Source organism: Nocardia sp. CC227C (assembly GCF_030767025.1).
Taxonomy (GTDB): Bacteria; Actinomycetota; Actinomycetes; order Mycobacteriales; family Mycobacteriaceae; genus Nocardia.
The window spans coordinates 1-52,126 of sequence record NZ_JASITE010000027.1 but is presented as its reverse complement, the minus strand read 5'-3'; the positions used below and the strand labels follow the sequence as shown (position 1 = coordinate 52,126).

Annotated in this window: 77 protein-coding genes (1 of these 77 cut by a window edge); 64 read left to right on the top strand and 13 right to left on the bottom strand. The window is 66.7% G+C overall.

From position 1 onward, the window contains the following. From QMO76_RS34055 to QMO76_RS33955, 21 genes are all read left to right on the top strand, one after another. A protein-coding gene (locus QMO76_RS34055; protein WP_306365488.1) for a hypothetical protein crosses the window boundary here: on the top strand, positions 1-81 show its 3' portion. The gene continues 51 nt to the left of window position 1, outside the view; 81 of the gene's 132 nt are visible here — the last part of the coding sequence; the start codon falls outside the window, past its left edge; its stop codon occupies positions 79-81. Next, positions 78-497 (top strand): HNH endonuclease, encoded by a 420-nt coding sequence (locus tag QMO76_RS34050; RefSeq protein ID WP_306365487.1) that lies wholly within the window; start codon positions 78-80, stop codon positions 495-497. Before QMO76_RS34055 ends, QMO76_RS34050 begins: the two co-directional genes overlap by 4 nt. Beyond that, positions 494-667 (top strand): hypothetical protein, encoded by a 174-nt coding sequence (locus QMO76_RS34045; RefSeq protein ID WP_306365486.1) that lies wholly within the window; start codon positions 494-496, stop codon positions 665-667. Before QMO76_RS34050 ends, QMO76_RS34045 begins: the two co-directional genes overlap by 4 nt. After that, on the top strand, positions 664-1,710 hold the full coding sequence (locus tag QMO76_RS34040; protein ID WP_306365485.1) for a site-specific DNA-methyltransferase: 1,047 nt from the start codon (positions 664-666) through the stop codon (positions 1,708-1,710). The genes QMO76_RS34045 and QMO76_RS34040 overlap by 4 nt, the downstream gene beginning before the upstream one ends. 51 nt (positions 1,711-1,761) lie before the next feature. After that, complete coding sequence (locus tag QMO76_RS34035; RefSeq protein WP_306365484.1) at positions 1,762-2,427, top strand: hypothetical protein; 666 nt, start codon at positions 1,762-1,764, stop codon at positions 2,425-2,427. After that, complete coding sequence (locus QMO76_RS34030) at positions 2,417-3,112, top strand: HNH endonuclease (RefSeq protein WP_306365483.1); 696 nt, start codon at positions 2,417-2,419, stop codon at positions 3,110-3,112. Before QMO76_RS34035 ends, QMO76_RS34030 begins: the two co-directional genes overlap by 11 nt. A 1,083-nt stretch (positions 3,113-4,195) precedes the next feature. Further along, the gene (locus QMO76_RS34025; protein WP_306365482.1) at positions 4,196-4,636 is read left to right on the top strand and encodes a hypothetical protein; all 441 of its coding nucleotides are present in this window, start codon (positions 4,196-4,198) and stop codon (positions 4,634-4,636) included. After that, on the top strand, positions 4,621-5,037 hold the full coding sequence (locus QMO76_RS34020) for a hypothetical protein (RefSeq protein ID WP_306365481.1): 417 nt from the start codon (positions 4,621-4,623) through the stop codon (positions 5,035-5,037). The genes QMO76_RS34025 and QMO76_RS34020 overlap by 16 nt, the downstream gene beginning before the upstream one ends. After that, positions 5,030-5,464 (top strand): hypothetical protein, encoded by a 435-nt coding sequence (locus QMO76_RS34015; protein WP_306365480.1) that lies wholly within the window; start codon positions 5,030-5,032, stop codon positions 5,462-5,464. Before QMO76_RS34020 ends, QMO76_RS34015 begins: the two co-directional genes overlap by 8 nt. Further along, positions 5,461-5,622, top strand: a complete 162-nt coding sequence (locus QMO76_RS34010; RefSeq protein WP_306365479.1) for a hypothetical protein — start codon at positions 5,461-5,463, stop codon at positions 5,620-5,622. The genes QMO76_RS34015 and QMO76_RS34010 overlap by 4 nt, the downstream gene beginning before the upstream one ends. 12 nt (positions 5,623-5,634) lie before the next feature. After that, positions 5,635-6,414, top strand: coding sequence for an HIT family protein (locus tag QMO76_RS34005; protein ID WP_306365478.1), 780 nt, complete (start codon positions 5,635-5,637; stop codon positions 6,412-6,414). Further along, positions 6,411-6,674, top strand: coding sequence for a hypothetical protein (locus tag QMO76_RS34000; RefSeq protein WP_306365477.1), 264 nt, complete (start codon positions 6,411-6,413; stop codon positions 6,672-6,674). The genes QMO76_RS34005 and QMO76_RS34000 overlap by 4 nt, the downstream gene beginning before the upstream one ends. Further along, positions 6,671-6,817: a hypothetical protein gene (locus tag QMO76_RS33995; protein ID WP_306365476.1), complete on the top strand. Its 147-nt coding sequence runs from the start codon at positions 6,671-6,673 to the stop codon at positions 6,815-6,817. The genes QMO76_RS34000 and QMO76_RS33995 overlap by 4 nt, the downstream gene beginning before the upstream one ends. Next, positions 6,814-7,227, top strand: a complete 414-nt coding sequence (locus tag QMO76_RS33990; RefSeq protein WP_306365475.1) for a hypothetical protein — start codon at positions 6,814-6,816, stop codon at positions 7,225-7,227. Before QMO76_RS33995 ends, QMO76_RS33990 begins: the two co-directional genes overlap by 4 nt. 218 nt (positions 7,228-7,445) lie before the next feature. Further along, on the top strand, positions 7,446-7,910 hold the full coding sequence (locus QMO76_RS33985) for a hypothetical protein (protein WP_306365474.1): 465 nt from the start codon (positions 7,446-7,448) through the stop codon (positions 7,908-7,910). 43 nt (positions 7,911-7,953) lie between these two features. Beyond that, positions 7,954-8,313: a hypothetical protein gene (locus QMO76_RS33980; protein ID WP_306365473.1), complete on the top strand. Its 360-nt coding sequence runs from the start codon at positions 7,954-7,956 to the stop codon at positions 8,311-8,313. After that, positions 8,313-8,648, top strand: coding sequence for a hypothetical protein (locus tag QMO76_RS33975; RefSeq protein ID WP_306365472.1), 336 nt, complete (start codon positions 8,313-8,315; stop codon positions 8,646-8,648). The genes QMO76_RS33980 and QMO76_RS33975 overlap by 1 nt, the downstream gene beginning before the upstream one ends. Continuing rightward, entirely contained in the window at positions 8,645-8,929 is a 285-nt protein-coding gene (locus tag QMO76_RS33970) for a hypothetical protein (protein ID WP_306365471.1), read from the top strand. Before QMO76_RS33975 ends, QMO76_RS33970 begins: the two co-directional genes overlap by 4 nt. Before the next feature lie 20 nt (positions 8,930-8,949). Next, a complete protein-coding gene (locus QMO76_RS33965) occupies positions 8,950-9,180 on the top strand; it encodes a hypothetical protein (protein ID WP_306365470.1) in 231 nt (76 codons plus the stop codon). Further along, positions 9,177-9,461, top strand: a complete 285-nt coding sequence (locus tag QMO76_RS33960) for a PadR family transcriptional regulator (protein WP_306365469.1) — start codon at positions 9,177-9,179, stop codon at positions 9,459-9,461. Before QMO76_RS33965 ends, QMO76_RS33960 begins: the two co-directional genes overlap by 4 nt. 752 nt (positions 9,462-10,213) lie before the next feature. Further along, positions 10,214-11,788 carry a TROVE domain-containing protein gene (locus QMO76_RS33955; RefSeq protein ID WP_306365468.1) on the top strand — a complete coding sequence of 525 codons (1,575 nt, stop codon included), beginning with the start codon at positions 10,214-10,216 and terminating at the stop codon, positions 11,786-11,788. Between the two features lie 217 nt (positions 11,789-12,005). Here QMO76_RS33955 and QMO76_RS33950 read toward each other — a convergent pair whose 3' ends face one another. Further along, entirely contained in the window at positions 12,006-12,395 is a 390-nt protein-coding gene (locus QMO76_RS33950; protein ID WP_306365467.1) for a hypothetical protein, read from the bottom strand. Positions 12,396-12,585: 190 nt separating this feature from the next. Here QMO76_RS33950 and QMO76_RS33945 point away from each other — a divergent pair, with 190 nt between their 5' ends. The 29 genes from QMO76_RS33945 (at position 12,586) to QMO76_RS33805 (ending at position 30,252) form a co-directional block, all read left to right on the top strand. Next, complete coding sequence (locus QMO76_RS33945) at positions 12,586-13,443, top strand: hypothetical protein (RefSeq protein ID WP_306365466.1); 858 nt, start codon at positions 12,586-12,588, stop codon at positions 13,441-13,443. Between the two features lie 271 nt (positions 13,444-13,714). Next, complete coding sequence (locus QMO76_RS33940) at positions 13,715-13,906, top strand: hypothetical protein (protein WP_306365465.1); 192 nt, start codon at positions 13,715-13,717, stop codon at positions 13,904-13,906. Positions 13,907-14,000: 94 nt separating this feature from the next. Beyond that, entirely contained in the window at positions 14,001-14,237 is a 237-nt protein-coding gene (locus tag QMO76_RS33935; protein WP_306365464.1) for a hypothetical protein, read from the top strand. Next, on the top strand, positions 14,237-14,398 hold the full coding sequence (locus tag QMO76_RS33930; RefSeq protein WP_306365463.1) for a hypothetical protein: 162 nt from the start codon (positions 14,237-14,239) through the stop codon (positions 14,396-14,398). Before QMO76_RS33935 ends, QMO76_RS33930 begins: the two co-directional genes overlap by 1 nt. A gap of 166 nt (positions 14,399-14,564) precedes the next feature. Beyond that, positions 14,565-14,816, top strand: a complete 252-nt coding sequence (locus QMO76_RS33925) for a hypothetical protein (protein WP_306365462.1) — start codon at positions 14,565-14,567, stop codon at positions 14,814-14,816. Next, positions 14,816-15,025: a hypothetical protein gene (locus QMO76_RS33920; protein ID WP_306365461.1), complete on the top strand. Its 210-nt coding sequence runs from the start codon at positions 14,816-14,818 to the stop codon at positions 15,023-15,025. The genes QMO76_RS33925 and QMO76_RS33920 overlap by 1 nt, the downstream gene beginning before the upstream one ends. Positions 15,026-15,340: 315 nt before the next feature. Beyond that, a complete protein-coding gene (locus tag QMO76_RS33915) occupies positions 15,341-15,571 on the top strand; it encodes a hypothetical protein (protein ID WP_306365460.1) in 231 nt (76 codons plus the stop codon). Next, complete coding sequence (locus QMO76_RS33910; RefSeq protein ID WP_306365459.1) at positions 15,558-16,187, top strand: hypothetical protein; 630 nt, start codon at positions 15,558-15,560, stop codon at positions 16,185-16,187. The genes QMO76_RS33915 and QMO76_RS33910 overlap by 14 nt, the downstream gene beginning before the upstream one ends. Continuing rightward, positions 16,184-16,543 carry a hypothetical protein gene (locus QMO76_RS33905; protein WP_306365458.1) on the top strand — a complete coding sequence of 120 codons (360 nt, stop codon included), beginning with the start codon at positions 16,184-16,186 and terminating at the stop codon, positions 16,541-16,543. Before QMO76_RS33910 ends, QMO76_RS33905 begins: the two co-directional genes overlap by 4 nt. Beyond that, positions 16,540-17,046 (top strand): phosphotransferase, encoded by a 507-nt coding sequence (locus QMO76_RS33900; protein WP_306365457.1) that lies wholly within the window; start codon positions 16,540-16,542, stop codon positions 17,044-17,046. Before QMO76_RS33905 ends, QMO76_RS33900 begins: the two co-directional genes overlap by 4 nt. After that, positions 17,027-17,689, top strand: coding sequence for a bifunctional 2-polyprenyl-6-hydroxyphenol methylase/3-demethylubiquinol 3-O-methyltransferase UbiG (locus QMO76_RS33895; RefSeq protein ID WP_306365456.1), 663 nt, complete (start codon positions 17,027-17,029; stop codon positions 17,687-17,689). Before QMO76_RS33900 ends, QMO76_RS33895 begins: the two co-directional genes overlap by 20 nt. After that, a complete protein-coding gene (locus QMO76_RS33890; protein WP_306365455.1) occupies positions 17,686-17,958 on the top strand; it encodes a hypothetical protein in 273 nt (90 codons plus the stop codon). The genes QMO76_RS33895 and QMO76_RS33890 overlap by 4 nt, the downstream gene beginning before the upstream one ends. Beyond that, the gene (locus tag QMO76_RS33885) at positions 17,958-18,629 is read left to right on the top strand and encodes a glycosyltransferase family 2 protein (protein ID WP_306365454.1); all 672 of its coding nucleotides are present in this window, start codon (positions 17,958-17,960) and stop codon (positions 18,627-18,629) included. Before QMO76_RS33890 ends, QMO76_RS33885 begins: the two co-directional genes overlap by 1 nt. A gap of 395 nt (positions 18,630-19,024) precedes the next feature. After that, positions 19,025-19,648, top strand: coding sequence for a hypothetical protein (locus QMO76_RS33880; RefSeq protein ID WP_306365453.1), 624 nt, complete (start codon positions 19,025-19,027; stop codon positions 19,646-19,648). After that, the gene (locus QMO76_RS33875) at positions 19,648-20,016 is read left to right on the top strand and encodes an HNH endonuclease (RefSeq protein WP_306365452.1); all 369 of its coding nucleotides are present in this window, start codon (positions 19,648-19,650) and stop codon (positions 20,014-20,016) included. Before QMO76_RS33880 ends, QMO76_RS33875 begins: the two co-directional genes overlap by 1 nt. A gap of 1,040 nt (positions 20,017-21,056) precedes the next feature. Further along, positions 21,057-21,500, top strand: coding sequence for a hypothetical protein (locus tag QMO76_RS33870; RefSeq protein ID WP_306365451.1), 444 nt, complete (start codon positions 21,057-21,059; stop codon positions 21,498-21,500). Between the two features lie 6 nt (positions 21,501-21,506). Continuing rightward, a complete protein-coding gene (locus QMO76_RS33865; RefSeq protein ID WP_306365450.1) occupies positions 21,507-23,144 on the top strand; it encodes a large terminase in 1,638 nt (545 codons plus the stop codon). An 11-nt stretch (positions 23,145-23,155) separates the two neighbouring features. After that, the gene (locus QMO76_RS33860) at positions 23,156-24,697 is read left to right on the top strand and encodes a phage portal protein (RefSeq protein WP_306365449.1); all 1,542 of its coding nucleotides are present in this window, start codon (positions 23,156-23,158) and stop codon (positions 24,695-24,697) included. Continuing rightward, positions 24,694-25,482 carry a hypothetical protein gene (locus QMO76_RS33855; RefSeq protein ID WP_306365448.1) on the top strand — a complete coding sequence of 263 codons (789 nt, stop codon included), beginning with the start codon at positions 24,694-24,696 and terminating at the stop codon, positions 25,480-25,482. The genes QMO76_RS33860 and QMO76_RS33855 overlap by 4 nt, the downstream gene beginning before the upstream one ends. A gap of 66 nt (positions 25,483-25,548) precedes the next feature. After that, positions 25,549-26,115: a hypothetical protein gene (locus tag QMO76_RS33850; RefSeq protein WP_306365447.1), complete on the top strand. Its 567-nt coding sequence runs from the start codon at positions 25,549-25,551 to the stop codon at positions 26,113-26,115. Between the two features lie 9 nt (positions 26,116-26,124). Next, positions 26,125-26,946: a P22 phage major capsid protein family protein gene (locus QMO76_RS33845; protein ID WP_306365446.1), complete on the top strand. Its 822-nt coding sequence runs from the start codon at positions 26,125-26,127 to the stop codon at positions 26,944-26,946. A gap of 1 nt (position 26,947) precedes the next feature. Next, on the top strand, positions 26,948-27,526 hold the full coding sequence (locus tag QMO76_RS33840) for a hypothetical protein (protein WP_306365445.1): 579 nt from the start codon (positions 26,948-26,950) through the stop codon (positions 27,524-27,526). Next, a complete protein-coding gene (locus tag QMO76_RS33835) occupies positions 27,510-27,881 on the top strand; it encodes a hypothetical protein (protein ID WP_306365444.1) in 372 nt (123 codons plus the stop codon). Before QMO76_RS33840 ends, QMO76_RS33835 begins: the two co-directional genes overlap by 17 nt. Before the next feature lie 8 nt (positions 27,882-27,889). After that, positions 27,890-28,072 carry a hypothetical protein gene (locus QMO76_RS33830; RefSeq protein WP_306365443.1) on the top strand — a complete coding sequence of 61 codons (183 nt, stop codon included), beginning with the start codon at positions 27,890-27,892 and terminating at the stop codon, positions 28,070-28,072. Continuing rightward, a complete protein-coding gene (locus QMO76_RS33825; protein ID WP_306365442.1) occupies positions 28,072-28,335 on the top strand; it encodes a hypothetical protein in 264 nt (87 codons plus the stop codon). The genes QMO76_RS33830 and QMO76_RS33825 overlap by 1 nt, the downstream gene beginning before the upstream one ends. Then, a complete protein-coding gene (locus QMO76_RS33820; protein ID WP_306365441.1) occupies positions 28,332-28,751 on the top strand; it encodes a hypothetical protein in 420 nt (139 codons plus the stop codon). Before QMO76_RS33825 ends, QMO76_RS33820 begins: the two co-directional genes overlap by 4 nt. A 63-nt stretch (positions 28,752-28,814) precedes the next feature. Beyond that, positions 28,815-29,375: a hypothetical protein gene (locus tag QMO76_RS33815; protein ID WP_306365440.1), complete on the top strand. Its 561-nt coding sequence runs from the start codon at positions 28,815-28,817 to the stop codon at positions 29,373-29,375. Positions 29,376-29,485: 110 nt separating this feature from the next. After that, the gene (locus QMO76_RS33810) at positions 29,486-29,860 is read left to right on the top strand and encodes a hypothetical protein (RefSeq protein ID WP_306365439.1); all 375 of its coding nucleotides are present in this window, start codon (positions 29,486-29,488) and stop codon (positions 29,858-29,860) included. Beyond that, the gene (locus QMO76_RS33805) at positions 29,803-30,252 is read left to right on the top strand and encodes a hypothetical protein (protein WP_306365438.1); all 450 of its coding nucleotides are present in this window, start codon (positions 29,803-29,805) and stop codon (positions 30,250-30,252) included. Before QMO76_RS33810 ends, QMO76_RS33805 begins: the two co-directional genes overlap by 58 nt. Here QMO76_RS33805 and QMO76_RS33800 read toward each other — a convergent pair. After that, positions 30,240-30,521, bottom strand: a complete 282-nt coding sequence (locus QMO76_RS33800) for a hypothetical protein (RefSeq protein WP_306365437.1) — start codon at positions 30,519-30,521, stop codon at positions 30,240-30,242. The genes QMO76_RS33805 and QMO76_RS33800 overlap by 13 nt on opposite strands. A gap of 252 nt (positions 30,522-30,773) precedes the next feature. On the opposite strand from QMO76_RS33800, the gene QMO76_RS33795 reads away from it, so the two are divergent. The 12 genes from QMO76_RS33795 to QMO76_RS33740 all read left to right on the top strand — a co-directional run bounded on the left by QMO76_RS33795 (position 30,774) and on the right by QMO76_RS33740 (position 44,533). Next, a complete protein-coding gene (locus QMO76_RS33795; protein WP_306365436.1) occupies positions 30,774-35,345 on the top strand; it encodes a tape measure protein in 4,572 nt (1,523 codons plus the stop codon). Then, the gene (locus QMO76_RS33790) at positions 35,342-35,539 is read left to right on the top strand and encodes a hypothetical protein (RefSeq protein WP_306365435.1); all 198 of its coding nucleotides are present in this window, start codon (positions 35,342-35,344) and stop codon (positions 35,537-35,539) included. Before QMO76_RS33795 ends, QMO76_RS33790 begins: the two co-directional genes overlap by 4 nt. After that, positions 35,536-36,423, top strand: a complete 888-nt coding sequence (locus tag QMO76_RS33785; protein WP_306365434.1) for a phage tail protein — start codon at positions 35,536-35,538, stop codon at positions 36,421-36,423. The genes QMO76_RS33790 and QMO76_RS33785 overlap by 4 nt, the downstream gene beginning before the upstream one ends. 35 nt (positions 36,424-36,458) lie before the next feature. Then, positions 36,459-38,060, top strand: a complete 1,602-nt coding sequence (locus tag QMO76_RS33780; RefSeq protein WP_306365433.1) for a phage tail protein — start codon at positions 36,459-36,461, stop codon at positions 38,058-38,060. Then, entirely contained in the window at positions 37,976-39,109 is a 1,134-nt protein-coding gene (locus tag QMO76_RS33775) for a hypothetical protein (RefSeq protein WP_306365508.1), read from the top strand. The genes QMO76_RS33780 and QMO76_RS33775 overlap by 85 nt, the downstream gene beginning before the upstream one ends. Positions 39,110-39,219: 110 nt before the next feature. Beyond that, entirely contained in the window at positions 39,220-40,176 is a 957-nt protein-coding gene (locus QMO76_RS33770; protein WP_306365432.1) for a hypothetical protein, read from the top strand. Then, entirely contained in the window at positions 40,173-41,219 is a 1,047-nt protein-coding gene (locus QMO76_RS33765; protein ID WP_306365431.1) for a hypothetical protein, read from the top strand. Before QMO76_RS33770 ends, QMO76_RS33765 begins: the two co-directional genes overlap by 4 nt. 17 nt (positions 41,220-41,236) lie before the next feature. Then, complete coding sequence (locus QMO76_RS33760) at positions 41,237-42,040, top strand: N-acetylmuramoyl-L-alanine amidase (RefSeq protein ID WP_306365430.1); 804 nt, start codon at positions 41,237-41,239, stop codon at positions 42,038-42,040. Further along, positions 42,040-42,303, top strand: a complete 264-nt coding sequence (locus tag QMO76_RS33755) for a hypothetical protein (protein WP_306365429.1) — start codon at positions 42,040-42,042, stop codon at positions 42,301-42,303. The genes QMO76_RS33760 and QMO76_RS33755 overlap by 1 nt, the downstream gene beginning before the upstream one ends. A gap of 5 nt (positions 42,304-42,308) precedes the next feature. Continuing rightward, on the top strand, positions 42,309-42,677 hold the full coding sequence (locus tag QMO76_RS33750) for a hypothetical protein (protein ID WP_306365428.1): 369 nt from the start codon (positions 42,309-42,311) through the stop codon (positions 42,675-42,677). Beyond that, positions 42,677-43,999 carry a hypothetical protein gene (locus QMO76_RS33745; protein ID WP_306365427.1) on the top strand — a complete coding sequence of 441 codons (1,323 nt, stop codon included), beginning with the start codon at positions 42,677-42,679 and terminating at the stop codon, positions 43,997-43,999. Before QMO76_RS33750 ends, QMO76_RS33745 begins: the two co-directional genes overlap by 1 nt. Continuing rightward, on the top strand, positions 44,000-44,533 hold the full coding sequence (locus QMO76_RS33740; protein WP_306365426.1) for a hypothetical protein: 534 nt from the start codon (positions 44,000-44,002) through the stop codon (positions 44,531-44,533). 67 nt (positions 44,534-44,600) lie between these two features. Here the strand turns inward: QMO76_RS33740 and QMO76_RS33735 are convergent, their stop codons facing one another. The 7 genes from QMO76_RS33735 to QMO76_RS33705 all read right to left on the bottom strand — a co-directional run bounded on the left by QMO76_RS33735 (position 44,601) and on the right by QMO76_RS33705 (position 48,650). Further along, on the bottom strand, positions 44,601-45,113 hold the full coding sequence (locus QMO76_RS33735) for a DUF732 domain-containing protein (RefSeq protein ID WP_306365425.1): 513 nt from the start codon (positions 45,111-45,113) through the stop codon (positions 44,601-44,603). 151 nt (positions 45,114-45,264) lie between these two features. Next, complete coding sequence (locus QMO76_RS33730) at positions 45,265-47,073, bottom strand: hypothetical protein (RefSeq protein ID WP_306365424.1); 1,809 nt, start codon at positions 47,071-47,073, stop codon at positions 45,265-45,267. Positions 47,074-47,100: 27 nt separating this feature from the next. Then, entirely contained in the window at positions 47,101-47,655 is a 555-nt protein-coding gene (locus QMO76_RS33725; RefSeq protein WP_306365423.1) for a hypothetical protein, read from the bottom strand. 98 nt (positions 47,656-47,753) lie between these two features. After that, positions 47,754-48,056 (bottom strand): hypothetical protein, encoded by a 303-nt coding sequence (locus tag QMO76_RS33720; protein ID WP_306365422.1) that lies wholly within the window; start codon positions 48,054-48,056, stop codon positions 47,754-47,756. Further along, positions 48,053-48,229, bottom strand: coding sequence for a hypothetical protein (locus tag QMO76_RS33715; protein WP_306365421.1), 177 nt, complete (start codon positions 48,227-48,229; stop codon positions 48,053-48,055). Before QMO76_RS33715 ends, QMO76_RS33720 begins: the two co-directional genes overlap by 4 nt. After that, positions 48,226-48,396, bottom strand: a complete 171-nt coding sequence (locus QMO76_RS33710; protein WP_306365420.1) for a hypothetical protein — start codon at positions 48,394-48,396, stop codon at positions 48,226-48,228. The genes QMO76_RS33715 and QMO76_RS33710 overlap by 4 nt, the downstream gene beginning before the upstream one ends. 2 nt (positions 48,397-48,398) lie before the next feature. Then, positions 48,399-48,650 (bottom strand): hypothetical protein, encoded by a 252-nt coding sequence (locus QMO76_RS33705; RefSeq protein ID WP_306365419.1) that lies wholly within the window; start codon positions 48,648-48,650, stop codon positions 48,399-48,401. Between the two features lie 173 nt (positions 48,651-48,823). Between QMO76_RS33705 and QMO76_RS33700 the strand changes: the two genes are divergently transcribed. Beyond that, a complete protein-coding gene (locus tag QMO76_RS33700; RefSeq protein WP_306365418.1) occupies positions 48,824-49,987 on the top strand; it encodes a helix-turn-helix domain-containing protein in 1,164 nt (387 codons plus the stop codon). Next, entirely contained in the window at positions 49,987-50,226 is a 240-nt protein-coding gene (locus QMO76_RS33695; protein WP_306365417.1) for a hypothetical protein, read from the top strand. The genes QMO76_RS33700 and QMO76_RS33695 overlap by 1 nt, the downstream gene beginning before the upstream one ends. Positions 50,227-50,245: 19 nt before the next feature. Here QMO76_RS33695 and QMO76_RS33690 read toward each other — a convergent pair whose 3' ends face one another. The 4 genes from QMO76_RS33690 to QMO76_RS33675 all read right to left on the bottom strand — a co-directional run bounded on the left by QMO76_RS33690 (position 50,246) and on the right by QMO76_RS33675 (position 51,959). Further along, complete coding sequence (locus QMO76_RS33690; RefSeq protein ID WP_306365416.1) at positions 50,246-50,539, bottom strand: hypothetical protein; 294 nt, start codon at positions 50,537-50,539, stop codon at positions 50,246-50,248. A gap of 7 nt (positions 50,540-50,546) precedes the next feature. Continuing rightward, on the bottom strand, positions 50,547-50,834 hold the full coding sequence (locus QMO76_RS33685) for a hypothetical protein (RefSeq protein ID WP_306365415.1): 288 nt from the start codon (positions 50,832-50,834) through the stop codon (positions 50,547-50,549). Positions 50,835-50,988: 154 nt separating this feature from the next. Beyond that, on the bottom strand, positions 50,989-51,663 hold the full coding sequence (locus QMO76_RS33680; RefSeq protein WP_306365414.1) for a hypothetical protein: 675 nt from the start codon (positions 51,661-51,663) through the stop codon (positions 50,989-50,991). Continuing rightward, positions 51,663-51,959 carry a hypothetical protein gene (locus tag QMO76_RS33675; RefSeq protein ID WP_306365413.1) on the bottom strand — a complete coding sequence of 99 codons (297 nt, stop codon included), beginning with the start codon at positions 51,957-51,959 and terminating at the stop codon, positions 51,663-51,665. The genes QMO76_RS33680 and QMO76_RS33675 overlap by 1 nt, the downstream gene beginning before the upstream one ends. Between the last annotated feature and the right edge of the window lie 167 nt (positions 51,960-52,126).

The following is a 52,126-nucleotide window of genomic DNA, read 5'->3' as shown; positions in this document are numbered from 1 at the left end:
TGGCAAGCGCTGCTGGTCACGCTGGCGTGCTTCGCCGTGGCTACCGCGATAGCCCTTCTCGTGTTCAGGGGGCGGCAGTGACTATCCAGCGGAAGCCGAAGTACATCGCGGCGCACATGCTGCAACGCCTGGCGAAACGTCAGCCGCGCACGCCGAAGCCGAAGAACCCGGGCATGACAGCCACCCGCAAGCTGGTAGCGGAGCGTTCGGGTGGCTGGTGCGAGATCTGCGGGGTGATGCGGGCGGAGTCGATTCACCACCGCCGCAACCAATCCCAGGGCGGTCCGTGGACGGCATCGAACTGTGTCCATGCCTGCGGTGACGGCACCCGCAAATGCCATGGCTGGGTGACGATGCATCCGAAGGACGCGGCGGCCGAGGGCTGGCATCTGGAGGCGGGCGACGACCCGCTGAAAGTGCCGATCATCTCCGGTCTGCACGGTGTCGTGCGGCTCGCTGATGACGGCAGCATCACACCGGTCGGCGGTGCGGCATGACCACGGATGTGCTCTGGCTTCCCGGCTCGTTCCAGCACTGGCGGACGTGGGGCGGCGCGGTGGCGTACGCCCGCGGCTACCTCCTCGACTCTCGCCACACGCTCGACTACGTCCGGCACGGGCACGCCCAGGCGCTCGCCGACACCGTGAACCGGGAGGTGGCGCCTTGACCGTCTACTACGCCGACGACGCGGTAACGATTCACGCGGGCGACTGTGTCGTGGTCCTTCGCGAGATGGCCAGCGCCTCGGTGGATTCCGTCGTGACCGACCCTCCTTACGGCTTGGAATTCATGGGTCAGGAGTGGGATTCGTTCAAGCCCGCGTCGGCTCGGTTCCGCACTCGTGAGGATGGGCGCACCAACCCGGCGGCCGGGAAGTCGACCGTCACCACGCCCGAGGCGTACATCGCTGGGCGGCCGTTCCAGGAATGGTGCGGGACCTGGGTTGCTGAATGTCTCCGGGTGCTCAAGCCGGGCGGCTATTTGCTGGCCTTCGGCGGCTCACGAACCTGGCATCGGCTCGTAGTGGCAGTCGAGGACGCTGGATTCGAGATCCGGGATTCGATCGCGTGGCTGCACGGGCAGGGCTTCCCGAAGGGGGCAGCGTTCCTGAAACCCGCGTTCGAACCTGTCGTTGTGGCGCGTAAGCCTCTGGCGGGGACGGTCGCTGAGAACGTCGCACGATACGGGACGGGCGGACTCGATATCGACGGCTGTCGAGTCAATGACCGGTGGCCTCCCAACGTCGTGTTGGACGAGAAGACCGCAGCCGATCTGGACCGGCAGACCGGCCAGCGGCGGCCCGGCGCCGCGACGATAGCCCGTCGATCGGGGATCGGGTTCTCGGGCGGGAGCGCCGGAACCGCAGCCGGTGAACGTGTCCTGCACGAGGGCGGATCCGCGAGCGCGTTTTTCCCTGTGTTCCGGTACGCGTCCAAGGCGCGCGGTAGCGAGCGCCTGAGCGTGAACAGTGTCCGGCATCCCACAGTGAAGCCGCTCGGGTTGATGCGCTGGCTGGTGCGTTTGGTCACTCCGTCGGGCGGGCTCGTGCTGGATCCGTTCGCGGGCTCGGGCACGACAGCAGAGGCGTGTGCACTGGAGGGCTTGCGCTGTGCCGCGATCGAGCGGGAGCCGGACTATCTGCCGCTGATCAAGGCGCGGTTGTCCAAGCCGATGGAGATCGGTTTCGACTTCGAGGAGGGGTTGTCGTGACCGGGCACGCCCAGGCACTCGCCGAAGTGATCAATCAGGAGGTGGTGCCCGATGGGGCGTGAGAGCACCGACCTGCGGGCGATCATGGCCCGTGACGAGCGCCGCCGCCGCATGCTCAACGACCCCGACCTCACCGGGGACGTGCTGTTGTTCGCACTCGCCTTGGATGAGCTGCTCGCCACCCGCAAGGAGCAGGGCCGCCGCAGCTTGAAGAACTGGGTCGCGGAGGTGGCCGAGCTGGCGCACGGCACCGACGACTACTACCAGCGGTATTGGGGCAAGAAGGTCATCCGCGACGACTTCCCCCGCTACGAGGTCATCGACCGTAACCCTGGTCGGCCTCGATGTGTGGCACCGATGGTGCGCCGTGAGGGCGTGTGTGGCCGGTCCTCGCAGGTGTGGTTCGTCGACCCCGATCCAGAGACCGGCGAAGGCCGATACGTCGGCTTGTGTAGGCGGCACCGCCCGGGCTTGGAGGGCTACTACGAGCGACGCCGGGAGCAGTGGCGGCGCAACGGGAAACCGCGCCCGCCCGCGAACACCGGTGGCGTGCTGCGCCGCTACTTCAACGCGGACTGGGACGCCATCTATCAGTGGGCGCGGCCGGGTGTGGAGCCGATGGAGGGCGGGCGTGAGGCGACCCCGCCGCGGCCGAAGCTGCGACTGATCCCCGGCGGCGAATCCGATGACATCCAGGAGGTGCCCGATGGGGCGTGAACTTGCCCAGATTCCTACGCGCCTTCATCGCGAGCCCGCGTTCCATGCACTCACGGCCGCGCAGCAGCACACGCTTCTCATGCTGTGCCTCCGGCCCGAACTCAACGCACTGGGCATCATGAACTTCTTGCCCGGTCGCATCGCCTCTCTCACATCAGATCTCGACGCTGGGGCTGTTGAGAAGAACATGCGCGACCTCGCCCACCGCGGGTGGATTGTGATCGACGACGACGAGTTCGAGATCTTCATCTGCCGGTACATGGAGTTCAACGGAGTCGGCAAGAACCCGAACCGCCTGCGCCGCGCTATCGAGGAAGCAGACAAGACCCGTTCGCTGCCCATCAAGGCGGCCGCGGCCCGAGCGCTCGCCGCCATGACGCGCCTCGATGCGCGGAAGGCGGCGAAGCGCCTGAGCCGTCCGGCGATCTCACGGTTCGTTCGCCAGGAGGTGTACGAGCGCGACAGCTGGCGCTGCGTCTACTGCGGGTACGCCTTCGATCCTGTCGACGAGGGCGCACCCGAGGACCAGGAGGCCGGCATCTGGCTGGAGCTCGATCACGTCAAGCCGTTCCTCGTCGGCGGTGAGGACACGGTCGAGAACCTGCGTGCCGCGTGCTCTACCTGCAATCGCCAGCGCGGCGTTGATGACGCCGATCTGTGGGCCGACCGGATCGGTGGTGCGTGATGGTGTGGTTCAACGTCGACGACACTCTTGCGTTTCATCCGAAGGCGATCCAGGCCGGGAACGCGGCCCTGGGGCTGTGGGTCCGGGCGGGTTCGTGGTCGGCTCAGACGCTCTCGGATGGCTTCGTTCCGCGTCAGATCGCGCGCAGTTTGGGCACTGTCGGACAGTGTAAAGCGCTCGTAGTCGCGGGTCTGTGGCATGAGGTGGATGGCGGCTACAGGTTCCACGAGTGGGAGCAGCGGCAGCAGACCAAGGAAGATGTCGAATCGCGACGCGAAATGGAGCGTAAGCGGAAGGCTGATCAGCGCAGACGTAAGAATGTCCCACCAGGACAACCGCCGGACAGTCAGCCGGACAACCCCCAGGACTCCCGCCGGGATTCCCCTGGGGAGTCACAGCAGGAGTCCGCACAGGAGTCCAGCCGGGAGTCCGCGGACCCTATCCCTTCCTATCCCTTCCCTTCCTCTTTTAGTGGTGCTGTTAGGGGGGATAGTCCGGTAGGTAGCGCGCGCGAGAAGCAGCCCCCCAGAGACCATCCCGGCCATCCGAGATTCGTCGAAGGCTGCGCCGACTGCGAGCGCATCCACGCCGACTACGAGGACTGGGTTTTCGAACGCCTCGATCACCCGCCCCGGGCGCACTGCCCAGCCCACCCGGGTGGCACGTCGGAGCCGTGCGGTGGATGCCGTGAGGCGCGGCGTGACCGCGAGCGCTGGGAGCGCGCCCGCGCTCGGGCCGAGGCGCGCAAGCGGTCCGACGCGGTTCACCGAGCCGCCGAGGATCGTGCTCGCGCCGCGGCCAACTGCGGCCTGTGCGATGAGCGTGGCTACGTCGGGATGGTGTTGTGCGATCACGACCCTGAGACCGCTGAGCGCGCGCGCCGCGGCCTTGCTCGCGCCCGGATCGCTGCGTGCCGCATGTGCGACGCGGACGGGTTGCGTGCTGACGGCTCGGAGTGTGATCACAAGCCGCCCCGCCGGACCGAGTCCCCGCGTGCCGCCCCGTCGTCCGCCAGGGATGCGCCTGGCCCCCCGGAATCCACATCCCAACCTGACCCCACCCTCACCGAAGAAAGCCGTGCCCATGCCTGACCTGAACATCCCTGTCCTGCGCCGCCTGCTCGCCGCTGAGGTGCCCGATCTGCTGCCCCTCAAGGTGGACCGCGCTGTCCGGTGCGAGGACCAGACCGCCGATACCGGGTTCTTCGTGTGCGACCGCAACGGGTTGGCGTGGGCGTCGGTGCGCAACGAAGACCGACCCACGTGCGAGCTGGTCGCCGCCGCGGTGAACAACCTCGGCGCGTTGCTGGATCGGCTCTCCGAGCTGGAGCAGGTCACCCAGTACGCGACCGAACGCGCACTGGCGGCCGAAGCCGAAGATCGCCTGGCTTCGTGCCGAATTCCCCGACATGCCCGAATACGAGGTGCCCCATGCCTGAGTTGTCCCGCACGCATCTGGATCACTTCGCGGGGGCGCCGCATCTCGCGGACCCGTGGGAGGTGGCAGCGATGGCGAAGGAGCTGATCGAAGCCCGCGAACGCCTGGCAGTCGCGCCCGCCGGCCACCTGCCCTCCGCCGCCGAGATCGCTGAGCTGCGCCAGGCTGTCCTCGACGACTACGAGGCACCCGACCCCGACCGGGTGTGGGTGTCCGGGTGGGCCGAGCGGGTGCATGGCCGGCCGGATGGCGGGTTGGTGGACGTGATCGACACCCTCGCTGCTGCCTGCGCCCGCATCACCGAGTTGGAGCAGAACTCCCTCGGTTACGTCATCGTGCTCAGGAACGACGAGGGCGAACTCACCTGCTGCGATGCCGTTTTCGATGCCGATGGCGCACGGACTGCCGAAGGGATCAGATCCGGATACGCACCCACAGGCGAAGCGGTCCTCATCGCCGAGCTGCGGGAGGTGAGCGACCGTGCCTGATCGTGACCTCATCACCGAAGGGCGGCGGCTCTTGGCTGAAGCTGGACTGGCTCCTTGGGTAGTCGGATCTGCCCGGCCGTCCGGCGGACACTACATCGGCACCGCGCCAGCCGATCCCGGCGATGCCGAGCTGATCGGCGAGACGGCCCATGCCGAGCTGATCGTGCACATGCGCAACACATACGGGCAGCTGCTCACCGAGCTGGAGCAGGCCCGTGACTCCCTCGCCAGCATGGACGTCATCCACGACGACGTGATCTCGGAGCTGGCGGATGTGCGCTCCACCCTGGACGAGGTCGCCGCCGCACTCGGAGTGTCCGGCGAGGGGCAGGGGGAGATCCTCGCTCGGCTGCGGGCTGCTCTCGCTGGCCGGGAGCGTCCCACGATCGACGACCCCCGCAACCCGAGCCGGGAGGCGCGGCCATGAGCGACCGGCTCACCGCGCTGGACGAGATCCAGTCGATCCGTGAGGCGCTGACTGATGCCGGGTTCGACGTGTACGCCGTCCACGGCCAGCAGCTGAACTACCAAGCCCCTGGCGGCGACCTCTTCAAGGTCGTCGTCACCAAGTACCGGAATCGCTGACGAGGAAAACATATGGCTGACAACGAGATTCCCGAGGCCGAGCTGCTGAGCCTCGCCCGGATCGCCTGGAACCGGGAGAACGAGGACGCGCAAGCCCCGGCTGGCGCGGGGTACCTCTGGGAAGAAGTCGACCGCGCGGTCCGCGACGGGCTGAAGGAGGGCGTGCGCGCGACAATCGCCGAGCTGCTGCGCCGGGGCTGGCGTCCTCCCACCCGGGTGATCGAGACCTACCCCGATCTCGAAGCCCTGCCGGTCGGCGCGGTCGTGATCGAAGCCGACCCGGGCTGGGAAACAAACCCGTACCCGGCCGTGTACGTACGGATCGCCTTAGAGGACGGCTTACTGCGGTGGAGCTATCCGGGCGACGATTGGGACCGCATCAGCGAGAAGATCACCCTTCCAGTGCGCCTGCTGTGGGAGCCCAAGGAGGAGGGGACCGGTGGGGACTTCCGCGAGGGCTGCCCCTTCTGCGAGCGTATCGCGGCCTTCGATTTCGAGCAGGCGTATGACGGCGCCGTCAGCCTCGAGCCACTGAACCCCGTCACGCCGGGCCACATGCTTTTCGTCCCGGCTTGGCACTCCGAGCATCCGAGCGGGGAAGGGGTCCGAGTGGCTATGAGCGCCGCCGAGGTCTATGCCAGCCGTGAGGGCTGCGACTTCAACCTGATCACCTCATCGGGAGTGGCTGCCACGCAAACGATTCCACACATTCACGTGCACTACGTACCCCGCCGGGAGGGTGACGGGCTGCACCTGCCATGGACCGGGCAGAAGCGGGAGGGCGACCGGTGAGCGGGTTCGTCACCTTCGAGCAGCTGCACGACTGGATCGGCCACGCGAAGTACCCGGATCTCGATGACGCCCGCGCCATGGCGGACGAACTGCTCCGGCTCCGCGAACTCATCGAGGAGTTCACCGATTCCGGTGACTGCTGGTTCGACCACAACGGCAACTGTCAAGCGCACGGCTTTTTCGGTCTGGAGCCGGGTGAGTTGTGTCCGCATGCGGAAGCGAAGCAGCTTCTCGCTGAATGGAAGGAGGGCGAACGATGACCCGCCTGGAGGACGCGCTCATCGCGGGCAAGCTCCATGTCAACGGACAGCCCGTGGTGGATTGGCAGTCTGATCCCAAGACCGGCCGAGTGGAGCTATTCCTCGCCGCAGAGTGGGAGCCCGAGGAGGGCGGCACCCGATGAACGCCAACGAGATCCGCCACGAGTTGGCGGCTGCCCTGGGGCGTGCTTTCTGGGCGGCCCAAGATCCCAGGCCGAACTGGCTGTTGCTCGCTGACGCTGTCCTGGCCGAGTTCCTGGTGGTGCCGCGCAGCGAGGTCGACGGCTTCGAGTACGGGTGGAGGGCGCGGCCTGGCGATCGAGTCCACCCGCGAGATGACCGGGACGCCGCGCTGCTCACCGCGCAGCGTCGCGGCGGTGAAGGGGTTGAGCGCGCCGCCCTCGCCTGGACACCACTGCCCGACAAGCTGTGCGACGGATGCGGATCTACTGAAACGCGTTGCCTCGCTGCGCCTGCCAGGGGAGCGATCAAGTGCTGCCCGGACTGCGACCACCGGCCGCCACTAGCCGAGGAGGCGGGCGATGGCCCTTGATCGCACCGGGGAGCCGGTCGAGAGGCAGCCACTCCCTCCGTGTGGGCGGCCGGGCTGCCGTGGTTTCACCGGCTACGACGACGAACTCCGGCCCATCCCCTGCTACGTGTGCCGCCCGCATTTACGCCGTACCAGCAGTGACAACGACTTCGCGGAGTCGACACCGTCGGCCCGCGCCCAAGCAGCAATCGATCGAGACAACGCAAAGGAATCCTGACGTGGGAATGAGCCTGAGTGCGGACGTTTTCTGGGGCTTCGACCTCGGATACGACGACGACATCGACGACGAAGCAATGCCGCAATGGCGGCAGGACGGTGGGGACTGGGAAGAGGTTCTCGCGCGCAAACTCGGCTGGAACGAAGTGCCCTACCCGACCGGCGGATTTACAGGCGAGGACTATCGCAACTCACCTGAGTATCGAGCGTGGTCCGCGAGCCGCGACGAAATGTACGCGCTGGTCAAGGCGTGTGGCGTAGAGATCGACGGCTACGGATACGAATGCGGCGGAAACGCGGTGCGCGTCAAGGCATCCGTCCAGAGCTGCCTCTACGGCGCCGAACCGCTGAAGCCCCTCGACGTCGCAACAGATTGGGCCGATCAAATTAGCCGCTTCTGCGAACTGCTCGAGATCCCGATTCCCGACGAAGGCCCGGGATGGCACGTCTGCGCGACATGGGCCTGACAGCAACGCATTTCATCGACCGAGACAACCAGGAGAACTCCGCATGACCACCTACCGCCGATTCATCGAAACCAACGACCACGAGGGCGAGACCTGGAACTTCTGGCTCCAGGTCGACGGCAACATGACCGCCCTCGCCATCCTCGGCGATCACCTCGACAAGGTAAATGACGAGCTTGGCGAGTTCGACGACCCGGCGTTCGTGCTGGAGGTCGACGAGATCCAAGGCCACGAGGTCGACTTGCTGGTGCGCTTCGGCGAGTCCCTGTACATGCACCAGCACAACAAGGTCGACGGGTCGATGCGCTTGCCGAAGGATTTCACCAGCGGCGACCTGGAGGCCACGACCGACTGGCTGTACAAGGGCGGCATCAAGAAGTTCTTCACCGAGGCGGGTGCTTGATGCCTCAGAAGCCGAGAGCCGCCCAACCGGTCCATCCACCCCGCCTCACCCCCGCTGGAGCGTCCACGGGCCACACAGCTCCGGATCCGGGCGTCCTGGAGGCGGGTCTGGAAGCGCTCACCGACGAGGTACGCCGCCGCCTCAACCACGGCCGCCCGCTGTGGTTCGACTCCACCGGTACCGCGCCGTACAGCGCCGCGCCGGAGCCGCCGCGGTCACTGCTGCGGACCGAACCCCCGATCCGGGCCACTCCCGCGGGGCTCGTGGCCGCGGCGTTGGGTGTGCTGTCCCGGATCGGTGGGGCAGCCAAGACCGTACTGGGGGTGTGGCGGTGACGTGGCGCAGCGAAGCCATCGAACGGATGGCCAAGGCCCTGCATTGGCGCGACGAGTTGTCGTCCCTGCCCGGCGATCCGCCCGCCGACCACTGGGAACTACTCGATGCGGCGACCCGGGTGAAGTACCGCGAAGAGGTGTCGCTCCATGTCGACGCCCTCGGCGATCTGGAGCCGGTCGAACGGGAGGGAGCGCGGACCGAGATCGTCAACCAGCACGGTCTCGTGGTCACGCGCGGCCCGTGGCAGCACCGCTACGTCACCGCCTGGACCGAAGCCTAACCCCTGCAAGGAGATTCCTGATGACCACTGCCGAGTTCCCGACTGCCCGTCACGCTCTGCCGGGCCGTGACCCTGCCCGAGACCTGCTCGTCACCCGCCTCGCTCGGGCGGCGTTCCCGGTGCATGATCCGGAGTGCCCGGACGGGTGGGCCACCCTGACGAATGTGGCTTTTCCGTTGGTGGCTCCGTGGGTGGATGCCGCGCTGGCGGACGGGCGACTGACACTCACCCTCACCGAGGAGACCGCGTGACCTGGAATCCGTTGCGTGTCCGCCGTCTCAGGGCCGAGCGTCGCCTCGCCGCCGTCCTCCTCGCCCTGCCCGCCGACCGGCATTACGGCTGGCCCCTCACCCGCCAGGCGGGGATCTCCTCCGGGACCATGTACCCGGCCTTGCTGCGCATGCAGCGCGACGGCTGGCTGACCGACGGCTGGGAGCCCGAACCAGACGGGCGACCGGCGCGGCGCTGGTACAAGCTGACCGAGCTGGGGCGCCGGGAGCTGGCCCTGCTGCTGAGAGGAGCGGGCGCGTGAGCCGTGAGGTTGTGTCGGATCTGGTTGATGTGGTGGTGGCTGTGGTGGTGGCCGCCGCCTGGCTGGCATGGCTGAGAGGAGGCAAGGCGTGAACGCGGCAACCAAGTTCGAAAACCTCACGGCTACCGCTCATTTCGACGCGGGGGTTATTCGCTGGCGTTAAAGGGTGTAGTGCATTACAGTCTCCCTCGTACAGCAACCCAGTGGGCGGGCCGGATTCGATCGGTTATCCCATTCAAGGAGGAGGTTGCGGGTTCGAATCCCGCCGAGAGCTTGCTCTCGTAGCTCAATTGGATAGAGCTCCTAATCCCCGGTCGGAGCACCACGACCGCCCACTCGGATTGCAGGGCAATGAGAACGGGCCGAAGCTGATCGGTTATCGGTTAACAGGTTCGAATCCTGCTGGCGCCCCCAGGAAACTGGTTCGACGCCTGCCCGGCCCCCTCGGGTCGGAAAAACCCGGTCGGCACACCACGACCGTTCTCGCTCACAGAGTGTATGGAAGCGGGCCGGACGCCAGTCGGTTATCACTGCGGATGATCATCCCGGCAGGCACTGACACGCCCGCTTCCCCCACTCAAAAGCATTGAAGGACAACTGAAGACGGGCCGGAGACGATCGGTTATCTTGTCTCACACACAAGGGCGAAGCGGGTTCGATTCCCGCGAGGGTTGGTTCCAGCCTCAACCCCGGTCGGCATCACACGCCCGTCTTCCCTTCCACGCCCCGAAGGGGGCCGAAACGAGGTAGGCATGGACGTTCTGGCAGGCATCAACACCCGCAAGACTTCTCAGTCCGAGCAGGCCGACCCGCGCCAGGTCCGCAACAACGCCGGCGGGTTCACCTTCGAGGTCAGCCCCGAGGTTCGCCTGCGCCGGTTCCTCGTGCTCGGCACCGAGGGCGGCACCTACTACGTCGGCGCGAAGGACCTCACCAAGGACAACGCCACGGTCGTGCTGGACTTCGCACGGAACCGTACCGCGGACCTCGTGCGTGAGGTTGTCGAGATCTCCACCTCCGGCCGGGCACCGAAGCAGAACCCGGCGCTGCTGGCCCTCGCCGCGGCGGCATCACTCGGCGACGAGGACGGCCGCCGCACCGCGCTCAACGCCCTGCCGCTGGTGGCGCGCACCGGCACCCACCTGTTCCTGTTCGCCCGCTACATCGAGCAGTTCCGTGGCTGGGGCCGCAGCCTGCGCCGCGCCGTCGGCGCCTGGTACACCGACAAGACCATCGACGATCTGGCCTATCAGCTGGTGAAGTACCGGCAGCGTGAGGGCTGGACCCATCGGGACCTGCTGCGCCTGTCGCACCCGGCCACCGACGAGGACGCACGCCGTCGCCTGTTCGACTGGGTGTGCGGTCGCGGCGCGTCCCTCGACGGCCTGCGCCTGGTGGAAGGCTTCCAGCGCGCCCAGGCCGCGCCGGTCGGTGAGATCCCCGACCTGATCCGCGAGTACCGGCTGTCGTGGGAGATGCTGCCCGACACGGCGATGAACGACGCCGCGGTGTGGGAGGCGCTGCTGGACAACGGGGTTCCGCAGACCGCGCTCATGCGGCAGCTGCCGCGTCTGACGAAGCTGGGCCTGCTGTCCCCCCTGGGCAGCCGTGCCCGGATGGTCGCCGACCAGCTCGCGAACCCGGAGCGGCTGCGCAAGGCTCGTGTGCATCCGGTGAACGTGCTTGTCGCGCTGCGCACCTACGCCGGTGGCCGTGGCGCCCGGGGTGGCGGTGAGTGGTCGCCGTCGCGGCCGATCATCGACGCGCTCGACGCCGCGTTCTACGCGTCGTTCGCGGCGGTGGATCCGACCGGCAAGCGGCACCTGCTCGCATTGGACGTGTCGGGCTCGATGACGTGGCATCCGATCGCGGGCATGCCGATCACGCCTCGGGAGGCCAGCGCCGCCATGGCGTTGGTGACCGCGGCGCGTGAGCCCGCGCACGAGATCGTCGCGTTCAGCGGCAAACTGCGCTCGATCCCGCTCAGCCCGCGCCAGCGCCTGGACGACGCCATCCGCACCATCGAGTCGATGCGCGCGGGAAGCACCGACTGCTCGCTGCCGATGCTGCACGCCCTGGACGCCGGGCTCGAGGTCGATGTGTTCGTCGTCTACACCGACAACGAGACATGGTCGGGGAAGATGCACCCGCATCAGGCGCTGCGCCGGTACCGCGAGCGTGTCAACCCGAACGCGAAACTGGTGGTGTGCGGGATGACCGCGACGAACTTCTCGATCGCGGATCCTGCCGATGCTGGCATGTTGGATCTCGTGGGCTTCGACTCGGCGGCCCCTCAGCTGCTGAGCGATTTCGCTCGTGGTCTCTGACGCTCGAGCCCAACAGGCGCGCGAGCACCACCACGCTAGTCAGGGTGCCGAGCGTCTGGCCGATCAGCACCGGTCCGCCCGCAACGCGTTGGTACGCGCGTTGCGGGCGGAAGACCCGGAGCGGTGGACCTACCGGGCACTGGCGCGTGCGGTCGGCTGCACGGAGGAGCTGATCGCCGCGATCGTGAAAGGGCGAGTGCCGTAGGTGGGCGGTGAGCTACTGAGGCGATTCGCCTTCCTTGCCGGGGCGACGCACGTCTGAGAGGTACTTCCCGGGCGGCAACGCGTTCTCGTCGAGATCAAATCGCAGGGCTGCTCGATACGAACCGTCACGCGACCGCCCGGAAGCGGTACGAGAATCCAGTCCGCACGCCTCTGCGAACTCCCAGATATCGAGGTTGCTGTCGCGATGCAAGAGCACCTGCGAGACCACGGAGACCACATTCTTCTTCAGAAAGTCCGTCTCGCGCGCCGTCAACGTCTCGTCAGGCGCTTTGGAGTCCATTGAGCGGCGGTGACCCGCGCGATCCCAGCGGTACGGGGCATCCGACCAGTCATGCAGTCTGATCTCATCCGCGAATTCCTGGGCCAAACGGCTGAGTGCCATAACAATCTCTCTTCCCCCGCCTCCGCCGATAGGAGGTCGGTTGGTAGAAGGCGTCCCCCGACGGGACAGCCTGTGGTTCTAGCGTAGTGGTTGTGGCGGCGATGCTCACCCCCAGTTTTCGCCCTGTCGCGCAATCGAGCCAGCGCGCGGCGGCTCGAGATCGACGCCGTAAATCCCTATCGTGTAACCCATGGGCAACCAGCAGTGTGGTGCGTGCGAGCGGGCGACGGACATGTTCCTCTGCTGGGACTGCTGCCGGGAGCTACGCAACCGCCTCGAGACCGTCGCCTGGCTCGCTGGGGAACTCGAAACCACCCTGACCCGCCAAGACCGCATCGCAGCCCCCGGAGGCCGCGTCTCGGGCAGCGTGGACAAGCCCCTGCCGTTCCATACCGCCGCCTCCGAAGCCGCCTGGGTCCTGCGCAACACCATCACCACGTGGGTGCGGGACCTGTGCGAAACCCGAGCAATCGACTACGTGCCCCTGGGGTTCGTGGACAGCCTCTTCGTCGGGCCTTTGCGGCCGGGCGAGAAGTACGTGCCCCGCGGCTATGTCGAGACGACCGTCGGCGCGGCCCGCTGGCTGGCCCACCACGCCACCTCCATCGCCCTGTCCGAGAGTGCCGCCGAAGCGTTCGACGAGATCACTGACGCGATGCGCGCGGGCATGCGGGTCATCGACCGGCCCCCGGGACGGATGTTCGTCGGCCCTTGTGGCGCACCCCTTCCCGGCGGTGCGGAATGCGGGGCCGACATCTATGTGTCGATGGGCAAGGACCAAGCACGTTGTCCGGAGTGCGGCACAACGCATTCGGTGGCTGAGCGCCGCGAGCAGCTGCAACAGCAGATCCGCGGACTGCTCGGTACAGCGGCGGAGTTGGCGCGGCTGCTGCCGTGGATTATGGACGCCCCGATCACTCGCAAGCGGATCACGTATTACGCGAATCGGGGCATGATTTCCCGGCGTGAGCATCGCGGGGAAACGGTGTATCAGATCGGTGAGGTGATCGACGCGCATATTCAATGCGAATCGCGACGCGCCGCATAGCATCACAGCGTTGCGTGACCATTGAGTATCCACGCGAATGTTACGCTCAGCGCGTGGCGCGTGATCTGTCCGCGCCGGGGATTCATTCTGAATCTCCCTGATCGTGCAGCGCGCAGAGCCGACCTCCCCGCTGTCGGTCCGGTAGTCCCGCGAGCCTCCCCGCCCTGGATGGCTCGGTCCACTCTCCCCCGATGGATGTGACTGCCGCGCGCTGCACCCCAACCCCGAATGATCGCCAAACTCGGCCAAATCTTGGCGATAGGAGGCCCCGATGATCACCGATACCTATGTCGATTTGCGGTCTCCTCTTGAGAAGGCGGCCGCCCAGGTTCGGTACATGGAGAAGCGCCTGGAGCGCGCCCGGGATCAACTCGTAGACGCCAAGTCGGAAGTAAATTCCGCTGAACTGGCGCTCGAGGAAGTGCGAACCGACTTATTGCGCATAGCCGAGGAGAGTCGCTGATGTCCTGTCTCGAATCCTGGGTGCGCTCCCTGCTCCACCAGCCGGTGATCCGGTCCCTGGAGCAGCGGTACGACACCCCGATCGGCTACTGGACGTGGTGATGGAACCGGTCATCGTGCGGGCGGCAGATCTCGACTTGCCCCCGCCTAACCCGGCCATCGCCATCCAGCAGGCCGCAGTGCATGCTTACCAACGCCAGGACGCACTGACGATGGGCGAGTTGATCGCGGGCGCGGACCGAGTTTTCGAAGGCCGCGACGGTTCGGTATGGGTCCTGGAGAACGATCCAGGGCCGGGTGTGGAACTGCGGGGCTGGCCGATATGGCCGTGATGCGTAGGCGACTGGCAGGGGCGCTCATTCGCCTCGCTCACCGCATCTACCGGCCCACGGTCACCGAGACCACGTTCAACGTGCGCGGCATGGACTCGGAGGCCGCTGCCGCTGCGGTGCGGCGTGTGATGGAGCGCCGCGAGTCCCGGGGCTGGAACTGATGGCCGAACCCGCTGAACTCACTGACGAGGAACGTGAACTCGTGAAGGGCATGCCACCCGCCGTCGCGGCAGGGTTTATCGCTGCTCGCCGTGCCGACGACAGCTCTCGCCGGTGGCAAGACCTTGTCGACAGGGGCGCCCACATCATGGATTCCTGGCGCTCCTGATGGCCGACATCTGCACCACGATCGGTGAACGCCTCGCCGCCGACCGCGCCGCCGCCCGGGCCCGCTCCTGCGACGACACCCTCGAAGAGGCCCGCGCTGAGATCGTGGGCGACATTCTCGAGGCTGCCGAGGAGTGGGCGGATAAGGCCGAAGGCTGGGACGGGGCAGAGCAGTACTGCAACTGGCGGGCGTCGGTTTATCAGCGGATTCTCGAGCTCCTGGACGAAGGACTCTACGGAGAGGGCGCCTGATGGCTGAGACCGTGGCCCATATCAAGGCCGACGTGCTGCTCCGCTTGCACGGCTTCGACGGCGACCCGTACGAGGTCGCCACCATGGAGATCCCGCTGCTGTCGGAGGTCGTGGCGGACGGGCGGGTCAAGACGTGGATCGACACGAGCGTGCTGGCGGAGTTGGGGCCAGCGCTGGCGGAAGCGTTCCGGGCGGCCCAGCGTGATTGACCTCTTGGACCGGCTGCACTGCTGGGCGGTGCGGTTGCTGGTCCGCCGCATGACACACCGATAGAGACACGCCGTAGCGCCCCGCGAAGGGTGCTCCATAGACGCAGCTCGCACCCGAAACGCGGTTTGTTCTGTCCGATTCATTAGAAGGAGATCTCCATGCTCGCCAGCCTGTCCGCCGCCGTGTCCACCCTTCCCTGGGAGCTGATCGGCCGCCTCGCTCTCGCCGTCCTGGAGACCCTGTTCTGATGCTGTTCGACCTCCTGGCCCCGCTGTGGCCGGACGTCCTGGCAGCCTGGCAGCACCAGCAGGCCAATGCCTGAGCAAGATCGCCGGTTCAGCTACGACTATTTGCGAGCTGGCAGCTACGGCTGGCGCACGGTAGAAGAGCGGCTGTGCGAGACGTTCCAGGAGCTTGCCGACCAGCTTGAGGACGTCTTGCCTAGCGGGCGGGAAGCGGCGTTGGCGATGACCAAGCTCGAGGAGGCATTCCTCTGGGCAGCTGCGTGTTTGGCCCGTAACCGACCACTGGATGACGATGCCTGAGCCCGACGACCTCCAAGAAGTCCGGTTCCGCAACCATCAGCCCCGGGAGAAGGCCCCGCCGCCCGGCTACGAGGCCATGGGCGACACCTTCATCAAGCCGGAGTACCGGGCGTTCATCAAAGCCGCGATGGAGGGCCGCCTCCCCGATCTGGGCGAGCTGCCCGAACCCGACCCGGAGGTCGTGCAGCTCACCGCCGAGTTGCAGATCCTCCACCTCCCGGAGTGGCGGGCGGCGAACGGCCGCAAGATCGCCGAACCGACCGTCAAGCAGATCCCCGGCGCGCCACGAGTCGCGGACTGGCTCGTCCAACGCGGCTGGCGCTGGCATCCCGAGCACGAGACGGTGCGCTGGTTTCCCACGCCTGGTGTCGCCGCAACCTCGGGAGACCCGGGGAAGTTCGCGTACCGCCACGAGGACGGCAGCTGGCCGGACCCGCCGGATCTGGAAGCGTTCTGGGATGTCGACGAGATCGAATGCCACCAGCTCGAGGATGGCCGCTGGGCCGCGGTACACCCACGCGGGATTCAGTGCACCGACGCGTCGAAGGCGGAAGCGCTCGGCATGTGTATCGACCGGGTGCGCGCCAAGATCGCTGAGCTGAGGGAGAATTCGTGATCCGTGTCAACGACCGCCAGGACCCGCAGCAGCCCTCCGTGCCCGTACCGGGCGCGGAGATCATCGACTACGCCGGTGACACCCGCCGCTTCCTGGTCCCCATGGACTCCGAGTTGGCCGCCCGCTTGAACGGCACCCCGAACCCGGAGTCCCGCTTCAATGTGGCGCTCGGAGACCCGGCTGACGCGGTGGAGGGCGAGGAGCCGCCGATCTGGTACGGCGTCATCCAAGCCTGGCAGCCATCGGGCTCCAAGATCATGGTGACGTGCCGGGCGGCGCGCACGATCGAGGAAGGCGTCCACACCAGCCCGGACAGCTCCACCCTGTCGGTGCCGCCGTTCCCGCGGTCCTGGTGAGCGGGCAGCGCGCCACCATTACCGTCGGGTGCGAGGTCACCACGAAGACGTACTTCGATCCGGCGGCCGCAGCCTCCGAGGTCGCTTGGTATCAGGCGCTCCCTGAGTGGGCGGCCCCGAAGCTGGTGGACGCCGACCCGGACGCCGGGAGGCTCGTCATCGCGACCCATCCACCGGCCGACGACGATTACCGGCCCGTGGAAGCGCTGGCGGAGCTGCTGCGGGCCCTCGAGGTCGGCCATGTCCACCACCGTGACATCCACCCCGGGAATCTCGTCCAGGGCCCGGACGGGCCGCTGCTGATCGACTGGGAGACCGCGGTACTCGCCGCCCGCCCCTCCTACGACCTTCACGGCCCGGAAGTGTCCGGGGTGCCGGTCCCGGAGATTCATACGGCGCTGCGGTCACGGAACTCTCCGGACGGCTACGTCATGTGGTGGGGTGCCGCGCACCGTCATTCGATCCGAGAAAGGTGGGGCGTCGATGTCCCGATACCAGCCTGAATGGGTGAACGGCCGTGAGGTCGGTACCGGCCGCCGGGACGCCGCTGGCCGCTACAAGGCCATCGCCGACTACCTCGGTGACGACATGCGCGGCTTCCACGTCCTGGACCTCGGGGCCTACAACGGCTACTTCTCCCGCCGCCTCGCTGAGGACTTCGGCGCGCACTGTGTCGCGGCGGACGACTACGTCGGGCTGACGGACGCCCCTGGCGTGAAGGCGGTCAGGAAACGGCTCTCGATGCCGGAGCTGACCAGCCTCGGCTCGTTCGACGTGGTCCTGTGCCTGTCGGTGCTGCATCACCTACCGGACTGGCGGGCCTACCTGGATGCCCTGGTGTCCATGGCGCCGCTGGTGTTCATCGAGACCGCTCATCCCGATGAGGTGTTGCCTAAGGCGAAGGCTCACGGCCAGTCTCGGGAGATCGAGGCCGCTGTGGACGCGTTGGCTGGGGCGCACGGGACGATGCTGGCGTTCACGCCCGGGCATGACGCGCGGCACGCTCGCCCGCTATGGGTGATCGACCGCCGCACCAAGTCCGACCCGGAACCCGCGCCCGAGCCCGCTGCGGAGCCGGAGGAGAAGCCGAAGCCGGTGAAGCGGCCCCGTCGCCGCGCCAGCAAGCCCGTGGGAGACGCGCAGTGACAACCACCGAGCGGTTTACTGCCGCGTCCGCCTGCCCAGCCTGCAAGACGGTCGCAGTCCATGCGTTGCGTACCCCGCGTGACGATTACGCAGACCGATTGGCTGCATGGGAAAACGACGTTGAGGTACAGGAGGACGCGGTGTGGGCGTGGGGCGGGGAGGTCGTTCGCCGCATCGTGACGCCGCCCGCACCGGTCGACGAGACGCAGTTCGAGGTGATTCGAATCTGCCAGTGCGGCCACGAGTGGGGCCAGGAGCCGATCCGCTGATGGACCTGGCCGTCTGCACGAGCTGCTGGGGCGACTACGGCCAGTACCTGCCCGCGTGGGCGTCCAGCATCGCCGACCAGACCGTCAAGCCCGCCCAGGCCGTCATCGCCGATCTGGGGATCACGAACCGCCAGCACCTCCGAGACGCCGTCGACATCCTCACCGCCGCAGGCATCACCACCCTCACGGCGACCGACAGCTACCGAGGTATGGGCGCGGCCCGGAACTACGCTGTCCGCCACTCCACCGCGGAGTGGGTGATGCACCTGGACGCCGACGACGTACTCCTCCCGCACGCCGTCGCCGACACCGCCGCCCTGGCCGCCGAAGCGGACGTGGTAGCTCTGGGCGCGGTCCTGGGCGATGGGGAGCGCTGCTTCCCACACGTCACCCGGGAGCTGATCCTGGGCCGCGGATTCGGCTGCTACTCGTGCAGCCCGTTCCGACGCTCGCTGTGGGAGCGGCGGCCGTGGCACACCCGCAACGACTGGATCGACTCCGTGTTCTGGGTCGGCCTGGCGCATCTCGGGGCGCGGTTCCGCGGTACGGTCCGGCCGGGGTTCATCTACCGGCAGCACCCGGGCAGCTTCAGCCACCGCCTGAGCCCGGTGCAGCGCCGCGCCGCCGCGCAGCAGTGGAAAGCCGCCTGCCGACAATGGAGCCTCACATGAGAGGGATGCGCTCGTGCCTGAGCTAGCGAAGTCCGTCGTTGTGGACTTGCACTACAAAAAGCTGTACATCGATGGCATCGAATTCCGTATGCGCTTTCGGAGCAGGGGCCATCGGTCGAGGATTTCGGTGACGAGGACTTCTCACGAGTGACGGTCACCATCCTCGCCGAGGACGTTGACACGATCGGAAAGAAGTCTGTGGCGGAGGTTCGTGCGGAGCTCCAGCTTGAGCAAGCGCATAAACGGTCGTGGGCACTCCTTCAGCGGTCAGGTGTCGAGACTTGGCGATCAGAGGACGTCAGCAATGAGGTCCGCCACGCTCAGGCTGCCCTAGATCGTGCGCGGCAGGAATCGATGCATGCCGCCGACCGGGCGCGCGCCGAACTTCGATCTCCGTGATCTGCGCGGTCGTTGGCCACCCGGCTCGTATCGTCCAGGCCACCGACCTCGCCCGCTCTATCGGTGGCGTTCTGGCCCTCGATGACGGCCGCGGTCCTGAAGCGAACCACCTCGCAGCTTGGCACGCCACCGCCCACCGTCCAGCGTCCTGGAGTTGCGTCCTCGAAGACGACGCCCTCCCCGTCACCGGATTCACCGAGCAAGCCGAGATCGCACTCGCCGCCGCCCCGACACCGGTGGTCTCGTTTTACCTCGGCAAGGGCATGCCGCCCCGCTGGCAGCACCGCATCCACGGCGCTCTCCAGCTCGCCGACCGTGAGACCGCCCACTGGATCACCACCAGCCACGTCCTGCACGCCGTCGCCGTCGCCATCCGCACAGAGCTGGTGGCCGACTGGCTCGACTGGGCACCAGACTCCAAGCTCCCCGCCGACGAACGACTATCGGCGTGGTGCAAGACCCGCGGGCATCGTGTCGCCTACACGGTGCCGTCCCTGGTGGAGCACGCGGACGGGCCGACGGTCATGCGGCACCGAGACCAGCAGCCCCGCACCGTGCCCCGCATCGCATGGCGTACCGGCACCCGCGAGACCTGGAACAGCAAGGCGGTGAGCATGTGATGCCCCGCGCTCCCCGTAAGTGCCCGAAACCCGGCTGCGAGAACCGCATCACCGGCACCGCCTACTGCCCGGACCACACCACCCACAACTGGGTGAGCGGTGGGCCCAGCCGCACCAGCACACCCGAGCATCGCGCCTTCCGCGCCGCGGTCCTGCGCCGCGACGACTACACCTGCCGACAGTGCGGGCACCACGACCGGACCGGTCGCACCCTGCAAGCAGACGAGATCATCCCCGCATCCCAAGGTGGTGCACCCACCATCGGCAACGGACAGGCCCTCTGCATCCCCTGCCACAAGATCAAGATCCAGCGAGAAGCAGCAGCCGGGCGCGCACGCGGCAAGCGCACACCCACCCTCCCGTTCTGACCGACCCCCCCACCCAAACGACCCCCCCTCCCGACAGACCACCCCCCTTCGACCCGGGAGCATGCCGGGACCGGACGGGGTGCGACACCACACCACACCGCGACAGACCGAGGCCGTCGGCGCACGCCTCGCCGACAGGCAGCCACCCGAGCGCCAAGCCACCCCGGCGGCCACCCGGCCGGCACCACCCGATCCACACCCCAGTGCACGCCGACTGGTCAACGGACGCAGGCCACACCACCGGCCACCGTCACCGCACCGTGCACCCGGCCACCCGCACCGCCACCGCCCGCACCCCTGCCACCACCATCGGTTGACCACCACCGACGGTCTCACCGCACCCGACACCCGACCGGCCACCCCGATACCCAGTCCCATGGCCAGGCTGCACCACAGCCACAGGCCACAGCATCAGCCATCAGCGAACCCGTCGACTCCACGACTGTCGTGCACCTCACAGCTCACCGATCGCAGGAGGCTGGACATCGCACACGTGTCCCGACCCAACCACCCGACCCGACAGCCCCACAGACCGCGACACCGTAGCCACCCGGGCAGGGCGGGCCACCGCACCGCCAACCCCCGACACCCACCCGGCGTAGCCGGTGGCACAACGCCCACCACTCCAGCGCCACCCCGACCGCTGGCACCCACCCGGCGACACCCGCCCCGCACCCACCACCCCTACGTGACCACCACCACCCACGACACCCATCAGCCCGCAGAACACCTGCGAGCGCGAACGAGCCTGTGAGCGGGTGACGCACGCCACGCGCGCCCGCGCCTATATACGTGTACACGCACACACACATACATACACACATGGGGAGAACCCCTCCCCTCCCTCGCCGGGGCCCACGAGTAGGCACTGCTGAATCCGCTCGGTACGTTTCGCTCGGATTCGGTCTGGTGGCTACAGCTGTCACGTGAGCCCCAAAACATACCGTCGTTTTCGGTGTGACCTGCGATTTCTTCGCACCCTCCCTGCGTGGCCGAAACGGCCTGCGCATATCCATCCCATCCCGAAACGGGGTCCCGCTATGCCACGCCAGAAGAAACACCCGAGCATGCGCCGGCGCACTAACCTCGCCTCCACCGCCGCGGTCCTGACCGACGGCCGGGCGGTGATCCGCCCCGATCTGCCGAAGCGGGAAGAGCCGTGGCACCCGCAGACATTGGACTGGTGGAACGATCTGTGGTCTGCGCCGATGGCTGCGGAGTACCACGAGTCCGACCGGCACGCCCTGTATCTGCTGGCGGTGCTGATGGATCAGTTCTGGCAGGAGCCGAGTCAGAAGCTCGCCGCGGAGATCCGCCTGCAACGCCAGGCGTTCGGCCTGACCCCGTACGACCGTCGGCGCCTGGAGTGGACGATCGAGACCGCGGAGCAGGCGAAGGAACGCGGGGAGGCGCGACAGGCGTCGAAGCGGCCGTCGCCGCAGCCGAAGGCGGGCGACGACCCACGCCTGGCACTCGTGCAGTAGCCCGCCGTGGCGGTCCTGATCGTTCCGCCGCTGGACCTGACCTTCCCCACTCTGGGGCCGGTGCTCGCCGATTTCATCGAGGAGCTGTGCGTCTTCGGTCCCGGCTCGCTGGCGGGACAGCCGGCGGTCCTGGACAAGGAGAAGCGGGCAGCTCTGTACCGGCTCTACGAGGTGTTCCCGCAAGGGCATCCCCTCGCGGGGCGGCGCCGGTTTCAGCGGGGCGGGATCGAGTGGCGCAAGGGCACGGCGAAGACAGAGTTCGCGGCATGGGTCGCGTTCTGCGAGCTCCATCCGGACGCCCCTGTCCGGTGTGACGGGTTCGACGCGAACGGCGACCCGGTGGGCCGGCCGGTGCGGTTCCCGTACATCCCGATGATGGCGGTCACCGAGGAGCAGGTATCCGAACTCGCGTACGGCGTCTTGAAGTACGTGTGCGAGCACTCCCCGGACGCGGACCTGTTCGACGCGGGCCTGGAGCGGATCCTGCGCAAGGGGCCGGACGGGGCTGCCGACGGCCAGGCAGTGCCGGTGTCCAACGCGCCCGGCGCCCGCGATGGTGCGCTGACGACGTTCCAGCACTTCGACGAACCGCACCGCCTGTACCTGCCCAACGCCAAGGCCGCGCACGAGACGATGGTGCAGAACCTCGGCAAGCGCGCCCTCGAAGACCCGTGGGGGCTCTACACCTCTACCGCAGGGAAACCGGGCCAAGGCTCGATCGAGGAAGATCTCCGGCAGGAAGCCGAGGCCATCGCTCGCGGCGAGGACGACGACCCGACCATGTTCTTCTTCGCTCGCTGGGCGGGCCCGGAACACGACGATCTGTCGACCGTGGACAACCGGGTCGCGGCGATCGCGGAGGCTACGGGTCCGGTGGGCGAGTACGGGCCGGGCCAGTTCCTTCGGATCGCGAAGGACTGGGACCGCAAGGGCTGTGACCGCGCCTACTGGGAGCGGGTGTTCCTGAACCGGTGGCGCAAGTCCGGCGACCGAGCGTTCGACGCCAACCGGATTACAGACCTGAGCGAGGACCAGCGGATTCCGGACGGGGCGTTCGTGACCCTCGGGTTCGACGGCGCCCGGTTCCGGGACTGCACCGCGCTGGTGGTCACCGACATCGCGACCGGGCTCCAGCAGTGCGTCGGATCCTGGCAGCGACCGTTGGACGCCGCGGGCTGGGAAGTGCCCGAGCATGAGGTCACCGAACTTGTCGAAGACGTCATGGGCCGGTTCGAGGTGTGGCGGGCCTACTGCGATCCACCGCACTGGACCGAAACCGTGGGGGCGTGGGCGGCGCGCTGGCCGAACCAGGTCGAAGAGTGGTGGACCAACCGACCCAAGTACATGGCGTACGCGATCCGCGAGTACATCGAGGCCATGGACGCGGGACTGGTCACCTTCGGCGGCACGCCCGCGCAGTTGGCGGACCTCGTCGATCACCTGGAGAACGCGGGCCGTAAGGACCTGAACCTGCTCGATGACGAAGGCGTCCCGCTGTTCGTGCTGTGCAAGCCCGACGGACGCAACGACATGAAGATCGACCGCGCCATGGCGGCGGTCTTGTCCTGGAAAGCATGCCTGGACGCCCGCAAGGCGGGCGCCAAGCCGAGACCGAAGGTCCGCGCACCGCGGCGTCTCTATTGACGGGAGGGCATGTGGCGACCACGCCCGAGGAATGGCTCCCGATCCTCACCAAACGACTCGATGCGGACCGGCCGCGGCTGCGGCTGCTGCGCCGGTATGTCGACGGCGACGCTCCGCTGCCGGAGATGGGTGCCAACGTGCGCGCCTCGTGGCAGAAATTCCAGAAGGAATCCCGCACGAACTGGGGCTTCCTGATCCGGGAGTCGGTGGCGGATCGGATTGTGCCCAACGGCATCCAGGTGAACGGCGACCTCGACCATCCGGTGGCGAAGCAGGCACAGCGGATCTGGCGGGACAACCGCATGGATCTGGTGTTCAAGGACGCTGTCCGGCACATGCTCGACTTCCGCATCGGCTACCTCACCGCCTGGGAGCGCGACGGGCAAGCGGTCATCACCGCAGACTCGCCGGAAACCATGTACGCCGCGACGAATCCCTTGCAGCCGTGGCGGGTTCGCGCCGCGCTGCGCTGGTGGCGTGACGATGACGACGAGAAGGACTACGCCGTCGTCTGGGTCGACGGCGGGTGGCAGCTGTTCTCCCGCCCGGTGTACGTCACCCCCAACAGCTCGAAGATGCACTACCGGGCAGCGTCGGACACGTGGACGCCCGAACAGGAGATGACCGTCACCAACGCACCGCCGCCGGTGGTGGTGATGGAGAACCCCGACAAGGTGGGCGAGTTCGAAACCCACCTGGACCTGATCAACCGCATCAACCGCGGAATTCTCCAGCGGTTGACCACTGCGGCGATGCAGGCGTACCGCCAGCGCGCCTTGAGGGCCAAGGAAGGCTCTCCGGGGCTGCCGGACAAGGACGAGCAAGGCAATGACATCGACTGGGCGAAGGTGTTCGAACCCGCGCCCGGTGCCCTGTGGGATCTACCTCCCGGTATCGATATCTGGGAGTCGCAGCAGACCGACATCCGGCCCATGCTGGAAGGCTCGATGAGCGATATCCGGCAGCTCGCCGCGGTCACCCGCACCCCGGTGTCGGTGCTGATTCCCGACAGCGCCAACCAGGCTGCTGCCGGTGCGGAGTTCGCCAAGGAGGGGCTGGTCTTCAAGACCAAGGACCGTCTGGAAGTCGCGAAGATCGCCGCCGCCGCGGTGCTGCTCAAGGGCCTGGAGATCGAAGAGGTCAGCGTGGACGACACCCTCGAGGTGCTGTTCGAGCCCCCGCACGCGGTGTCGATGTCGGAGAAGTACGACGCCGCGACGAAAGCGAAATCCGCTGGAGAATCGTGGAAGTCGATCGCCCGCAACATCCTCGGCTACAGCCCGGAGCAGATCGCGCAGGACGCTCTCGATCGGGCGGAGGAGCAGCTCGCCACCGCGGCGCTGCTCGGCCCGGCACCGGACGGTGCCGGGCCGGGCGAGGACTCGAAGGATATGAAGGCCCGGTTCGACGCGCTGGGAGTCGCGGTACGCGCCGGCGTGGATCCGATCGCGGCGGCCGAGCAGCTGGGCCTGGACGGGCTGGTGTTCACCGGCGCTATCCCGGTGGCGTTGCGCCCGCCGGAGTCTCAGGCACGTGAGCTGGAAGAGAAGTGACGGCGCCGACCCCGGACCGGGCGGTGGCGGCCTACCAGTCCACCGTGTCGTTGCTGCGGTCGCGCATCCTGCACTTGTCTCGACAGTCGTGGGACACCCTCGGCTCCTATCGCGACAGCGACATCGATCGCCTGATCGCGTTGCTGGTGCCGCGAGTACAGGCAGCGCAACTGCAGATCGCGAACCTCACCAGCAACTACCTGGTATCGCTGCTCACCGCCGAGGGTATCGAGGCCGAACCCGCTCCGGTGGATCGAGACGAGATCTTGCAGGCGCGCGGAGTGCCCGCCGGGCAGGTGTATCGGCGCCCGGCGATCGAGGTGTACAGCGCACTGGCGGAAGGCAAGACGGTCACCGCGGCGATAGCGGCCGGGCGGACGCGGCTGATGTCGCTGGTGTCCACCGACCTGCAGATGGCTAAGGTCCGCCAGTCTCGCTCGAGCTTGGCGCGGTCGCGGGCGAAGTACTTCCGGCGGGTGTTGAAGGGGTCGGAGAACTGCGCGAAGTGCATCATCACCTCCACCCGCCGGTACACGAAAAGCTCACTGTTGCCGATCCATCCGGGCTGTGACTGCGACGTCGCGCCGATCCGCGAGTCCGACCCGCCGCTGGCACTGGACCGGAAGTTGCTCGACGCCACCCACGAACAGGTGCAGGCATTCGCGGACATCGAGAACGCGGCCGCCGAGGGATACCAGGACTTGATCGTCGAACACGAACACGGCGAAATCGGGCCGGTCCTGGGCTGGCGGCATCAGAAGTTCACTGGCCCCGCCGACATCTGACTTCCCCGCTCCAGCGGCGGGGTTTCGCGCGCAACGCGCACCCCTCATACGAAACGTAGGAGATGCATGTCCGAGACACCGATCGACCAGCCTGCCGCCGACGAACCGGAAACCCCGGTCGCCGACACGCCACAGGAACCAGTCGAGACGGCCACCGAAACGGAGCCGGATCTCGCGGCAGAGGTCGCCAAGTGGAAAGCGCTGAGCAAGAAGAACGAGCAGCGCGCCAAGGAGAACGCCGACAAGGCCAAGCGGTTCGACGAACTCGAAGAAGCCAACAAGACCGAGCTGCAGAAGCTGCTCGATCGCGCGGAGAAGGCCGAAAGGGCCGCTGAGGAAGCGCGCATCGGGAAGCTGCGTAGCGACGTCGCCCGGGAGACCGGTGTCCCCGCCGAACTCATCCACGGTGGCACCGAGGAAGAGATGCGGGCCGCCGCCGAGGTCGCCCTGGCATTCAAGGGCAACGCGAAACCGTCTCCGGCCGCCCCGGCCAAGATCGTCACCTCCAACGGCGACACCACGAGGGCGAAGCAGATCACGTCTCGTGACGAACTGAAATCCATGACCCCCCAGCAGATTCTGGCCGCCCAAAAAGAGGGCCGCCTCGACGAGCTGATGGGCAAATCCACCTAGGAGTGACAGATGGCTATCACCAACTTCATCCCGGAGCTGTGGTCAGCCCAGCTCCTGGATCGATGGATCCAGATGGCGGTGTTCCCGCAGCTGGTCAACCGCGAATACGAGGGCCTCGCCTCGCGCGGCAACACCGTCCACATCACTGGTGTGGTCGCGCCGGCGGTGAAGGACTACAAGGCCGCCGGCCGAACCACGTCCGCGGACGCGATCTCCGATACGCAGGTCGATCTGCTCATCGACCAGGAGAAGAACTTCGACTTCTACGTCGATGACATCGACCGCGTGCAGGCCGCGGGTTCGCTGGAGGCGTACACCACCGCCGCAGGCGATTCGCTGGTGGAGGACTCGGACAAGTTCCTCGCCCAGCTGCTGGTCGACAACGGCACCGACCTGTCGGGGACGAGCCCGACCACCGGTGACGCGGCGTTCAACCTGATCCGCGATGCCCGTAAGGCGCTGAACAAGAACAACGCCCCGTCGGCGGGTCGTGTGCTGGCCTGCAACGCCGAGTTCGAGGCGCTGCTGCTGGGCGCGGACTCGAAGCTCACCAGCTTCGATACCTCCGGTGATAACGCCGGTCTGCGGCAGGCCACTGTCGGTTCCCTGCTCGGGTTCCGCATCATCACCACCAACAACCTGCCCGCGTCCGACGACCCTCAGTTCGTCGCGTGGGCACCGCGCGCCGGCGCCTATGTGTCGCAGATCGACGAGATCGAGGCCATGCGGGCGGAGAACAAGTTCGCTGACCGCGTGCGCGGCCTGCACGTCTACGGCGGCAAGGTCGTCAAGCCCGAAGGCGTGGTCGTGTTCGGAGCGAACGCGTCCTGACATGGTGGCACTGGCAGCTGACACCGACGTCGAAACCCAGCTCGGTCGGTCACTGACGACCGCGGAGCAGGACAAGGTCGGTGACGTCCTCGCCAAGGCATCGGATCTGTTCCGAAGGGAAGCGGAACAGGACTTCACCCCTGGCGAATCGACGGTGCGGCTCAAGGTCGAAGGCGGACGTGTCCGGCTCCCGCAAGCTCCCGCAACGGAAGTCACTGCGGTAGTCGACGACGACGGCGCCGATATCGACCACGAACTGTCGGGGCAGTGGCTGACGGTGACGCGCGATGGCACACCTATGGTGTCGCACGAGTTCGTCACCGTCACGTACTCCCACGGCGGGGCGGTGCCGGACCTGGTGCGCATCACCATCGCCGAGATCGCCGCGAAGGTGCTCCGTGCCCCGGCCCAAGCCCAGGCCGGGATCGTCACCCAGCAGCGGAGTGCGGGCGGCTTCCAGGAAACCAACACCTACGCCGCATGGGCGCTCGGTGGAGGCACCACCTTGTCCCCGGAGGACCGAGCCGTGGCTCGGTCATTCCGCTATCGAGGGACGAAAGTCATTGTCTGCCAGCCTTGAGTGGCCCACTCCGATCACGGTCGGCCACCACGTCTACAGCAGCGGCACCCGGGACGCCCATAACCGGGTGGTCGCGGTGTACACGCCGCCACTGGATCAGCCCGGCGTGCAGGTGGCCGTGATCGGTATCGAGACCCCGAAGTCTCTCGAGCCGCACGTCACCGGCCACACGAACCGGGTGGAGCGCACGGCGAAGCTGTTCACCTTGCCCGGGTTCAAGCCCGCGGACCGGGACGTCATCGACTTACCCGAGCTCGGCCAGTGGGAGGTCGTCGGCATCCCGGAATCCTCGGATGGCAACCCGTTCGGGTGGGTGCCGGGCAACACCATCAACCTGCGCCGCATAACCGGATAGGGGCACCGATGTTGACCGTCACCACCACGGCCACGACCGAAACGTTCGAGGCCGTCACCAGATTCGCCACCGACGAAGCCAACAACCTGATGGTGTTCGCCGGCAACGAACTCGTCGCCCTCTACGCAGCTGAACAGTGGGTGTCGGTGCGCAAAGACCCGGAAACCGCGTCCCTGCAGAAGGAGGAGTGATGCCGATCCGAGTCAGGCACAACATCGCCGGCTACTACGCGCTGCGCTCCGAGCCCGGCGTCGTCGCCGACCTCGAGGCACGCGGACAGCGGGTCCTCGCCGCTGCGGGCGGTGAGGCCGCCGGATACGGGATGGATTCACGGCAGGGAGCGAAACGCCCCCAAGGCCGCTGGCGCGTCTCGGTCGTCACCAACACCCCCGAAGCGATGCTCGACAACGCCGAGAACAACACGCTCCTGCGTGCCATGGGTGCCGCGCGATGACAATCCCCATCGCTCACCCCGCGGTCACGGTCGCCATCGCCTTGCTGGAGGCGAAACTTCCCCTGGTGACAGCGAACCCGATCTTCGTCTCCGGAGCGTTCGAAGACGGCCACGACCGGCTGGTGCGGGTGGACCGCATGCACACCGGCATGGTCAACATGGTCACCGACGAACCGTTCATGCTGTTCGAATGCTGGGTCGCTGACCGGCCCGGCGTCTACAACGGCTCCACTGAAGCGGAGATCCTCGCCAACCAGGTGCGCGCCGTGCTCACCGCTGCCCGCTCGGAAACCTTCGCGGGCTGCTTCGTTCGCTACTGGCACGACGCGGGCTGTTCACCGCACCCGGACCCGAAACGGCCGTCCATGGTGCGCTGGCAGGTCATCGGCAGTCTCGGTCTCGCCGTCAGTAGATAGCTCTCGCAACACTTTTCAACCCTTTCAGGCCCGGATCGCAACGCCTTCGAAAGGGGCACTCTCATGGCCGATTCGGCTAACGTTTTTGTCGCGAGCCCGCGCCCTGGAGGCGTTGGCGTCTTCTCCCGCGCGCCGCTGGGCACCGCGCTGCCCACTGACGCCGCGACCGCTCTCGCCGTGGACTACCTCGATCACGGGTACCTCGGCGAAGAGGGCCTGGTCATCACGACCACCCGAGACACCACCGACCACAAGGCGTTCGGCGGCGACACCGTGGCGACCACTCAGGACAACTACGACTGGATGGTCAAGGTCATCCTCCTCGAGGACGGCAACCTCAACGTCCTCAAGACCACCTTCGGCGACGACAACGTCACCGACAGCGGCGGCCTGATCACGGTCAAGCACAACCGCATCCGCCTGCCGCGGTCGGTGTTCGTGCTCGACACCATCGGCGACAACGGCGTCCTCAAGCGCCAGGTCATCCCCGTCGGCCAGGTCGTGTCCGTCGGTGACATCACCCTCGTCCACACCGACCTGGTCCGCTACGAGCTCGATGTGAAGGCGTACCCGAACACCGCGGGTGACAACGTCATCGAGTACATCGAGGAAACCGGCTCGTAATCCCCTGATCCGCCCCGGCGGGGTTGTTTCTGTACCCCTTGATCCGGGCCTGCCCTGCCGGGGCGGGCCTTCGGGCCCGGATCACCTCCGTCACGAAAGGCTCGGATCACATGGCACCTATCCGTATCGCTGGCGCGCACAACCCGTGCAACCAGGTCGAATTCGAGATCGAACTCACCGATGGTGAGGTCCTGCCGCTCACAGTTCCCAAGGCGCAGTACATCGCGAAGCCGATCATGGACAAGTACGAGCCATGGCTTCGCGAGTGGGAGCGCAAAGTGACCTCCCCTGACACCGACCCGGCCGAGCGAGCCACCATGCACGAGTACGACCCGATGCTCAAGCTGTTCGAGCTGATATTGCCCAAGGCCACCTACAACAAGATCGCGAAGCTGACCAAGGGTGAGCTGATGGCTCTCGACAAGGAATGGCTCAACGCCTCGGACATGTCGGTGGGGGAATCTTCGGCCTCCGACAAGTCCTAGACAACGGACCGCACTCGGGGGCCATCCACACCGATCTACTCGAACGTCTCGGACTGCACGCCGAGAATATCGGCGAATGGATCTCCTGGATCCAGTTCCGGGACTGGCTCGAAAACCTGCCGCCGGCGGGGGAGTCAGCCTATTTCCGGGCCCGCTACCCCTACGACTGGTGGTATGACATGCCCACCCGCCTCCAGTCGTGGCAGCTGTTCGCCATGCAGGGCGCGAACTGGCAGCGCGGCGGCGGGAAGGGTAAGAAGCCGACGATCTTCGAACCGGCCTATCCGAAACCGCAGCGAGTCAAGCCGCAGAACGTCATACCGATCGAGCAGATCAAGGACCAGCTCGCAGAGCGGCGAGCCAGGGCGCAATCGCGAGTTCAGGGACAGTAGACCGCTTTCGCGGCCTCGAAATACACGCGGCGATTGTCTGGGTCCGGGACCATCTGCTTGACCCCGAAATGCTCGTTCACGAGTTGGTCCACGGGCCACTCGCACACCGTGTCACCGCTGCTACCCCTTGCGGGATACGCCAATTCGAATCCGGTCTCGCCCTGCCACTTTGGGCTGTCCGCGTCGATGAGGGTCAGGAACTCCACGTCCTTGGCCGTCGGTCCGGGTGCCTGCAACAAGCCCGTATCCCAGTTCCCGCGCGCGGCCATCGGCCCATCGTTCTCTACGGAAGTGCTGGCGGCCGAACGGGTTTCTGAGGTGTCGTCTGCTGCTCCCCCACATCCTGCAACAAAGGTTGCACATGCGATGGCGGCAGTTACGAAAGCGGCGCATCGGCGCATCTGATTTCTCCATCGATACAGGCAGTCCCCGGATCTCGACGCCCACGTGGTCGATGACGGTACCTGCCTGGCTCATCGCCCGGTAGCCCTTGCGCATAACAACACAATGGAGGTGATCCCTTGGCGGTCGAACTTGCCGTTGGCTACATCTCCCTCGTTACCGACGCGTCCCAGATCCCGGGCGAGATCGACCGCCAGCTCGGGCGCGCTGGGCGAAATGCGGACCAGGCGGGACGTGGAATCGGCCAGCGACTCGCCACAGGGCTGGGCGCGACATTCAGGGTCGGAGCCGCTGCCGCCGCGACGGCCGCGACGGCCGCCATCGGCACCGCCCTGACGAAAGGCTTCGGTCGGCTCGCCGCGATCGACGACGCGCAGGGCAAGCTGCGCGGCCTGGGGCATGACGCGGCAGCGATCCAGAAGATCATGGACTCCGCGCTGGCGTCGGTGAAGGGGACCGCGTTCGGACTCGGCGACGCCGCGACGGTCGCGGCTACCGCTGTGGCGGCCGGGATCAAGCCCGGCGAGCAGCTGACGGGCTACCTCAAGCTGATCGCCGATACAGCGACCATCGCCGGTTCGAGCCTGGGCGAGATGGGCTCGGTCATCAACCAAACCACCACCGGCGGAATCGTTTTCACCGATACCCTGAACCAACTCGCGGACCGGGGTCTGCCGGTCTTCACGTGGTTGCAGGACGAGTTCAAGCTCTCGGGCAAAGAGTTCCGCAAGATGGTCGAAGACGGCAAGCTCGATGCCCAGACCTTCCAGCGGGTCCTCACTGAGCATCTCGCCGGCGCCGCGCTCGAATCCGGCAAGACCGTGCGAGGGTCGCTGGCCAACGTCGGCGCGGCGCTCGGCCGCCTGGGTGCTTCCGCGCTCGGCCCGACATTCGCCCGCCTCACTGGGTGGTTTGGGCAGATCACCGAGGGGCTCGATCAAGTCAACAACCGGCTCAAGCCGTTCGCTGAGCGGCTGGACGCGATCTTGTTCGGGCAGATTGTGCCGAAGGTTGCCGAGATGTGGCGCAGCTTCACCAACAGTGAAGCTGCGGCGTTTCTGTCGAGATTCGCCGATGACGTGACCGGAATGCTGTCGGGGCTGGCCAGCGGCGCGCAGCAGGCCGCCTCGGCAACCAGTGAAATGGCGAAGTCTCTCACCAGCGCGGGTGGCGCGGTCGCGGCAGGCGCGTGGACGGCTTTCTCGGCAGCCTTGAAGGCTGCGGGAGACATTGCGGGCGGAGTACTCGCGCCCGCGCTGTCCGGCCTCGGCGGCGTGATGGCGAATAACCAGACGCTGGTTACGGCGCTGATCGCTGGCTGGCTGGCGTGGAAGCTGATCCCGCCGCGACTGCAGGCCGTCGGCGCTGCGATGACCGGGCTACAAGGGCGAGCTACGACCGCCGCGACCGGACTGCACGCGATCGCCACGGCGACAGGGCGCGTGATCCATACAGCTGGTGGAGTTACCTATCCTTTGGGCCGGTTCGGCTCGGCGATCAACCAGCTCGGCACCCACGTTCCCGTGATCGCACGGATGCAGCAAGCGTTCGCTGAAACATCCAGGTCCGCCGCGTGGTTTGCTCGCACCCAGGGGACCGTGGCCGCCGCTACGGTCGGGCTGCGGTCGGCTGCATCGAGCCTGACGAACTTCCTCGGTGGCCCATGGGGGGTCGCGTTCGCCGTGGCCACCATCGCCGTGGTCGGAGTCTCCAACGAACTCCGGAAGGCATCCCAGCAGCAAAACATTCTGCGAGAGTCGACTACGCAGCTGGCAGTGGCACAGCGCGAGATGGCGAAGGCATTCCAGAAGTCTGAGGGCGCGGTCTCGGATGAGGTGTTCACCTCGGTATCCGACCAGATCGAACGAACTCTTTCCGACGTCGAACGGCTCGGTGACACCAAGCCTGGACTCTTCGCGCCGCTAGCGGCTCAGTGGAAAGACCTCACGGGCCTGCTGGAAGGAGAGGCACTCGCAGGCACCCGCGCCAAGAACATCCAGACAGATGCCTGGCAGGAAGCCGATGCGGCCCGCACGAGCTTCCGCGAGCTGGGCCTGTCCGCGAAGGAGATGTCCGAGCAGGTCACCGGCAGCAGCGGCTCGTTCGTGGCTCTGGTCGGGCGGTTGCGGGAAACCAGCAACGGCGGACAAGAGGCGATCGCTCGGATCACGGAGATTCGCGAGGCGTTTCTACGAGCGCAGGACGTAGCCAAGACCACCACTCCCGGGTTCTTCGCGTTGAGCGACGCGATCAAGGTCCTGGCCGACGAAACAGCAACGGCGACCGATCGCGTCAACGCGATGAAGACGGCACTCGACATCATGGGCGGCAAGCCGGTATCCGCACAGGAGGCTGTCGCGCAGTACAACGAGCAGGTCCGCCGGACAGCGCAGGCCGCGCAGGAAGCATGGGATGCCAGCAAGGGCTTCGGCGAGCAGCTGGTCAAACAGAACGGCGAGGTGAACACCGGCACCGAGAATGGCGGTCGCCTCTATCAGACGCTGCTCGACATCAAGAACGCCACAGCACAGGTCGCCGCGACCGGCGATATGGAAGCCGTCAACGCGACGCTGATCCAGAACGAGCAGCAGTACGCGAATCTGGCGAACGCTGCTGGGCTGACCACCGCGCAGGTGCGCGAGATGGCAGCCCAGATGAACCTCATTCCTCAGAACGTGACGACCCTGGCCGAGCTCAAGGGCGCCGATACGGTGGAGCAGAAGCTGACAGCCATCGGCGGTCTGCTGAAAGCCAATTCAGGCGACGTCACGATCCCGCTGGACGTCAAGGGCGATGCGGAGGTCATCAACGCGCTCGAGCTGGCCGGCATCAAGGTCGATACGCTCAACGCCAAGAACGGCCAGGTGCACATCAGCGCACCCGACGTACAGAAGGTTCTCAACGAGCTCCAGCAGATTATCGACACGAAGCTGCCGGACAAGGTCCAGAACGTCTCGCTGAGTGTCGAGACCCTGAAGAAGCTGCATGAAGCCGACGGCGGCGTGGTCGTTCCGCGCGCCGAGGGGGCGATCGACGGCCCGCTGCCCAGCCAGGCGAGGATCCAGCAGCCGCGACCGAATTTAGTGCAGTGGGCGGAGCCGGAAACCGGTGGGGAAGCCTTCATTCCGCTCGCGTCGTCGAAACGCTCCCGGTCGACGGCGATCCTGGCCCGTGTGGCCGACATGTTCGGCTACCGGCTGCAAGCTTTCGCCGAGGGCGGGTTCACCGACGGCAGGGTGCCGCGCGGTGTCGCGAAGGCGATCAGCGCCGCGAAGAACGTTTCCGGCAATAAGTACCAGTGGGGCGGCACCGGGCCGACGAACTTCGACTGCTCGGGCCTGGTCGGCTGGATCCAGCAGATCCTCATGGGCGTCACTGGCTCCACAAGGCGTCTGTACACCACCATGAGCTTGCTGGACGGTGCGACTGCGGGGCTGGAGTCCGGCCTCGGGCCGTCGGGCACCTACTTCAAGGTGGGCGTGAACTCCCAGCACATGGCCGCCACATTGAATGGCAAGCCGCTGGAAGCCGGTGGTGCACACGGCACTTCCCAGTTGGGGTCGCCTGCGGTAGGGGCCAACGATGGCCAGTTCACCGCGCATTTCCATCTGCCCAACAAGTTGATCGCGGGAATCGACGAAGCTGGGGTGCGCACCAAGGACGGCAAGAACAAGAAGACCAAGGAGTGGACCGAGGCTGATGAGCTGAGGCTCGAGGGCGCCCGCCTCGATGTCGATGAGGCAAAGGCCAACCGCGCCGAGGTGTATGAGGACGAGGACTCCACCGAACTCGATAAGCGGCGAGCGGACCTGCAGGTGCGGCAGGCCGAGCAGGATCTGGTCGATCTGCAGGCCGAGAAGGATGAGCGCGGTCAGGACGCTCTCGGCGATGACGAATATGTCCCGGAGGCTCCTGCGCTCGAGGGCCGCATGTCCGATGACGAGATCGCTTGGGAATCCGCAGTTCTCGATCGGGACGAGGCCAGGGATCGCCGCGATGAGGTGTACGCGGACGAGGAGTCGACGGATCGGGACCTCCGCCGCGCGGATCTGGCGTTGCAGTCGGCGGAGAACAAGCTCGATGAGCTGCGGGGAAAGCAGTTCAAGGACTCGTTTGCGGGCAAGTCGCTGGAGTTGCTGAAGAAGACCGGCTTCGAGCTGCTCAACGTCGCGTTTGGCGCGATCAGCGAGAATCTGCCGTTCGGGTTCGGGGACCTGTTCAGTGTCCGGGTCAACACTCCCAGCGACGAGGACTTGCAGAAGCTCGGCATCCAGTTCCCGTTCTCGGTCGGTTCGTTCTCGCAGGAGGAGATCGACCGCCAGCTGCCGGTGACCATCCCGACGGGCGAGGACGCCCGCAAACTCCTCAAGCCCTACATCCAGAACGCCCCGGAGAAGGTCAAGGACCGCTACATGCTGCGGACCAAGATCTACGACCAGGGCGGGTGGCTCAAGCCCGGCGAGGCGGCGATCAACCTGTCCCGCCGGCCGGAGCCGATCTTCAACAGCCCGCAGCAACTGCAGCAGTTTGTCGGCGCCGCGGATCTAGCCCCCGCCCAGCCCACGGGCGGAGGCGATACCTACGCCCCCACGTTCAACGGCATGGACCCCCACTCCTCCGCTCGCGCTATGGAACGCATTTACCGACGTAAGACGCTCGCTAGCCAGGTGAGGGGAGGTTTCGGGCGATGACCATGGACGAGTTCGCTGACGTCACAGGGATCGAGGACCCGAACGCGTTCGAGGTATTCGCCGAGGAACTCGCCGCCCGCAAGACGCTGGCCTCGCAGACCGCCGATCTCGCTGACGGGCTCCGGCGAATCGGTATCGAGGAGGACGGTGTGCTGCAGGCCGTGACGTTGCTGGCACGGGAGCGCGGCCAGTGAGCCTCAACGATCAAATCAAAATCGTGTGGGTAGGGCCGTCGGGGCGGTCCTGGCATCTCGCCGGGCCGGGCCGCGGAGCAGAGGGCGTCATGCTGCTCTCCGACCCGAAAGCGCTGTTCTTCCCGCCGCATCAGCTGCTGTTCGACGAGGGTGCCCGCCAGGACGGCGCGACGTTCCGGCGCAGCGTCACCGACAAGAAGGAAACCGACTTCAACATCAGCATCGGCAACCAGGCCGGCTTGCACATCAGGGACATGCGGCACTGGCAGCAAGTGCATGACCTGTGGTGGCGCGACTGGTCGGAGGATGTACCCGGCCACATGTGCGTCTGGACGCGCTCAAAGGGGTGGCGGAAGGAGCCGATGCACCTCGGCGACGCACCCGAGCCGCAGTCAGGCATGGACCCCAGCGTGAACCTGAACGAGATCTACACCATGTCCGCCGTCGGGGCGGATCCGTTCTGGTCATCGCTGGAACGGTACGTCTCCTGGTTGAATTCAACCGGAGCCAACGAGGGTGTTCTCCGGATGCGCAACGACGGCTCCAGGAAGGCGTGGCCGCGCTACACCCTCAAGGGGCCGGGCAGATGGTTCATCGAGGATCCGCAGGCCGACCCCGAAGGGGATTTGCGGCTGGTGACCTTGCCGCCCATCGACGCTGGCGACACCATTCGCATCGACACCCATCCACGCCACCGGACGGCACGCCTGTACAACGCTGGCGGCGAGTACATCCGCAATGTGTGGGCGCAGATGGCCGGCCGCCGTTGGTTGCGGGCGATGGAACCCTGGGGCACAACAGAAATCACGGTACGCATCGAGGGCGGGGACCTCACCAGTGAAGCGATAGGCACGCTGACCCCACTGAATGCGAGGCCGATGTGAGCCAGCCATGGGACGGGCCTACTGAGGTCCGACGGATGGACCTACTCCGCAAGCAGGAGCAGGACGATTGGCGCGACCAGGACGTTGTCGTCCGCTACTACGACAAATGGATGCAGGAGATCGGTGAGGAGCACCGCTACACCTACCTGCAGTTCTCGCACGTTGCGAACGCCCCTGGTGGGCTGAAGATGATTTGCCCGCCGGATATCGTGCACTACGACCATTTCTTCAGGAATCCGGACGGCGCTGACGCAACCATCCCGATCACGGTCTCCACCAGGGGGCAGAGGTGGGACGGATTCGTCACCCGCGCTGCGGAAGTCGTGGACGAGAATGGCCTCAAGACGATCGAGATCGAGGCCATTCACTGCTGGCAGCATATTGCGACAACGGTTTGCTGGGCCAATCCCTTCGCACCACTTTTCGCTATGTGGCCGAGGCACTGGTACATGTTCGGCGGCGTCCGATCCATCATTCACCTCACGCTGATCGCCAATTACTTGAGGCGGCAAGCTTTTTGGAGTGCCGACCAGTGGCGGGGCGCGCCGGACTGGGCCGAGGTCGGCTCTATCGCATGGCCGATCGCGGTCGGCGGCATCAACGTCCTGACCGACACCTCGCCGTTCCGGGGGGTGTCGCTGCGTTTCGAGCACGCCGACCACGCATTCCTACCGCTGGTGAAGGATACCGGCGTGTTCATCACCGCCGAGTTCTATCTGCCTGACCTGGATGATGAACAGCCGGACCCGGAATGGATGTACCTCGACAGGCCGACCGTGTTCATCACCACCGTCGACAAGAGCAACGTCGTCGGTGCGACGGGCACCATGCTCGATGGCATATCCCGGCTGTTCGAAGAGTTCTTCGAGGACGGCACCAGCTCCATCCGCTACCCGGACCTCTCGGCCGCCGGTGACTACGAAATCGCATACGCCACCACCCCATTCGGCAACAAGCGCTACTTCCCGTGGATCTGGTACATGGAGGGCGAGTACTCCGGCATAGGCACCTCCGATATCAGCATCCACAAGCCTCTCGCGGTGAATGTTCTGGTCGGCGGAAAGAGCCCCGGGTGGGTGAACGCGGCGATCGAAATCGCGATCAAAAACGCATTGGCGTGGCTCGGGTTGCTCATCGGCGTGCCAGGGTTGGACAGCTTGTATATGGGCCAGTTGGACCACGTATTCCTGGCGTTCGCGCAGTACACCGATCAAGGCCGACTGCAAAGGGCCGGCCCTTTCGCCTTCAATGAGCATTTCGTCACCGGCAGTGACAAGGCATTCACCATCGACGGGCTCATGGCGGGCCTGCAGGGCCTGCACGACACCCGCGGCTACACCAGCAAGAAGGTCACCGTCCACGACAACGCCCCCTACATCCTCGGTCCACGCGCGGATTTCTGGCTCGGCGACCAGATCGGGTTCCAGGTCGGGGATTTGCTGTTCGTCGACTATGTCACCGAGGCGACGTTTACCGATGACCGGACAACTCCGGGCCGGTGGGAAATCGTGGTTGGCGATGGCGCGGACGAGGAAGACAGCGTCGTGAAGGCGTGGCAGCGTCTCGGCACTGTCGCCAACGCGATCAAGCAGATCTTCATGGACGTGGGCGCGGACTTGGACCTGATCATCTTCTGAGGAGGACCATGGCTGACGTCACCTTCCCCGCACATATCACCCTCACCTCCGAGGCAGACCTCGATGGCCTGCCGATCCTCACAGCCGAGGTCACCCTCGCTCCGACCGCCGCGGCGCTGCCGCTGCCCGTCGGCCCGGAGGGTGACCTCGGCCCGCCTGGTGTGCCGATCCCGCCGTTCATCAAGATGGGCGAGATCGCCGATGAGGCGGCGCGGCCGGCAGGGCTGACCGAGGCCGACCGGAGCAAGTGGTGGCATCGCCTCGATGACGACTCGATGGACTTCTGGGACGGCACCGACTGGGTGAACCTCCCGAACGCTGTTGGGCCACAAGGTCCCATCGCGCCAGCGAACGAGCTGACACCGCTGGACGTCATCTCTGATGAGAAGGTCACCATCCCGGCGGTGGAGATCAAGCCGGTCAACTCCTCGGTGCAGACCATCCAGCTGACCGTGCCTGCCGGGGATCGCGGTGCGCAGGGAGATCCGGGAGCGTCCGGAACGATCAGCACGTCCCCGGACTTCGACGGTGCGCAAGGACCGGTGAAGCGCAGTACGTTCGCGTTCTCTCGGGTGCCGCGCCGGTTCAAGCCCACCCCGCCGGTGTGCGGGTACGGGCCGTGGCATTGGTCCTCGAGCGACTTCCCCGCGGACACCAGCTACACCACCAACACGGTGATCCTGACCGCGAACCTGCCTGCGCTGCCGTTCGATTGGCGGCCCCAGGTACATGGCGCGGTGCAACTGATGAACGAGGGTGATTCCGCGACGATCTGGTTCGCATACGCGCGGCTGTGGAATTCGAACGGTGTCGGCGTGGGGATCACGGTGTGCCCCTGGTCGGGATTCTGGGATCTCTGTGACATCACCGAGCACTACGGCAACCCGAATTCTATTGGCATGTCGCCGAATTCGGACTACGCGGTCGTGAAAGCGGGTTACGCGTCGCAGATCGTGGTGAGCCTGGAGCGGCAGAACGGGTCAGGGCAGGTGTCCTTCAGGCAGTCCGGAGCAGCATTGACCGTGTACGCGATGCCGGTGAAGCTGTGATCAGCGCCGGGGAATACTTCGACGCCACTCTCTTCCAGGGCATCAACGAGGGCTCCGGCCCGGGAGTGGTGACCTCGCTGGAGGGCACGCCGCGCGACGGCTCGTACGAGATGCTGCACGGCGAGCAAGGATCGGAAGGCCCGGAAGGACCGGCGGGAACACCGTTCCGTTGGCAGGGCGACGTGTCCGACCACGCTGCCCTGACTGCGATCATCCCCACCCTGAACTCGGCGATGTTCGGTTTCGCGTTCCGGGTGCTGTCGGACAACTCCGTGATGTTCTGGGATGGAACGAAGTTCGTTGCCTTCCTCGATGCGTTCGGTGGCATCGGGCTCACCGGCGAGGTCAACACGTTGTCGATCGGCACCGTCACCACCGGCAACGTCGGCGACCCGCTGGTGGTGTCGATCACCGGCACCCCGCCGAACCAGACGTTGAATCTCACGGTGCCGCGGGGACCGCAGGGGCAGAAGGGGTTGGACGGTCCACCGGGGCCGCTGGTCGACTCCACCGACTGGGACGACTCGGTGACGTTGGTCGACGGCATGGTCCCGCTCTGGAGCGAGGACACCAGCCTGTGGACGCCGACTCAGTGGCCTGGATTCCGTGGACCCTGGAGCGTGGTTGAGGGCCAGTCCTGGGACAACCCGACCTCCGGGTTCATCGCAGATCAGACGAACATCGGCACCAACCCGCTGACCCTGGCCACGATCAACATCCCCGCGCAGCCGATCAGGTGGCGACCGTATGTCGCCGGTGGCGTCACCCTGCGCAGTGTGCCTACCGACTTCAACACGAGAGTCGATGTCGAAGTCCGGATCGGGTCGGCGGCCGGCGACCTGGTGGGTCGGGGGGTCGGCTCCTCGGTGTACATCGACCGATACCGGCGGCTGCGCCCATTCTTCGCGTCCAGCTTCTCCGCTGGATCCACGACAGGGACGATCGCCCCGGACACTGCGACCACCTTGTATGTGGTCGCCCGCCGTAACCAGGGCTCCGGCAACTACAGCTACACGCGCTCCAACGCGCAGATCATCGTCTGGGCGCACCCCTCGGAGGCACCGTGAGCATCGTGTTCGACGCCGACGTGCAGGTCACCATGGCCGGTGTTGTGGAGAGCGAGATCCTGCCGTCTACGGTGCATTCACTCGAGATCGCCGACGGCGCGGCCCGGCTCGAGATGCGGTCCGGACCGAAAGGTGATGCGGGTCCGCAGGGTCCGCCGTCGTACGCGTTCACCCTGGTCGGCTGGGTCGCCGATCAAGCCGCCCTGGACGCGATCACCGTGACTGCGGCCGACGCGGGGAAAGCCTGGTGGGTAGTCGCCACCAACCAAATCAGGCTGTGGCAGGGCCGCTACTGGATTCCGTTCGACCTGGCGATGCAGGGCACCGGACATCAAGGCCCGCCCAATGTGCTCACCGGCGCTGCGGAGATCGGCGGTACGGGCACCGACGCCGACGCGACGCTGACCGGCAGCTCCCCGAACCAGATCCTCACGATCACAGTCCCCAAGGGCACCACTGGTGTGCAGGGTGATCCTGGTCAGCCGGGTCGCATCCAGGACGCCGCCGACGTGGACACCACCACGGTGGCGGGGTTGTCGGATCGCATGACCCTGCAATGGAACGCGAGCCTGTCGAAGTTCGTGCCCGCCCCGAATCCGACCTGGGGCGGGCCGTGGACCATCGGCGGGAACCGGTTCGCTGCGGCCTCCAACGCCGCCGAGGCACCGCGCACGATCGCGGTGATCACCGTTCCGGCGCAGGCATATCCGTGGCGGCCCTACATCATCGGGCGTCTACCCATGCGCGGGCATACGCCCACGGTGGGTGGGACGCGTGTGGATGTGGAGGTGCGGGCGGGCACCGAGGACGGCCCGATCGTCGCCTGGTCGCTGGGCTTTCCGGCGGAGAACTGGGCGTGGCACTACATCGTCCCGAAGTTCGAGCAGGTAGTCAGCCCGGCGTCGACCGATATCTCGGTGATTCAGCCCGGCCAGACCACCACGCTTTACGTGCGGATCATCCGGCCCGTGGGATCCGGCAACTATTCGACGGTCAGCGATATCGCCTTTCTCCAGGTGTACGCGTTGCCGATGTTCCAGTAGCTCCAGGAGGTAGGCCCATGGGATGGACCGGTGACCCGATCTGGCTCGCGGATGTGTTGCGCGCCGAGGGTTTGAAGGTGATCGAACACGACGGTTGGCGTCAGCGCGGGCACGGCGACTTCCGCGACATCCGCGGCGTGCTCTGCCACCACACCGGCGGCGGCAGCAGCAACGACTGGCAGGTGGTGCTCAACGGCCGCCCCGACCTGAAAGGGCCACTCGCACAACTCGTCTTGGAGCGGGACGGCACCTATCGGATCATCGCGGTCGGTGTCTGCTGGCATGCGGGCCGCGGTTCGTGGCCCGGCTGGCCGACCAACAACGCGAACTATCACGTCATCGGTATCGAGGCAGTCTCGCGCGGCGACGGAACCGACTGGACCCCAGAACAACTCGACGCCTACAAGCGCGGCTGCGCGGCGATCCTGCGGCGTATCGGTCGGACATCCACCGACTGCGTTGGACATCGCGAGTACTCCAGCGAGGGAAAGATCGACCCGGCCGGGATCGACATGAACGCCTTCCGCCGCGACGTCCAAACCCTCATCGACGGCAAACCCACCCCACCGCAAGGAGGCACCATGTCGTGGCTCGATGAACAGATCATCAACTGGGCCAGCAAATCGGTCACCGTCCGCACGATGCTGTCGTATATCGACCGCTACAACGGGCTGATCCTGGACCAGCTGCTCGGCCCCGGCAGCCGCGAGCGCGGCGGCGAACCCGCGCGGTGGGAGATGCTGGGCGACCGGACCCTCGTCGAAGCGCTCGCCCGCATCGGCGAGGAGCTGAAGATCCCCGGGTTCAAGGCACCGAAGTAATGGGACGAGACAACCTCCGTGACGACGCATCCCAAGTGCGGTATCCGTGGCGCGCGACCGTGCGCACGGTGTTTCAGCTGGTCGTCGGCGTGGCCACGGCGATGCCCGCGATCATCGCCGCGTCCGGACTTCCCGAGACCGCCGCCGGCGTCGGTGTCGCACTCGCCGTTTCCGCGGCGATCACCCGGGTGATGGCCATCCCCGCCGTTGACACGGCGTTGCGGGTGTGGGCGCCGTGGCTTGCCGCGGAACCGAAGGAGTGACTGCGATGACCGTAATCAACCCCTACGAGCTGGAGGGCGACGTGACCCTATCGGATGTGGCCACCGCCCTCGGCGGCCTAGGTGTCGGCGGCCTAGGCGTCGCCCTGGTGACCGGTGTTTTCGGCCGCAAGAAGAGCAAAGCTGACGCGGTCGCGGTGCTCACCGAGGCCGCGGCGGCGATGGTGGAGCCGCTGCGCAAGGAGCTGGCGGTGGTGCGCAAGGAACTTGAGGATCACAAGGAAGCCGACCGGACGCGTCAATCCAAGCAGATCGTGGCCGCCGCCCGCCACACCGCGTGGGACAACCAGGTGCGGGAAAGCTTGCGCGCCAACGGGATCGAGGTGGCCGCGCCGCCGCCGCTGGAGGTGACATAGTGACCAACCCCCTCGAGCCGCTGGTCTACGGCAAGGTCGTCGGCCGCCTGCTGTCCAACGTCATCGATGGCCCCGACGTAGGCGAGATCCCTGACTTCGCCCCGCTGGAGGGGCGCGTCATCTTCAAGGCTGCGGTGCCGAAATTCCTTGTCCAGGATGCGGACCCGCCCGCCACGGTCGTGCCGTTGACGCACGAGTACTACACGTGCGTACTCGATTCTGAGGGGTTCCTGACCTGGAGAGGCAAGCGAGGCGTCTACTTGGCCGCGCCGGTCGAAGGCACCATGAACCCGTGGGGGTGGACGTGGCAGGTCAGCTTCGATCTCAAGTACCTCGGTACTCCAGTGCCGATCGCGTCGTTCTCCATCGAAGTGCCCGAGTATGTGCCCGGACCCGACTCGGAAGATCCGGACGACGGATCGACCGGGTTGGTGGACCTCACCTTGGTGTCGCCGGTCCCGTCGGATCTGGGTACGCCGGTGGTGCGGGGACTGTCGGTGGTGACCGTCTCGATAGACGGCAACGACCTGGTGTTCGGCCTGGACAACGGGACGTTCCTGCCGTCGGTGACCGTGCCCGCGATCGAGGACGCCACCAACGCCGCGGCGGCGGCGGCCTCGAGCGCGTCCGACGCCGCCGATTCAGCGACCGACGCGCAGAACGCGGTCAACAGCTTCGACCTCGATGTGGTCAACGTGACCACCCTGTCGCCGGGATCGCCCGCGACAGCGACGGTGTACGGTGGCCCGCCTGCTTGGTCGGTGGACTTCGGTATCCCGCAAGGCGATACCGGCGACCCGGGCCCGGCCGCGCCGGACGCCGACGCCACCACGAAGGGCATCCTGCAGCTGGCGGGCGACCTCGCCGGTACGGCCGCCTCACCGGCGGTGGCGGACAATGCGATCACGACCGCGAAGCTCGCCGATGGTTCAGCGACGGTGGCCAAGCTCGGCGCGGACGTCACCCCCGCCATGGAGGACTTGATCGACAACCGGCCGTCGGTCACCTCGAAGTACACGCTGCCCGGTGGCGGCCTGCCCGCTGCGGATCTCGCCACCGACGCGGTCACCACAGCCAAGATCCAGGACGACGCGGTTACCTCGGCGAAGATCGCGGACGGCGCCATCACCGACGGCAATGTCAACGCCTCCGCGGCGATCGCGATCAGCAAACTCGCCACCGGCCGGGTCGACGCGCAGAGCGGGTCGCCCGCGGCAGCGACGACCGTGACGCTCTGGTTCGGTACCGAGGCGGACTACAACACCGAGACCAGCAGCGGCGCCTCCGAAGACCCCAACACGATCTACTTCAGGTCGGCATAGATGGGCACGATCAGCGGCCTGGGACTCGGGGAGATCGAGACCATCTCCGGCCTCGGACTCGGGGAGATCCAGAAGATCTCCGGTTTGGGTCTCGGCCTGATCTGGGAGGCAGTGACCTTCCTGCCGTCGGGTATGGACAAGTCCGGCAGCACCTACAACATCAACACGTCCTATGGCACCGTCACCGGCTGGGTCGCGGACACCACCAACTATCCCGGCTCCACCCTGTCGGGGAATGGCCTTGTCGTGCAGGGTGGGAAGTCGCCCGCCACGGTGGAGGCCAGCCTGCGGGTGTCCAACGGCAACGCATCCTCGGTGAACTGCACGCTGCGTCTGATCTTGAACGCGAACACGGGCAGCCCGCTGGTCACCGGCTCTGCGGTCGCGGTGCCCGGGTTCAGTGCCGCCAACGTCACCGTGTCCACCAGCTCGGCCACCCTCGCCGACGGCGACGTCCTCACCGTCCAAGCCGTCGCGGGATTCAGCGGGCTATCGACCACCGCGCACGCCAACTCCTGGCTCCACATCACCTGACCCTGCTCTGCCGCAACGTGAATCGCCCCAGCCGAATCCCGGCTGGGGCGGTTTTCGCGTACTACGGCTACTTGAACTGCGGGCAATAGGCGGACTGCGCGGCACCGACAATGAATCCGGCGTGATACAGCGAGAACCCCTTCTTGGAGATCTCCAACCCGATCGCCGTCTCGGAGTTGCCCGCCTCCAGCGCTTCGCAGACTGCGTGCCCCAGGTCGATCACGGCCTGGTTGGAGCTGAACGGGACGTCCTTGGATTTGAGCGTCGCGATGTAGGCGAGGTCGTTGACTTCCTCGTCGCTGAACCCCGGGCTGGCCGTGGTGGTGCGCGCGGCAGTGATGGGCGCGGTGGCTGCGGGCCGCGTCGTGGTCGTCCGGTCTGAACTGCTGGATGAGTCGCCGATGCTACCGATGACGTTGACGAAACATCCGCCGCACAGCAGCAGAATCCCGCCGAAGATGATCAGCAGCACGATCGCGGTGTTGTTCTTCTTCGGCGGCCGGGGCGGCTGTCCGTAGGGCTGCCCCATCGGCTGCTGGGGATAGGGCGGGTTTTGCGGAGGAATCGGCGGATGCGCCATGAGTTGTCCCGGGGTCGAAATAGTTGACGGGCGATCGACGCAGAAGCAGCCTCGTGGCTGTGGCTCCCCCGACAGGAGTCGTCGCGGAACGCAATCATCCACGCGGCCACCGACATCCCGCTAGCGACCGGCCAGCGTCTGGCACGAAAAGTCAGACCTCCCGCCCTCGCCCTCGTGCTTCCCGTTCGCGGGCTTCCCGCTCCCGCGCCCGGACCGCTTCGGCTTCTTGCCGTTCATGCTCGGCGAGCTCGGGTGCCCGTGGTGGGGGCTGCGCGGGCACGGTCTTGGCCATGTGCACGATCGCTCGCGGGTCGTAGTTGCGTTCGGCCAGGCGCGCGACCTCGGCTGCGATGCGTTCGGGCTGATCCATCGGCACCCGCACCTCCCGGCCGTCGATGCTCACGATCCAGCGTTGCGTCTGCGCGTCGAAGGTGGCCGCACCGGTCTTGAACGCGGTGTACAGGCGGGGGTCCATCTCGCGGGCCTGCTCACGCCGCAACGCCAGCGCGCCCGCCGCGCGACGGACTTCCTCGGCGGCGGCGTGGCGGGCTTCCTCGGAGACGTCGCGGGCCACCTCGCCGGGTGCGGGACGTCCCGCCTGCCACGCCTGTCGCGAGTGTCCGTGGGGGTCGCGGATCTTCGCCAGCGAGGTATCGGTGACCCGACGCACCGCGGCGTTGTGCTCGTCGATGATGCGCGCCATCTCGCGTTCGTTCGTGCGCTGGCGGGTTTCACTCTTCGCGCGGTCGATCCCTCGGATGATTGCCTGATCCCGGTCGTCGCGGCCACGATCGAGACCCTTCTGGATCTCCTCGATATGGTCGGGCTGCAGCCCCTCTCGCTGCAGCGCGTCGCGTTCGGCGTCGCGCTCGATCGACCGGATCATCTCCAGCCGGTACTCGACTTCCCGCTGCCGCCGCACCAGGTCGCTGTCGGACAGCTGCGGTGTCTCCTGCTCGAGTACGCGCGCCTTGTTCAGCAGCTGTGTCCGGTCGCGGGATTGGTCGGGGCGGGCGTGTTCGGCGACTTCGGTAGCGGCGCGGTCGATCTCGCGGTAGACCGGCTCGAGTCCGCCGATCAGGCGTTGGTGGCGTTCCTCGCGGGATTGGGCCTGGAATTTCTCGATCAACAGCGCTTGCCGGATCGGGATCTGCTCGCGCCGCAGCGCGATATCGTCGCGCTCGTGAGCGATCCGGGCATCCGCGCGCACCAGCTCGTGTAAGTCCTCGCGGGCCTGGATGAGCACCCGCAACGGGATCGACTGCCCCGCCTGCCGCGCGGTCGAGATCTCCTGTGCGAAGCGGGTGATGGCGTCGCGGGCCACCTCCAACTCGGGGGCGTGGCGGACAAGCTCGATCGCGTCCATCATGCGGGCCAGTGCCCGTTGCTGCACGATCACCCGCCCGGCCGCGACGGCGCGTTCGAATTCCTCGGGGCCGACGATCTCGAGAGCGAACCGGCCGGGGAACATCTGCTCCAGCTGGTGGGCTTTCTCGAGGACTTCCTCGGGCAGGTCTTCGATCGAGCGGACCGTCAATGCCGATGTTCCTGCGAGGCCCCGTCGTAGCAGCCACTCCTCTTTGCGGAGCTGCTGCAGTGTCTCCTCCGGCGGTGTCCACCCGGCCTTGTACTCGTTCGACTCCAGCACCCGCAGCGGTTTGCCTGGCTCGCGGATGAACACGGCCGCGTCGAGGCGGCGGTCCCCGTACGGGGTGTGGATGACCTTCTCGTACTCCCACCCGTCCTCGGGGGTGCGGCCCAGCAAGGCTTGGCGGCCGTAGACGAACGCGTCGTGCAGCTCGATGCGGTTGGCCCACCGGTCGAGTTCGTTGCGCCAGTCGATCGGGTTGCGGATGCTGTGCAGCTCGATCTGTTTGGCGAGCTTGGCGAAGGCGTAGGAGGCGTGGCCGCGGTCTCCGGCGGGGGTGATGCCGTGATCGCCGATCGGTGGCTCGCTCATGCCAGCACCACCGTCGGCAGCGACTGATCAGCGGCGGCGGAACCAGCTCTCAGGGTCCGGGCGTCCCGCCTGCTCCCACGCACGGAACTCGCCGATAGTGAAATCGACCGCGTCCAACAAGGGGGTGTCGGTGCCGCAGGAGATGCTGAACCCCAGCGGCGGGAACGGCTGGAACGTCCAACTAGACCAGGCCCCGATCTCCACCATCGGTACGGCGGGCTCGGGTTTGCCCTCGCTGAGCATGGGCACGCGATACACCCAGCGGCCCTCGCACGCGGTGGCGACAACGTGGCCGATACCGCGCCACATGCGATTGAGGGTGTCGAGCCGATCTGGGTCGGCTGCGGCGAACTCCTCCGTGGGGAAACGGCGGATCGCGGCCTGTGCGATGACCTGTACCCCCTCCCGTGTCCACGGGTCCGGCAACCGGCCCAGGTCAGGAGCATCGTCTCGGACGAGGGTGTCGAGGTCGGTGTCCATGCGGGCCAGCCACGCCTGGAACTCGGGGTCGTCGTCGTGGTCGGCGGTGAGCAGCAGCTCTTGCTGGTACTGGACGCCTTCGAGATCCTCGAGGTCTTCCATCGCGGTCTCCTCTGCTCAGTCGAGTGGAGTGCTGCCATTGTGCCGTACCCGGTGCTCATCGCTCACCGTTCTCCTGTTGGTTCAGTTGTCACGCCGGGTCACGACGTGTGTGTATCTCGGCGGGTTGCTTCCGCCAGCCGCGCGAACACGGTTCCGGGGTCCAACCCCATCTCTGCGAGTTCCCGGGTCGGGATGGCGGCCGGATCACGCAGCATGTGCAGCAGCAGGTGCTCGGCGCCCATGCGGGAGGCTCCTTCAGCGGCGGCCATCTGCAGGCCGTGGTGGAGCAGCTCCCAGAGGCGGTGTCCGCATTCGACGGCACCCGCGACGCGGTCGCTCTCCATCTCGTAGTAGCGGCGGACGCGGTCGCGGCGGGCCTGCTCCCATTCCTCGTCGGTCATGCGCGGCTCCGCCCCGAGTCCGGCACGATCTTCCCGGCGTCGACGAGCACCTTCCACGCGGCGGCTTTCGTCTCGCAGGTGTCGGGGTGGCACTCGCGGTGGACCTGCATAGCGAGGCCGGGGCGGCGGCGTCCCCATTCGCGGTTGTCGTGGCGCAGGCATTCGAAGCTCATGACGGCCACCCCCGCAACGGCAGGTAGGTGCGCCGCATCTCGCCCTCCAGGCGGGCCTGTAGTTCCGCGAAGGGCAGGCCGTGGCGGTGGCGCGGTGGCTGGTGGACGAAGGTGGCGAGGAGGGCAAGCACGCCCGCGACGAACAGGACGTTGGCGAGGAGGTTCATGGTCAGACTCCCGCCGGGACGTCCAGGAGGGCGCGGCCTCGGCTGGTGTCGGCGAAGGCGCGGCCTCGGCGGCTGAGCGTCCAGGCGTCGCGCCGCAGGCCGGTGCCGGTCATGATCAAGCCGGTCTTGGCGAGTGCCTTGATGGCGCGGTCGGCTGCTCTCGCGGTGATGTCTGCGCTGTCAGCGATCTGGGCGGCGGTCAACTGGCCGCCGGGCGCGAGGGTGGCGAGGACGCGCGCCTCGGTCGTGTTCATACCGGTTCCTCCGGTGTGCCGTGGCAGGTAGCGGAGTGGCTGCCCGGTGCCGGGGTGGGCTTCCCGGCACCGGGGCCACATCTGTGACACTAGGCACACCAGGAGGTTTGAAGTTTCCAAGAAGTTTCCATAGATGTTCCCTTGGAACCCTGCCCGGCTGTAGCGTGAAACACATGCACGAACACGACGCCGTCGGCGCGCGTATCGCCAAGTACCGCAAGCTACGCGGATACACCCAATCCCAGCTCGCCCGGGAAGCGGGCGTCAGCAAGGGGATGCTCGCCAAGGTCGAGACAGGCCACGCTGTCGCATCGGCAGTCTGGGTCGGAGCCGTCGCCCGGGCGCTCGGCGTCGATGCCTCGATCTTGTTCGGCACCGAAGAAGAGACCGAGCAGCTCGACAGAATTGTGCCCACCGTCCGCCGGGTGCTGGCGACGGTCGACATCTTCCCCGATATCGACCCCGAGCCGTTGGACCGTCTTCGCCCCCTCGTGGATCAAATCGGGGAATGGCGCCACGCTGCGGCGTACGGAAAGATCGCGGACCTTCTGCCGGACCTCGTCGACCAGCTGCTCGTGGCCACGAAGCGCGATGGAGCGCCCGCGTTCGAACTGCTCCTGACAGCATTCCGTGCCGGAAACACGTTGGCCCACAAGATGGGTCACTACGACCTGTCTATGCTCGCCACTGATCGGATGGTGTGGGCGGCCTCGAACTCGGATGACCCGCTGCTGCTCGCTACCGCGCAGTATGTGAAGTCCGCCGCGTTGGCACGGGTCGGTGCCACGAAACAGGCGGTGCAGCTGACCGATCGAACGATCGCCGAGGTGGAGCCGCTGTCGTCGAACGACGAGGTGGGTGCAGCGGTGCTGTGTGCGCTGCACATGCGCCGCGCGGGACTCGCTGCGGTCGGCTCCGACGCAGACACGACAGACACCCATTTCGCGGAGGCTCGCGTCCTCGGACAGCGAGTCGGCGACCGGCAGGTGCACGGGACAGTGGTCGGACCGACGAACGTCAATCTCTTCGAGTTGGCCGCGGCCGTCGATCTTGGCCGCCTGCACAAGGCGATGCAGCTGGCGGATGCGACGCGGCTGCCCGCCAAGTACCCGAAGGAGCGGCAAGCGCACTACTGGCTGGATCGCGCCCGTGCGTTCCTCGGCGCTGGCGATCCCGATGCGGCTGTCGACGCGTTGCAGAGCGCGAAAGAGGCCGCGCCGGAGTACTTCCGGCAGTCGCGGGCAGTGAAGACCGCTATCAAGACGGCTGCCGAGCAACAACGCCGCGCGTCCTCGGGCCTGCGTTCGCTGGCTACGTATGCAGGAGTGCGCGACTGATGACCCTCCCGACGAAACCAGGTGCCTACGTCGACGCACGCGGCGACATCTGGCTGCTTCACGTCGACGGTCGCTGGCAGCATGTGGAGCGGCGCCTGAGCGACGGAAGTGGGTATCCAGTGCGTGACTACAGTCCGGTGCCACCGGACGTGCTGGAGGAGCTGGCGCAGGAGCCCAATGTGGCGGTGTTGCCGTTGACGCCAGTGCAGGTGCCCGACTGTCCTCCGGACGAAAGCTGACCCGTATCGCGTGCGACGGCTAGTAGCGATCGTCTGTGCCCGGCGGCAGCTCGTCTATGTCCTGCCCGTCCAGCTGCGATTCGATCAGGTCGAGGATGCGCGCGATGACGATGTCCGCGGACTCGCCCCGCTGGTGGTTCACGGCCTCCAGCTCGAGTATCCGGATCGCGGTCGTGATCACGTCGCTGGGCGGCGGGGTCTTCATGGCCGACCGCACGGCTGCATGGATGTTGGTGGCGCCCGCGTTGCGTGCCGCGATCACGAGGCGCAGCACCGTTTGCTGTTCGTGTGACATCAAGTCGCTGTCGTCCACGCTTCCCCTATCGTGCCGCGCGTCCGTCGAACGCGGTGTGGTCGCAGCGGCGCGTGGCCGGAGGCCACATGACCGTGCCGCCGCATTCCAGGCACGTCCACGACAGATGGGTACCGCCGACGGCCAGGCATGCCTGCTGCCCGACAATAGCCTTCTTGGGTCCGAGGGGATGGCCGGCGGGACACGCATCGGGCGCGGGCTGCTCCCACCTCCCACCGCTGGTTTGCCAGAGCTTGCCAGGGTCGGCGACGGTCCCGTCCGCCAGCACCCACCGCACGCCATCCGTCGCACCCACGTTCGAATACTATTCGGTCTGTGCTAGAGGATGCGACGGACAGAATGTGCGGGCTGTGCCGTGAACGGCAGGTCGGGCCAGGTGGACAGATGTGCCCCGAGTGCAGGGTCCGGATCGAAACGCAGAACCGGGACAACCCGTACCCGAACCGTCGCTAACTGGACGTGAACCTCCAGCCACCCAGATCCGCCGGCGGCTCGCCCCCGCCGGACACCGCGGAATCGTCCTGCCCGTGCACACCGCCGTACATGTTCGTGTGCGGTACCTGAGTGCTGGTGAAGCTGCCCTGCAGCACGGGCATCCACGGCATGGTCGATACGTATGCCGTGTAGGTGTTGCCGGAGGCCCGCAACGTGATGCGGGTGCCGTCGGGCCACTTCCACGGGTTCGAGGTGTAGGCGGCCGTGCCCGCAGCGGGCGTGAATGTGGTGCCGTTCCAATCCAGCATCGCGATGCCCATGAGATTGGCGGTGAACCAGAAATGAACGCCCGCATGGTGTGAGTCGGGGTCGGCGCGCAGCGCTACCGACATCGCGGAATGTCCGGGGTTGCGGCCGTTCCAGTGGACGGTGGCCGAGACTTCCTGGGCGGCGCTGTCGGCGGGGGTGGTGTGGAACGCGAACGACACCGGCTCACTGGGCGTGCCGACCGCGGACAGGCGGCCGTTGTCGATATAGAGCGTGCCGCCGCCATGCGTGGTCCAGGACGGACCGAGTGCCGTCCGGTTGAAGTCGTCGGAGATCATGACGGCGCCGTGCGCTGTGGCGGCCCCGCAAATCAGGCCGAGCACAGTCACGAAAGCGGCGAGAACGAAGCGAATTCGATTCATCACTGCCGCCCCCGCAATGCGCGAGCGACCTTGATGGCGCGCAGAATAGATTCCGCGAGCCGTTCGGCCTCGTCGGGATTCAAGTCCGTCTCGCCGAGGGAGATGACCGCGCCCGTCGAAAAGACATTCACGTCCAGCGGGCCGTGTTCATGAAATGGCTGGGCGTGCCGTGGTTCTCGAGGGTGGTCCAGGCGGCGCGGGCAGAAGACGCACGAGTGATCGGCGGGGCCATCGAGTGCCCAGTCATGCGTGGGCGTTTCGACGACGGAGGTGTGGTTGGGTGTCTGCCCGCCCACTGGGGCGGGGGCATCAACGACGGGAGTAGTTCGCTGCGCTAAGTGTGCAGCGTAGTGTGTAGTGCCCATCGGCCGGGATTCCTATCCCGAGCGTTTGGGCTGGTAGATCGCCTTTTGGTGGCTCCCCCATCTGGACTCGAACCAGAAACCTGCCGATTAACAGTCGG

Coding starts and splice junctions, on each gene's coding strand:
- QMO76_RS34035 (WP_306365484.1), top strand. CDS start 1,762: ATGGGGCGTGAGAGCACCGACCTGCGGGCGATCATGGCCCGTGACGAG.
- QMO76_RS34005 (WP_306365478.1), top strand. CDS start 5,635: ATGGCTGACAACGAGATTCCCGAGGCCGAGCTGCTGAGCCTCGCCCGG.
- QMO76_RS33780 (WP_306365433.1), top strand. CDS start 36,459: ATGGACCTACTCCGCAAGCAGGAGCAGGACGATTGGCGCGACCAGGAC.
- QMO76_RS33770 (WP_306365432.1), top strand. CDS start 39,220: ATGCTGCACGGCGAGCAAGGATCGGAAGGCCCGGAAGGACCGGCGGGA.
- QMO76_RS33945 (WP_306365466.1), top strand. CDS start 12,586: ATGGGCAACCAGCAGTGTGGTGCGTGCGAGCGGGCGACGGACATGTTC.
- QMO76_RS33735 (WP_306365425.1), bottom strand. CDS start 45,113: ATGGCGCATCCGCCGATTCCTCCGCAAAACCCGCCCTATCCCCAGCAG.
- QMO76_RS33980 (WP_306365473.1), top strand. CDS start 7,954: ATGACCACCTACCGCCGATTCATCGAAACCAACGACCACGAGGGCGAG.
- QMO76_RS33940 (WP_306365465.1), top strand. CDS start 13,715: ATGATCACCGATACCTATGTCGATTTGCGGTCTCCTCTTGAGAAGGCG.
- QMO76_RS33750 (WP_306365428.1), top strand. CDS start 42,309: ATGACCGTAATCAACCCCTACGAGCTGGAGGGCGACGTGACCCTATCG.
- QMO76_RS33885 (WP_306365454.1), top strand. CDS start 17,958: ATGGACCTGGCCGTCTGCACGAGCTGCTGGGGCGACTACGGCCAGTAC.
- QMO76_RS33725 (WP_306365423.1), bottom strand. CDS start 47,655: ATGGAAGACCTCGAGGATCTCGAAGGCGTCCAGTACCAGCAAGAGCTG.
- QMO76_RS33845 (WP_306365446.1), top strand. CDS start 26,125: ATGGCTATCACCAACTTCATCCCGGAGCTGTGGTCAGCCCAGCTCCTG.
- QMO76_RS33875 (WP_306365452.1), top strand. CDS start 19,648: ATGCCCCGCGCTCCCCGTAAGTGCCCGAAACCCGGCTGCGAGAACCGC.
- QMO76_RS33695 (WP_306365417.1), top strand. CDS start 49,987: ATGACCCTCCCGACGAAACCAGGTGCCTACGTCGACGCACGCGGCGAC.
- QMO76_RS33730 (WP_306365424.1), bottom strand. CDS start 47,073: ATGAGCGAGCCACCGATCGGCGATCACGGCATCACCCCCGCCGGAGAC.
- QMO76_RS33810 (WP_306365439.1), top strand. CDS start 29,486: ATGGCACCTATCCGTATCGCTGGCGCGCACAACCCGTGCAACCAGGTC.
- QMO76_RS33755 (WP_306365429.1), top strand. CDS start 42,040: ATGGGACGAGACAACCTCCGTGACGACGCATCCCAAGTGCGGTATCCG.
- QMO76_RS33840 (WP_306365445.1), top strand. CDS start 26,948: ATGGTGGCACTGGCAGCTGACACCGACGTCGAAACCCAGCTCGGTCGG.
- QMO76_RS33740 (WP_306365426.1), top strand. CDS start 44,000: ATGGGCACGATCAGCGGCCTGGGACTCGGGGAGATCGAGACCATCTCC.
- QMO76_RS34025 (WP_306365482.1), top strand. CDS start 4,196: ATGCCTGACCTGAACATCCCTGTCCTGCGCCGCCTGCTCGCCGCTGAG.
- QMO76_RS33930 (WP_306365463.1), top strand. CDS start 14,237: ATGCGTAGGCGACTGGCAGGGGCGCTCATTCGCCTCGCTCACCGCATC.
- QMO76_RS33715 (WP_306365421.1), bottom strand. CDS start 48,229: ATGAGCTTCGAATGCCTGCGCCACGACAACCGCGAATGGGGACGCCGC.
- QMO76_RS33720 (WP_306365422.1), bottom strand. CDS start 48,056: ATGACCGACGAGGAATGGGAGCAGGCCCGCCGCGACCGCGTCCGCCGC.
- QMO76_RS33700 (WP_306365418.1), top strand. CDS start 48,824: ATGCACGAACACGACGCCGTCGGCGCGCGTATCGCCAAGTACCGCAAG.
- QMO76_RS33815 (WP_306365440.1), top strand. CDS start 28,815: ATGGCCGATTCGGCTAACGTTTTTGTCGCGAGCCCGCGCCCTGGAGGC.
- QMO76_RS34020 (WP_306365481.1), top strand. CDS start 4,621: ATGGCGAAGGAGCTGATCGAAGCCCGCGAACGCCTGGCAGTCGCGCCC.
- QMO76_RS33800 (WP_306365437.1), bottom strand. CDS start 30,521: ATGGCCGCGCGCGGGAACTGGGATACGGGCTTGTTGCAGGCACCCGGA.
- QMO76_RS34045 (WP_306365486.1), top strand. CDS start 494: ATGACCACGGATGTGCTCTGGCTTCCCGGCTCGTTCCAGCACTGGCGG.
- QMO76_RS33790 (WP_306365435.1), top strand. CDS start 35,342: ATGACCATGGACGAGTTCGCTGACGTCACAGGGATCGAGGACCCGAAC.
- QMO76_RS33895 (WP_306365456.1), top strand. CDS start 17,027: ATGTCCCGATACCAGCCTGAATGGGTGAACGGCCGTGAGGTCGGTACC.
- QMO76_RS34030 (WP_306365483.1), top strand. CDS start 2,417: ATGGGGCGTGAACTTGCCCAGATTCCTACGCGCCTTCATCGCGAGCCC.
- QMO76_RS33920 (WP_306365461.1), top strand. CDS start 14,816: ATGGCTGAGACCGTGGCCCATATCAAGGCCGACGTGCTGCTCCGCTTG.
- QMO76_RS33850 (WP_306365447.1), top strand. CDS start 25,549: ATGTCCGAGACACCGATCGACCAGCCTGCCGCCGACGAACCGGAAACC.
- QMO76_RS33820 (WP_306365441.1), top strand. CDS start 28,332: ATGACAATCCCCATCGCTCACCCCGCGGTCACGGTCGCCATCGCCTTG.
- QMO76_RS33990 (WP_306365475.1), top strand. CDS start 6,814: ATGAACGCCAACGAGATCCGCCACGAGTTGGCGGCTGCCCTGGGGCGT.
- QMO76_RS33995 (WP_306365476.1), top strand. CDS start 6,671: ATGACCCGCCTGGAGGACGCGCTCATCGCGGGCAAGCTCCATGTCAAC.
- QMO76_RS33710 (WP_306365420.1), bottom strand. CDS start 48,396: ATGAACCTCCTCGCCAACGTCCTGTTCGTCGCGGGCGTGCTTGCCCTC.
- QMO76_RS33825 (WP_306365442.1), top strand. CDS start 28,072: ATGCCGATCCGAGTCAGGCACAACATCGCCGGCTACTACGCGCTGCGC.
- QMO76_RS33910 (WP_306365459.1), top strand. CDS start 15,558: ATGACGATGCCTGAGCCCGACGACCTCCAAGAAGTCCGGTTCCGCAAC.
- QMO76_RS33705 (WP_306365419.1), bottom strand. CDS start 48,650: ATGAACACGACCGAGGCGCGCGTCCTCGCCACCCTCGCGCCCGGCGGC.
- QMO76_RS33965 (WP_306365470.1), top strand. CDS start 8,950: ATGACCACTGCCGAGTTCCCGACTGCCCGTCACGCTCTGCCGGGCCGT.
- QMO76_RS34010 (WP_306365479.1), top strand. CDS start 5,461: ATGAGCGACCGGCTCACCGCGCTGGACGAGATCCAGTCGATCCGTGAG.
- QMO76_RS33925 (WP_306365462.1), top strand. CDS start 14,565: ATGGCCGACATCTGCACCACGATCGGTGAACGCCTCGCCGCCGACCGC.
- QMO76_RS33830 (WP_306365443.1), top strand. CDS start 27,890: ATGTTGACCGTCACCACCACGGCCACGACCGAAACGTTCGAGGCCGTC.
- QMO76_RS33680 (WP_306365414.1), bottom strand. CDS start 51,663: ATGAATCGAATTCGCTTCGTTCTCGCCGCTTTCGTGACTGTGCTCGGC.
- QMO76_RS33915 (WP_306365460.1), top strand. CDS start 15,341: ATGCCTGAGCAAGATCGCCGGTTCAGCTACGACTATTTGCGAGCTGGC.
- QMO76_RS33955 (WP_306365468.1), top strand. CDS start 10,214: ATGGACGTTCTGGCAGGCATCAACACCCGCAAGACTTCTCAGTCCGAG.
- QMO76_RS33975 (WP_306365472.1), top strand. CDS start 8,313: ATGCCTCAGAAGCCGAGAGCCGCCCAACCGGTCCATCCACCCCGCCTC.
- QMO76_RS33950 (WP_306365467.1), bottom strand. CDS start 12,395: ATGGCACTCAGCCGTTTGGCCCAGGAATTCGCGGATGAGATCAGACTG.
- QMO76_RS33760 (WP_306365430.1), top strand. CDS start 41,237: ATGGGATGGACCGGTGACCCGATCTGGCTCGCGGATGTGTTGCGCGCC.
- QMO76_RS33805 (WP_306365438.1), top strand. CDS start 29,803: ATGGCTCAACGCCTCGGACATGTCGGTGGGGGAATCTTCGGCCTCCGA.
- QMO76_RS33870 (WP_306365451.1), top strand. CDS start 21,057: ATGCCACGCCAGAAGAAACACCCGAGCATGCGCCGGCGCACTAACCTC.